A 57,386-nucleotide genomic window follows, 5' to 3' on the forward strand; every position below is an offset into this window, starting at 1 on the left:
CTGAGACGGCATAGCGGGCAACGGCGACATCCAGGCCTTCGGCTCTGATCCAGGACACCGGCAGCAATGCCGCGCGCAGCTCGATGTCGAATTCCGCGCTGGTCCAGCTGCGCAGCCGCGCCAGCGTGTCGCGCGCGATATCGGCGTGTTCAGGGGCCACTGCAAAGGAGGCGCCGTCACCGCCAAAGACATAGGGAAACGGCGTGCCTCCTAGGGCGTTGATCATCGCGGCAATCGCCGAGGCGCCGATGGTGTTTACCGTCTTGTAGCGCCCGGTCGCGATCAGATCAGTGGAATTGACGATATCGCAGCAGCCGACCATCCAGTCCCTCGGCAGCGGCGTAAAGGCACCAGAGCGGGTCAGACCGGCAAAGTCGCGGCTGGGCGCTAGGCTTTGGTAGAAACCATCCTGTGTCATCTGCGATCCGTTCATCCTGTTGACACCATAGCCTAGCGCGACAGCAGCACACGACCAATCACGGCTAAGTGGTTTCGCACTCTTGTGAATTGGTGCGAAATCGCCACTGTGGACGGATTACGATTGCTGGTCTTGGCTGCTTGCCGGGGCAGACATCTCATTCCGGGGGGGACCAACATGCAGGCCGGGCTGGTCATATTATGTCTGGGCTATGTGCTCAGTCAGTTTTTTCGCGCATTCCTGGCGGTGCTCAGCTCCGCCTTGCAAAACGATCTGGGAGCCACGCCCGAGGATCTCGCCTTTGCCTCAGGGCTCTGGTTCCTGACCTTTGCGGCGATGCAACTGCCGGTCGGCTGGGCGCTGGATCGTGTCGGACCAAGCCGGACCGCTGCGGCACTGCTGCTGCTTGGCGGTGGCGGCGGAACGCTGGTCTTTGCGCTGGCGGCTCAGCCCTCACATATCAGCCTTGCGATGGTCCTGATCGGGATCGGCTGTTCTCCAGTGCTCATGGCGTCCTATTACATATTCGCACGCGAATATCCGCCACGCCGTTTTGCGACACTGGCGGCCGTGATGCTCGGGGTGGGCTCGCTGGGCAATCTGGTCGCGTCCTATCCAACGGCGCTGGCGGTTGAGGTCTTGGGATGGCGGGGCACGCTGTTCGGGCTTGCAGGGATCTCTACCGCAGTCGCACTGGGCATCGCGCTGACGGTAAAGGATCCGGCGCGGGTCGAGGCGGGCGAGGGGGCCAAAGGGTCTGTTCTCGATATTCTGCGCCTGCCGGTCCTCTGGCCGATATTCATCATGATGTTCGTGGCCTACGCCCCCTCTGCGGCCTTGCGGGGGCTGTGGATCGGACCCTATCTGAGCGATGTTTTTGGACTGGGGCGGGAGGCGGTCGGGTTGGCCAGCCTGGTGATGGGGGTCGCGATGATCCTTGGCACCTTTGCCTATGGTCCGATGGACCGGCTGCTGGGAACCCGCAAGGGGGTCGTGCTTGGCGGCAATCTGCTTGCCTGTGTCGCGCTGGGGGCCTTGATGCTGTGGGTGGATGGTCCCGTGCCGCTGGTGGTGGCGCTGATGGCGGCCGTTGGCTTCTTTGGCGCTGCGTTTCCGGTGATCCTGGCGCAGGGGCGTGCCTTTGTGCCGCCGCATCTGGTGGGTCGCGGTGTGACCATGCTCAACTTCTTTGGCATCGGCGGGGTGGGAATCATGCAGTTTGCCAGTGGGCGCCTGCATGCGGAAACGTCCGGTGCGGACCTTTCCTTGCCCTATTTGGCTATTTTCGGTTTCCTGCTCGCCTTTTTGCTGGCCGGATGCGCAATATATCTGCTCAGCCGAGACAGCTTGGATTGATCTAGCCTTTCCTCGCGCGGGCTTTCCCGATAAGACACCGCAGCCGGTCACGAGGCCGGACACAATTGGAGACACAAAATGGGTTATCGCGTCGTTATCGCGGGCGCCACGGGCAACGTGGGCCGTGAAATGCTGAACATTCTGGCTGAACGCCAGTTTCCTGTGGATGAGATTGCAGTTCTGGCGAGCCGCAAATCCCTCGGCACCGAAGTCACATTCGGCGACAAAACACTGAAGACCCAAGATCTCGACACCTTTGATTTCAGCGGCTGGGATATGGCGCTGTTTGCCATCGGGTCCGACGCGACCAAGAAATACGCGCCAAAGGCCGCTGGCGCCGGTTGTGTGGTTATCGATAACTCGTCGCTTTATCGTTATGATCACGATGTGCCGCTGATTGTTCCTGAGGTGAACCCGCAGGCGGTGCATGGCTATGCCAAAAAGAACATCATCGCGAACCCCAACTGCTCGACCGCACAGATGGTTGTCGCGCTGAAGCCGCTGCATGATCGCGCCAAGATCAAGCGCGTTGTGGTCTCCACCTATCAGTCGGTTTCCGGCTCCGGCAAGGAAGCGATTGATGAGCTGTGGGATCAGACCAAAGCAGTCTACAATCCGACACAGGATGTTCCGCCCTCTGTCTATACCAAGCAGATCGCTTTCAACGTGATCCCGCATATCGACGTCTTTCTTGATGATGGTTCCACCAAGGAAGAGTGGAAGATGGTTGCGGAGACCAAGAAGATCGTCGATCCGTCGATCAAGGTCACGGCGACATGCGTCCGCGTGCCGGTCTTTGTCGGCCACTCCGAATCCATCAACATCGAGTTCGAAGACTTCCTGGACGAAGATGAAGCCCGCGATATTCTGCGCGAAGCGCCGGGCATTATGGTGATCGATAAGCGCGAAGACGGCGGCTATGTGACGCCGGTCGAATGCGTCGGCGATTTCGCAACCTTTATCAGCCGGATCCGCCAGGACTCGACCATTGATAACGGCATCAACCTGTGGTGCGTCAGCGACAACCTGCGCAAGGGCGCTGCCCTGAACGCCGTCCAGATCGCAGAGCTTCTGGGGCGTGAAGTTCTGAAAAAAGGTTAAAAACCTATCCATTCAGAGAGGGGGCTGTCTCGAAAGAGACGGCCCCTTTACCGTTTGTACAACTGTTCTTGCCAGCCTTTATCCCACTAGTCTGATGGGAGTTGGATGAAGGTAACTTGGGGGTAAGACCATGATGGGAAAAACGCCGACGCAGGCGCAGACACATGAGACTGTAATCAGCTCGGGGGAAACGGCTTGGGCCACAGCACGCAACGGTTCGCGCCTAGATGCCGAAATGGCGGCGCAGCTGCGGATGGTTCTGAGCGAGAGCTTTCGCACAGCAAAGAACTGGCTGGATCTGATCCGCGCTCTGCGCAGCAAAGGATTTTATCTGGAGCGCAGTGACGGGCGGACCCGTCTTCGCGATGCGCATAGCCACGTCGAAATCTGTACCTGCCGGTTTCTTGGGTTTCCTGGGAAAGAGCTGGAGGCGCGATTCGGGGCTCCATTGCCGGACAACATAAGCCAAGCCTGAGCAAGCACTGGCAGTGTGCGTCATGATGGGATGCAACGGCTGGTAACATCTCGCAACGATACGTAGATTTGATCACAGGCGGGCCGCTTGTCCGCGATTTGATCAATCGAGAGATATCATGCGACCTGTTCATTCAGTTTTTGCCATTCTTGCGGCTACCACCGGCACAATCAGCATTGCCACATCCGCAGTTGCGGATGTGTTCCCTGTTTCTAGCCAGGTTTCCGCGGTAACGCTTTATCCGGGGCTTGCCCAAATCACCCGCACTGCGGCGGTGGACCTGCCTGCCGGGCGGCACCAGCTGATCCTGCAAAACGTGCCACAAAGCGCGCAGACCGCCAGCCTGCAGGTGCAGATCGCGGGCGGGCGCCGTATCAGCACCCTAATGCGAGAGGAGTCCGTGCCCCCTCAGGACGTGGCGACACCTGAGATTGACGCTGCTGAGGCACGTATCCGTCAGATCGAAGAACAGATCGCAGCCGTGACGGATGAAGCCGAACGTGCCCGAGCCACGGCCCGAGCCGCGCAGAGCTCAATCCAATTCCTTGAACAACTCGGCGGTAATGATGGTCTGGCGGGGGCGGATGCCTCAGCGCTGGCGGATATCGCGGTGATGATCTCAAACCGGGCGACTGCAAGCCATCGTGAGATTATTGATGCAGAGGCCGAGGCCCGCGCCAAGGAACAAGCTCTGACAGCACTCCAGGACGAATTGAAGGAGGCCCACGCAGCACTCGCAGCCATCGCGCTGGAGGATGAGGACCGGCTCTTCATTGAGGTGGAAGTCGACGTTGCAGAGGCTGGGGGCGCCGAGGTTACACTCACCTATCTGACAGCTGGAGCGGGACATATAGGGTGGTCTCCCCATTATGAGCTGCATCTTGCGACAGGTGATGTGGCGGAGCTGACTCTGGCGCGCAGCGTGATGCTGGCGCAGGATACGGGCGAGAGCTGGCAGGACATTGCGCTGACGCTGTCGACGGCGGAACCGCTGGGGCAATCAGCGCCATCGCGCCTGTTCCCACAGCTGCGTCGGATCGAGAAACCGATGCCTGTCCCAACGCCTAAGCAGCGGCTGTCATCTGATATGGAATTGCAGCTTGCCAACGAACCGATAATCGAAGCGGCTGTGTTGGTTGATGAGCTACTTCCGCAATGGAGCGTCGACACGGGCGGCGTTGCGGCTGTCTATGGGTTTGGTGAGCCGGTCTCCATCGCCTCGGGTGTGGATGCGTTGCGGCTAGAAATGGACAGTGTCACCGCAAGCGCTGAGTTGAGAGCACAGGCGGTGCCACTGCGCAATGAGGTCGCTTATCGCGTGGTGCGTTTCGCAAACGAATTTGGCGAGCAGTTGCTGCCTGCAACAGAGGCTGCGCATTTCGTGGACGGGAAGCTGGTCGCCGTTGCAGATTTTCCGGGCCTGGCACCTGGGGCAGAGGCAGACATCGGGTTTGGGCCGATCAAGGGGCTAACCCTGCGCCGCGATGTTCTGGATCAGAGCGAAGGTGAACAGGGGCTGATTTCGCGCAATGCGGAACAGTTTAGCCGGGTTGAGATCGAGATCGAGAACCTGACTGACCAGCCCTGGCCTTTGCGGGTTCTTGACCGTGTTCCATACTCCCAGCAGGACGACCTTAAGATACGCTGGTCTGCGCGCCCTGCGCCGACGGAAGAAAACGTCGAGAAACAGCGCGGGATATTGGCCTGGGACATGGAGATCACTCAGGGCGCGCGTGAAGTGATCCAGATCGAGACAGAGCTGAGCTGGCCTGAAGATCAAATTCTGCGCTAGCCCTGCCGCCTGCCGGTCTCGGCGCTAGCGTTGCCCGCGCAGGCGGCCCACCACGCCGCTAGGGAAGAAGTAGACGCTAAGTATGAAAAGGACACCCAGCCACAATAGCCACCTGTCCGGGCTCAGGAGTTCGGGCAGCAACGGCAACCCCTCGGTCATGCCGGAAAGCACGCCCATCAGGTTTTGCAGGTAATTCTGCGCAAGTACAAAAACGGTCGCACCAACCACCGCACCGTAGATCGTGCCCATACCACCGATGACGACCATCAGCAGGATATCAATCATGATGGTCATCGACAGGGTGGTGTCTGGTCCCACGTAACGTAGCCAGATCGCATAGAGAGAGCCGGACAGCGCAGCAATCGCCGCCGAGAGACAGGTGGCCGTGACGCGGTAGTAAACAACGCGGTAGCCGATCGCCTCCGCCCGGAAATCATTCTCGCGGACGGCCTGCAAAACGCGACCGAACGGTGAGTTCACGATGCGCAACAGGGCCAGAAACAGCAGCGCGCTGCCTGCGAAAATCAGGTAGTAGGTGAGCAGTCGTCCGTTGAGTTTGACGCCTAACAGTTCACCGCCAAACAGCTCCGTGCCAAATTTGAACGCAGGTCCCAACTCGCGCGGGGTCTTGAACGTCAGACCGTCTTCGCCGCCGGTCAGACCAGAGAGCTGGCTGACAAGGACGGCAACGGCGGAGGCAACCGCAAGCGTGATCATCGCAAAAAAGATGGCCCGCACCCGCAATGAAAACAGGCCAATCAACAGCGCCAGCCCAGCGGCGAGACCAGCACCGGTGAGAGAGCCGACCAGAAGCGCATCGAATCCGCGCCCCATGTGGGTGGAGGCCAGTGCCACACCATAGGCGCCCATGCCAAAGAACATCGTGTGGGCAAAGCTGACGATGCCGCCGTAGCCCAGCAGCAGATCATAGCTCGCCACCAGCACCACGAATATGCAGATGCGTGCAGCCGTATCCACTGTCCGCACGCCCGGAAACAGGAAGGGTGCGAAGGCAAGACAAATCAGAATGACAGCCAGCAAAAGGGCCAGAATGCGAGAGCGGGGCAGGTCGCCAGACAGAAGAATGTGCATCATTTTGCCTTTACCACCGGGATCATTCCCATCGGGCGCCACATCAGGATTGCGACCATTAGGGCGATATTGGAAACAAGGGCCAGTTTCGGCTCTACGAAGGCGACATAGTTCTGCAACAGCCCGACCAGCAGCGCACCGATGAAGCAGCCTTCAACCGATCCGAGACCGCCGATGATCACCACAATGAAGATCAGGATCATCGCCTGATTGCCCATATGGGCGGTGATAACTTCCTGATAGAGGCCCCACATCACACCTCCCAGGCCCGCAAGGGCTGAACCTGCGATGAACACGCCGACGAAGACGAGGCGCAGGCGATATCCGAGCGCGGCGACCATCTCGCCGTTCTGTACGCCTGCGCGGACGATCAACCCGATCTTGGTCCGGCGCAGCACGAAGCGCATGGCAGCAAAGACCGCAAGGCCGACGGCGACGGTAACAAGACGGTACTTCTCGATAGCGGCGTCGCCGAAGGTCAGCGCCCCCTTCAGCGCCTCGGGACGTGTGAAGTAGATTTCTTCCGGCCCCCAAAGGACGATGATCAGCTGTTCGGCAATGATCAGGCCACCCATGGTGACCAGGATCTGGCTCAGATGATTGCCATAGACGGGTTTGACGATCACCCGTTCGAATGCCCAACCCATGAGGGCGGTCGCCGCCATTGCGGCAAGAACGGCGGCGAGAATGGCCAGCAGGTTCAATGCCAGCGACGGCGCATTGGTCAGCTGGCCCAGTGTCAGCAAAACCGAAATTCCGATGAAGGCTCCAACAGAAACGAAGGCGCCATGGCCGAAGTTGATGACATCCATCAGCCCGAAAACAAGCGTCAGCCCGGAGGCCATGAGGAAGATCATCATTCCCATGGCCAGCCCGGAAACCGTCAGGGTCATCCAGCTTGCAGGGTTCTGCACGGCGATAAAACCGGCGATAGCCAACAGTGGAACCAGCAGCAGCGGTGCGTAGGGGGCCAGTCGGTCGCGGAGCGACGATTGAGCCATCGTTGGCGCGTGTTCGGGGGCAGCGGTCATCTGTTGATCTCCTGCCGGATAAGGCAATGGCGGGGTCTGTCTTGAACATCGGGCATGTTCAATGCGCCTCCATGCTGAGGCCCATCAGCCGCTCCTGCAAAGCGGTGTCGCCTGCCAATTCAGCCATTGCGCCTGACCAGATGACACGGCCGTCGTCCATAACGCTGGCGGTGTCGCCAAGCGCCTTGGCGACTGCAAAATTCTGTTCGACCATCAGGATCGATGCACCCTGATCTTTCAGGTCCTTGATCGCGCGTGCCATGGTGGAGATGATCGCCGGGGCCAGGCCTTTTGTCGGTTCGTCGATCAGGTATAGCTTGCGTTCTTCGATCATGGAGCGGGCAATTGACAGCATCTGTTTTTGCCCGCCGGAGAGATTTCCGGCTTCGGATTTCCAAAAGGTTTTCAGCGGCGGAAAGGCCTGAAAGATCCAGTCGAGCCGCGCCGTATCAATCGGGCCGGAAACCGCGGCGAGGACCATGTTTTCTTCAACAGTCAGATCGGCAAAGATCCCCATATCCTCGGGGACGAAGCCGATGCCCGCGCGTGCAATGCTGGCGGTGGGCGTCTGGGTGATGTCGGCTCCATCGAACAGGATGCGGCCACGATGGGTTCGCCAATGGCCGATAATGCTGCGTAGGGTCGTTGTTTTGCCGACACCGTTGCGCCCCAGCAGCATGGTGACACCGCCGCGCGGAACATCGAGGTCGACCCCCTGAAGAATATGGTACTGGGCGATCTTGGTATGGATCTCCTCAATCCGCAGAAGAGGAGGGGGGGCGGTTCGGTCGAGGTCATACATGATCCAGGATCCCCTCCAGCCCACGGCCCATATAGGCCTCCTGCACCACGTCGGAGGCCATCACCTCCGTCGGAAGGCCATCGGCAGCCAGCGCGCCATTGTGCAGAACGATAATGCGGTCGGCTAGGGTTCGGATCACATCCATCTTATGCTCGACCAACAAGATGGTGCGGTCGGTCTGGCTTTTCAGATCCGCGATGAGATCCAGCACGACCGGCGCTTCGTCCACGCTCATCCCGGCTGTCGGCTCGTCAAACATATAGACAAGAGGATCGAGCGCGATCAGCAGAGCGACTTCCAGCTTGCGCTGATTGCCATGGGACAGCTCCGAAACCATCTGCTGACGCTCGTCCAGCAGGCGGACCTGGGCGAGAATTCTTTCGGCCTGATCAATCAGATCGGTGTGGCCTGTGACCATCGACCAAAGATTGAAGCCGCGCGCAGCCTTGGCCTGCACCACCAGCCGGACGTTTTCCAGCACAGTAAGGTCGGGAAACAGATTGGTCATCTGGAATGCGCGACCGATGCCTGCTTTGGTGCGGGCTGATACGGACTGCGTGCTGATGTCCCGCCCCATCAGCGTGACGCGACCGGCGCTGGCGGGAATCTGTCCTGAAATCAGGTTGAAATAAGTGGTCTTCCCAGCGCCATTGGGGCCGACAATGGCCGTGAGTTCGCCCGGATGAAAGTCACAAGTCACTGCATCGACGGCCACATGCCCGCCAAAGCGTACGGTGAGATCGCTGGTGGACAGTAGAGGGGCGGGCATGGGTGCATCCATCTGAAACGGGGTAGTGGCCGGGTGATCGCGGCGGGCCGCGCAATCCCATGTGACGTGCCGGGCCCGGTGGCGGTCGCCCCGGACCCGGTCGCGTTGTGTGATCAGTTGCGGATCGGAATCGGCAGATCGTCGATGCTCAGCTCGCGAACCAGTTCCGGGATGGCCCATTCGACATCGTCGTCGACACGCAGTTTGAAGTGATACATGGATTGCAGCGCCTGATGATCCTCGGCCCGGAATTTCATGGTGCCCTTCGGGGTTTGCCATTCCATGCCTTCCATCGCCGCAATCAACGCCTCGGTGTCGGTGGATCCGGCCTTCTTGATCGCTTCCACGGCGGCGATGCCAGCGGCCATTCCGCCTGCGGTGAAGAAATCGGGCGGGCTGTCGAACCGTTCAAAATGGGTCTTCACCAGCCAGTCGTTCACCGGATTGTCAGGCAGTTCGTAGTAGTAATACGTGCCACCTTCCATACCTGCGAAATCCTTGAACCCTTTCAGGGCGGCGAGGATGTTTCCAACGCCGGCAAATTCGATCCCGAAACGACCGGGATCCATTGCGTTGATCTTGGCCCATGGATTGCCACCACCGGCCCAGATGATGAAAAGCTTCTTCTCGCCCTCGAGATCTTTCATCGCGTTGAAAATGCGCTCGCCCGCAGCGGTAAAGTCGGTGGTGTCGGTTGGGGCGAATTCCTCATGGACAATTTGGTGGCCCTGAGCGGCCAGGGCTTCGCGGAAGGCTGCGATGCCGTCGCGGCCAAAGGCATAGTCCTGTGCCAGCGTTGCGATATGCACATTTTCACCGGCTAGGGCGATGGCGCTGGCCACCGCATCCTGCGAGGAATTGCGCGAGGTGCGGAAAATGTAACGGTTCCAATTCGCGCCCGTGATGGAATCGGCAACCGCCGGCTCCACGATCAGCAGTTTTTCGTATTCTTCGGCAACCGGCAGCATCGCCAGCGCAACGCCGGAGCTGACCGGCCCGATGGCCAAATCCACCTCGTCGTCGCCGTAGGCTTCTTCCAGAAGTGCCTTGCCATTCTCAGGCTTGAGCTGGGTGTCCTTTTCGATCACGACGATTTTTTCGCCGTTGATTTCCATAGTGCCGCCGGTGGCATATTCCAGACCCAGCATCAGCCCGTCATGGGATTGTTTGGCATAGGCCTCGAACGGGCCGGTCTTGCCGTAGACATGGGCGATTTTGATATCTGCAAAGGCGGCGGTGGCCAGCGCAGAGGTCAGCGTCAGTGCGGAGACCATCCCCGCAGCAAATGTGCGTTTCATCCTGTAGCTCCCTCGTGGCGCGCCAAGATGTTTGGCGCGGTCTCGCTCCTGTGGTGGCAGGCTAGCGGCGGGGTGTCAAACCGGTCAATTGCGCGGAAATACGTATTTTTTGATCCCATTTTGTGAACGTGGCGTTCGGCGTCTATTTCGCAGACCATTCAGTGGCGAGGGCTCGGGCGTTATTGGCCAAGACCATTACGTCAATCCCAACTGCAAGGAACTGCGCGCCCATATCCAGATAGGCCTGTGTCGCCTCGGGGGCAGTGCCCAGAATGCCAGGCGCCCTTCCGGCAGCCTTGATCCGGGTCATGGCATCGGCGATCACTGCTCTGACCTCCGGGTGGGCGGAGTTGCCCTGATGTCCCATGTCAGTGGACAGGTCGGCAGGTCCTATAAAAATCCCGTCGACACCTTCGACCTCCAGAATGTCGTCGAGATTTTCGATGCCTTTACGGTTTTCGACCTGCAACAGGAGGCAGATTTCCTGATCGGCGGTTCGAGTATAGTCGCTGACAGAGCCGAACATCGACGCCCGCGCCGCAGTTGCGCCCACGCCGCGGGTGCCGGTAGGCGGATAGCGGCAGGCTCGGACCAGCTCTCTGGCCTGTTCGGCAGTTTCGACGATAGGTATCAGGACCGTTTGCGCACCGGCGTCTAGAACCTGTTTGATAATCCATGTCTCTCCAACCGGAACGCGCACGACGGGATGACTCTTGGAGGCAGCCAGAGCCATCAGCTGATCACGAATGGACCGGATGTCGTTTGGCGCATGTTCACCGTCGATCACTAGCCAATCGAAGCCACAGGTTCCCATTACTTCGGCTACGGCACCCTCACCAAAGCTCATCCAGCACCCAATCTGGCGATCGCCCCGCGATAGAGCCTGTTTGAAGGTGTTTTTGGTGGCGGGCATTGGCAAATCTCCTGTTTGGGTCGGGTGGCGCGGGTTTGTTCTGGTCACCGGGCTTTCAGGGCGCGCGCAATCTCGGTGATAACCTCATGGGCCAGCATAACATCGGCTTCGGTTGTCTCAAACTGGCCAGCCTGGAACCGGATAACCAGCGCGCCGTCGACGCGGGTCTGGGTCAGGTAGATACGACCATCGTCATTGATCGCGTTCAACAGTTGTAGATTGAGTTCATCCAGATCGTTAGCGCCCTGCGGGGCATAGCGGAACGACCAAAGCGACCACATTGGTGGTGTCACAATCTCGAAATCAGGCTCTAACTTGAGCTTATCGTGCAGCTGGTTGGACCAGATGATGTGGTTGCGCAGGCGCTGGCGCAGACCCTCCAGCCCGTAGGTGCGGATCAGGAACCAGATTTTCAGGGCCCGGAACCGGCGGCCCAGCGGAACCGACCATTCGGAATAGTTGATGATGCCGTCATGGCCGTGGGTCTTGAGGTATTCCGGACTGATGGCGAGGGTTTGCACCAGATCGTCCGGGTTCCTCACAAAATGGGCGGAGCAGTCGAACTGCACGCCCAGCCATTTGTGCGGGTTGAAGACGATGCTGTCGGCGCGTTCGACGCCGGGCCAGTAGTGGCGGTATTGCGGGCAGATCATGGCGGAGCCGGCCCACGCGGCGTCCACATGGGTGTAGAGGCCGTATTTTTCGGCGACGTTCAGCACCTGATCGACCGGATCGGTGGCACCAACGCCGGTGCCGCCCACGCAGAGAATGACGCCGGCTGGCTGGTGACCCGCGGCGAGGTCGGATTGGATCGCCGCCTTCAGCGCGTCCGGGTCCATGCCGCGCCAGTCGCCCTTGATGGGGATGCGGATCAGGTTCTGCTGGCCGATGCCCGCGACCCAGATGGCGCGGTCGATGGAGGTGTGGACTTCAGATGAACAGTAAATCCGGAGTGGCTTTTGGGCGAACAGGCCCTGCTGGTTGCCCTGCCAGTTCAGCGCCTTTTCCCGCATGGTCAGCACGGCGGCGAGGGTGGCGGAGGAGGCCGAGTCCTGAATGACGCCCTGGAACTGGTCCGGCAGGTCCAGCGCCTGGCGCAGCCAGTCCATCATCCGCGTTTCCATCTCAGTTGCCGCCGGCGAGGTCTGCCACAGCATGCATTGCGGAGCGATGGCGGAGGCGAGGAACTCCGCCAGCACCGAGGGCGCGGCGGCGTTGGAGGTGAAATAGGCAAAGAAGCGCGGGTGCTGCCAATGAGTGATGCCGGGCATCACGATGTCTTCGAAATCGCGGAAGATCACCTCCATCCCCTCGCCATCCTCGGGCGGGGTTTGGGGCAGGGCGCTCAGCACCTCGCCGGGAGCCGTCTGCGCTCGCACCGGGCGGTCGCCGACGGTCAGGTGATAGTCCTGTGCCCAGTCCGCAACCTTGCGGCCCCAGTGAGAAAAATCATTCCAGTTCATCGTGTCGTCCTTGGGCTTAGCATCCGGCTACCTTAGATGAGCATATAATTAACATGTGCATTAATACCTGTCCACATGCTCGATCGTATCCGATGTCAGAGATCCGCTCAGCGTCATTCCGCCAATACAGGTATAGACCCGGTCGATTTGGATTGCCCAGCAGCGTAAGTGCTAGTCACTCCGGGTACTGAGGATTTGCCTTTGCGCCCCTAGACAGCGATAATCTGGCATGACCAAGCAGTTACCAAGCACAGACCGATCCTTGCCCATTGCCCTGCTGCGCGCGCGTGAGCGCGTGATGGGCCCTATTCGCGCGTTGCTGAGCGACGCGGGGCTGACCGAACAGCAATGGCGCGTGTTGCGGGTCGTTCAGGAAACAGGTGACATTGATCCGACGCAGATTTCCGAGCGCGCGTGCCTGCTGCTTCCCAGCTTGACCCGCATCCTGCAGAAGCTGGAGGATAAGGGGCTGATCCAACGGGCAAAGGATCAGATGGATCGCCGCCGCCAGATTGTCAGTATTACCGAAGCGGGCGAACAGGTGATTGACGACAACTTGCAGGCCAGTCTCGCCGTGATCGAACGGACCCGCGCGCAGATGGGGAATGAGCGTTACGAGGCGCTTCTGGATCTGCTGAACGAACTGCACCAGCTGGAAGAGTAGCCGCAACAGGTGTCCCTAACGGGCGGGCAAAAGCATGATCTGAATATCCGCCACATTGGTGCCGGTTCCGCCGGTTACAAACAGATCATCCGCAAATCTGAGCGCCCGGTTGCTGTCGTTGTTCCTGAGCAAGGCCATCGGGTCGCCCCCCTTGTCCAGAATGCGCTGCCACGTGCCCCCATCGACAATGCCTCCTGCCGCATCCGTCGGACCGTCCCGCCCATCGGTGCCCGCTGACAGGAAAGCCCAGCTTCCGCTCAGCGTTTGGCGGCCTAAGCGCGCCACATGGAGCGCCAGTTCCTGATTGCGTCCACCGCGGCCTGTTCCGGTCAGATTTACCGTTGTTTCCCCGCCGAAGATCAGCGCGACCGGGTGGTTTGAAACCCGTGCCTGGGTTGCGGAGATAATCCGTGCCGCGGCGGCCTCCACATCTCCGGTCAGGGCATAATCAACGATATCGGTAGACCAGCCCTTGCGTGCGGCCAGTTCCTTCATGGCGATCAGGCTGTGACGGTTAGACCCGATCAGATGTGCAATGACGGACCCTGTATCAAGGAGGGTTTGTGCAGGGTCTTCCTGTGCTGACAAATGGGCCTGAACAGCGCCCGGAAGCGAGGCCCAAAGGTCATGCGCTACAAGACAGTCGCGCGCCATGGTGCGCGATCCCAGCGGTGCCACCGTCGGACCCGAGGCTATCGCGCGCAGATCATCACCGATCACATCCGACAGAATATAGCTGCAGACCGGTGCGGGGTAGGCGGAGCGCAGGAGGCCACCTCCCTTCAGCTCAGAGAGTTGCTGACGGATCAGATTCATCTGCATGATGTCCAGTCCGGCTCCCAAAAGGAGATCGGTGACTGCGGTTTTGTGGGCAAGTGTAAGCCCTGCAGCCGGCGCCACGGCGAGGGCAGAACCACCACCGGAAATCAGCGCCACCACACTGTCATTGGCAGTCAGGTCGCCGACGGCCTGACGCAGGGCGGCGCCAGCCGCGAGGCTCATGTCATTGGGCACCGGATGGTCACCGGCCAGGACACTGGCTCCGGGGATCTCGGCAAGGTTTTCCGGGTTGGTGACGGCGACCGCCCTGTCGGATGGCGGGAGCATCCGCATGGCCTGTCGCATCATGGGTACGGCGGCCTTCCCCAGTGCGATAAGGATCAGGCGTCCGCCGGGGCGCGGCAGGGGTGGCGGATGCTGTCGCAAGCTTTCCGCCAAGGCCATTGCAGGGTCGGCTCGGGCGATGGCGGCGGCAAACAGATCGCCGAGGGTGCTTCGCAGGTCAGCCATGCTGGACACCGGGAGTATTCGTTGGCCTGTGGCGGGCCTGCCTGCGCGGCCCATGCGGCGTAATGGTGTCGAGAGACAGGGTGTGGTCCATGTTGCGCATCCGGTGCCGCAGCATTTGGCGGGTGAGACGGGCCAGATCGCCCTGATGCTCAGGGTGTTCCGCGACATTGACCCTTTCGCCCTCGGCGGTGTGGTCAAATAGCAGTGGCGGCAGGTCAGCGGCAAATTCAACCAATGTAAACCGCGCGTCCCGTAGAATAGCGAGGCAGGAATTGCTGGCATCGGTTCCCAGATGGTGTTGCCAGATACTGGGGCGTTCTGGCTCGCCAAAGTCCAGTTCCGAATAGCTGTAGCTGCGCCAGTCGTCTGGTGTTTCCCCGGAAACCAGTGGGAGCAAAGACCGCCCATCCATTGAGTTGGGGACCGCCTGACCGACCCAGTCGAGAATAGTCGGGGCCAGGTCGATCGACTCCGTGATGTCTTGCACGACCGCTCCGGCGCGCATGGCGTTGCCCGGTTGGCGAATGATCAACGGGGTATGATAGGCGGCATCATAGACAGAGAATTTGCCCCAGCTGTGCCGATCACCCAGCATTTCCCCATGATCGGCGCTGAGCACGACAAGTGTATTCTCCAATTGGTCGCTGTTCTGCAGATATTGCATGACCCGGCCAATATGAGCGTCGACCTCGCTGGCGAGGCCTAGGTAGATCGCCCGCAGCGTCTGGATTACCGGGTCGCTGGGGTCCAGATCCGGAAAACCCTCGACAAAGGAGGCGGGAGACGCAGCGCGGGTGGTCGGGTCGAAAAACGGATGGACCGCGCGTTCGTCCTCTACAGTGGCGAGGCGCTGCGGCAGCGGCAGGCTGGCGGGATCGTACATCCGGTTGTAAGGCGCAGGCGCGACCAGCGGCGGATGCGGGCGGATATAGGTGAGATGTGCGAACCAGCTCTGGTCGCGGTAGCCAGGCATTGTCGCCAGAAACCGATCGGTGAGAAAGGCGGTATCGCTATCTTCGGCCCGGTACACAGCGGGGTCGTTCAGTCTAGGAGCGCCCCCGGTTGGCGAAACCGGTTTGTAGATGTCCCAGTAGCGATCGAAGGTATAGCCCTTGTTCAGCAGATGCGCGCGCCATGGATGCGACATCTCCATCCGCATTTCCAGCATCTCGTGGAAACCGGCCATCGGGTATTCGTAGGTCTGCATCGCCGGGTCGCCGGGGTGGTAGATGCGCGGGTCATGCGAGGTGTCGGTATAGCCAAACAGCATCGGCAGATAACCCGCCTTGCGCATCTCAGACGCGAGGTTTGGTGTGTCATGCCGGAGCGGTGTCCCGTTGCGAACGGATCGGTGGTTCATCGCATACTGGCCAGTCAGGATCGAGGCCCGCGACGGTCCGCAGGGATTCACGACCGTATAGTTCCTCTGGAAGGTAACGGCATCCGCCATCAAGGCGCGCAGGTTTGGCAGCGCTACGTGCTCGGCCAGGGCTCCAAACAGGCAATCCGCCCGCATCTGATCGATCAGGATAAACAGGACATTCCTGCGCTGGTCTGAAGCTTGGCTCATGTGGAATTTCCTTGCCGCAATTGCGGCCAGATAAGCCTGAAATCACGAGTATGGCAAAGGGTTTCCCTGCCATCACATTGTTGAATTTGACCGTTTGTGTGGAATTTTGTGTTTTTATGTTTGATTTTTTCGGCATCCCTGTGGTTCACTCTCCAGCGAAATCTCACTCCTTACCAAGGCTGCCTATTGCCCGAAGACCAGAAAATCTCGCACCGCGAATTGGAGCTGCTGGAGGCCTTGCGCCGTCTGGGCGGATCGGCACGCAGCGGCGAGATGGCCAAGGTTCTGAAGGTGTCGGAGGAAACCGTGCGTCGGACCATCAAGGCGCTTGCGAAACAGGGACTAGTGCAGCGAGTGCACGGAGGCGCCTACCTGGCGGGACCAGATGCGGCGGATAGTTTCTTCCGACGGATCTCGAAATATACGGCGGAAAAGCAAAGCATCGCTGCCAGGGCACTGGACCACGTTACCGACGGGATGGCGGTTTTTCTCGATGTCGGCTCCACCACCGCTTTTGTCGCCAAGGCGCTGCGTAGCCGCGCCGGTCTGACGGTGGTCACGAATTCCATTGGTGTGGCGCAGACGCTGGCCAATCATAACGGCAACAGGGTGCATTTCCTCGGCGGCGAAATACAGAGCAACGAACGCGGTACATTTGGACATGTCGCTGAACAGCAGGTCCAGGAGTTCGCGCTGGATGTGGCGGTGTTGTCGGCAGATGCGTTTTCTGCCAAACACGGCGCGCTTTACCAAAGTGCGACAGAAGCACAGCTGGCAGCTGTGGTGGCGCAGGTTGCCGAATGGACCATGCTGGTGGTCGCGCACCCGAAATTCGAAGGCACTGCGCCGCATCGCGGTCCGCAACCGGAACTGCTGGATCTGTTGCTGACCGATATCATGCCTGCCCGCAAATACCGCCGTGCATTGGAACTCTGGGATATTGACCTTGAACTGGCGCCTGGTTCGAACAGCCCGGAAACAGAAGGGGGCGAGAGCAAGACCATGAAGGGATAACTTGATTGGCGGAATCGCCGGGAGGGCTGCGCAGCTGGGGTTTCCCATCGCGCCAAGAAAAGAGCGGTAACGTCACGACGCTGCCCAACAAAAGGACAAGACATAACTCTATGGCCATATTGAGCTTTCTGACCAGCCTTGCCGGTGCCGTCATGTTGCTGCTGTTTGCGGTACGGATGGTGCGGACCGGTATTGAACGCAGCTACGGCGCGACGTTCCAGCGGCTATTGACCGGGCAGCGCAGCCTTGTGCAGGCCAGCTTCGTGGGGATTGGCATGGCCATCGTTCTGCAAAGCTCTGCCGCGGTTGCCCTGCTGACCTCGGGATTTGCGGCAAGCGGTTTGCTGTCCTTTGCCTCTGGTCTGGCGATTGTTTTGGGTGGCGACCTTGGATCGGCGCTTATCATTCAGCTCTTGTCGTTCCAGCTCGACTGGCTGGTGCCCGTGCTGCTGGCTGTCGGTGGCTATCTTTTCGTCAAGGTCGAGGCGAAGAAGGCCCGGCAAATGGGGCGCATTCTGATGGGGATCGCCTTTATTCTGATTTCGCTGCGGTTCCTGCGCGAGGCTATGGACCCCATCCGGGAGAGCGCGTTCCTACCGGCAATCGCGGAATATCTCGCCCGGGATTACATCACGGCGTTTCTCGTGGGCGCTGCTCTGGCGTTTGTCATGCACTCTTCGGTGGCGGCCATCCTCATGTGCGTCACCCTCGTTCAGATCGATGCGATCCCTTTCGCGGCCGGGTTGTCCCTGGTCCTGGGGGCCAATTTCGGCTCGGCCTTCATTCCGGTCTGGCTGAGCCGAGGGATGCCTGCGCCAGGGCGGCGTGTGCCGCTTGCGAATTTGGGACTGCGTGGAACCTGGGCGGTGATCTGCGTCTTTGGCGCCAATATCGCTTTGCGGGCGGGTGTTCTGGGCGCACCTGAGGGCGGCCAGATGCTGGTCTATGCGCATCTTCTGTTCAACACATCGCTGTTGATCCTGGCGCTGCCGTTCTGCGGAATGCTGCATGGTGTCATGACCAGCCTGATACCAAACCCGACCCCTCTGCAGGGCAACACGCACGGGCTGCCGGTGAGCGTATTGAACACAGATGATTACCGGCAACCCAATCAGGCGATCAGCAGCCTGAAACGCGAACTGCTGCGGATGTCGGATCTGGTCGGTGCGATGTTCCGACCAATTCCCGATCTTTATCAGCACGGCGACCGTGCCCAGATCAAGGCGGTGCAGGCTCTGGATCGGGAAGTGAACAGCTGCCTGTCGGGTATCCGAAGCTACGTGGCTGGCATGCCAAGCGAAGGGTTCGGCAAAGAAAATGCCAAGGTTGCCCGAGATCTGGTTGAATATGCCATCCGGCTGGAGACGGCCGGCGACGTGGTGGATGAACGGCTCGCCGTCCTAGCTGCGTCCATGCACAAGAAGGGGGTGCGGTTCTCAAAAGAAGGCTGGGCAGAAATCACCCGTATGCACGAGGTGATCGTCGCCAATATGCAGCTTGCATCGAATGTGCTGATCTCGGACGACCTGGAAAGCGCACGCTTGCTGAGCCTTGAGAAAACCGAGGTCAAGCGGATGGAACGTGACAGCCGTAAGCGCCATCTGCGCCGATTGCAGCGCGGCGCTGCGGAAAGTTTCGAGAGCTCGGATATCCATCTCGAGACATTGCGCGCGCTGCGGGAATTCAACAGCCATATCGCCGCCATCGCCTATCCGATCCTATACCGCAACGGGCAGCTGCTGGAGACCCGTTTGATCCAGGATATGCCTGCGGACGAAATGGACTGATGTGTGTTCTGGAAGCCCGCTAGCTGTGAAAGCCTGATATGACGCCATTTGTGATTGCCATCATTCTGTCGGCCGCGTTGCTGCACGCGATCTGGAATGCCATTGTAAAGACGGCGATCGACAGGACCACGACGCTGGGTTTGGTGGCTTTGGGGCACGTCATCCCCGGGGCGGTCATGGTGGCCACGCTACCTTTGCCGGATGTGGCAAGCCTGCCCTACATCGGCGTGTCGACGGTGGTGCATTTTGGGTATTTCTACATGCTCGGTCGCGCGTATCATCACGGCGACCTGAGCGTGGTCTATCCCATTGCGCGCGGCATTGTCCCAGCGTTGGTTTCGCTCTGGGCGATGATCTTTGTCGGGGAAATCCTGCCGGCGCAGGCCTGGGTGGGAATCGCGCTCATTGCTGGGGGGATTCAGCTTAGCAGTTGGAAGGCGCTGCGATCAGGGGTCGGGCAGAGCGCTTTGTGGTACGCGCTGGGCACCGGTTTTTTCATCTCACTATATTCGCTGGTTGACGGCATTGGCGTGCGTCTGTCTGGCAACACGGTCAGCTACTGGGCTTGGGGCGCGTTTCTCCATGTCTTTGTCGCGGCGTTTGTTCTTCTGCGGAAACGTGCAACACTGCCCGATGTGCCTGCCGGGGTCTGGGCTTTGGGGATCGCCGGCGGTCTGGTATCTATGTGCGCCTACGGGCTGGTTCTCTTTGCCAAGAACTTTGCGCCGCTGGGGGCTGTATCTGCCCTGCGGGAAACGTCGGTTATCTTTGCCGCGCTGATCGGGTTTCTGATCCTGAAAGAGGGCAACTGGAAACGGCGTCTTGGGGCGGCTGTGCTCATGGCGGCGGGGGTAGCGCTCATCGGCATGGCGGTTTGAGGGGTTCGGCGATTTTGTGAACACTTCCACAGTGTTGCATCGTTGACGTGAGAGGCGCCAAAGGCGCAGACTGACTGCGGTGGAACCATGTGGGAGTCGGCGTCTTCGCTGACAAACGCGCATAAGTTTCGTTCCGAATGTCTAGGGATGGAACTGAAACTGGCACCATAAATACGCCTGTAGGGCCTCTTCTGGCCTTATCGAATTCTGAATCTGTCACTGTAGCAATCGGAGTGTGTTTCGCAGAGTTCCACTACCAAAAAAGAAAAACAAAAGACCAACAGACCCATAGGGAGAAAAAGAATATGACTGCAAAGTCCAATGTAACCCGCCGCTCGATTCTGAAGAGCGCTGGTGCGGCAGCCCTGGCAGCGCCGCTCTATTCCAAGAGCGCACTGGCCTCCTCCGGCGAGATCAACATTCTGATGTGGTCCGACTATCTGCCACCTGAGTTCATCGCCGGGTTCGAGGGTAAGACCGGGATCAAGGTGAACTACACAGGTATCGGGTCGAACGAAGAAATCATCAACAAGATGAAAGCCACGAAGGGGCAAGGCTTCGACATCGTTTCGCCAACCAACAACCGCTCCTTGCAATGGGGGCCACTGGAACTTCTGAAGCCGTTTGATCTCAATAAGGTAAATGTTGACGCGGTGAACCCGGCGATGGCGAAGATTGGTACAGATGCCTGGAACTTTGGCGACAATGGCGCCCATTGGCTGCCGCATATCTGGGGCACTGAGGGAATTGCCTACCGGACTGACAAGTGGCTGCCATCCGGCGATGCGCCGTCTTACGGCGATGTCTGGAGTGAAGAGAACGCAGGCAAGACCATGGGCCGTGCCCATTCCATGATGCTGGGTGCGGGGCTCTACATGGAGGCCGCCGGCGAAATGGAACCTGGCTCGATCTGGGCGGCGTATGAAGATGAAGACACCATGCGCAAGGTCTGGGGGCAGGTCACCGACTGGTGTGTGGCGCGCAAAAACCGGATCAAGCTGATCTGGAACGATGCGGATACCCAGAAAAACGGCCTGCTGAACGAAGGTGTCGTTGTCGGGCAGACCTGGGATGGACCGCCGCTTGCGCTGAAATCCGCAGGTGAGCCTGTTCATTATCAGGCACCGGTCGAGGGGGCGATGGCCTGGGTTGACGGCATGTCGATGCCAGTCGGCGCCCAGAACGAAGAGCAGGTCTATGCCTTTATCGACTATGCTTACCAGCAGGAACCTGCGGGCAAGGCAATCGACAGCCATGGGTACAACTCGCCCGTGCTGAAAGCGGATGATTACTCCGGCGATGTCTATAAGAAGAACTTTGCCGAAGCCTATCCCGGCAACAGCCTTGCCAATCTCAACCCATGGCCGGCTGAAGCCCCCTGGTACGCAGACGTACGGACCGAATTCGTCAACAAGTTCAAGAGCGCCTGATCACCTGATCGGGCAAGTACATCTGGCTCCCGTTTCGGCGGGGGCCAGCCACACGCCTGAGGGCGTAAATTCAACATATCATCAACCGGATGCTATCTGCATCGGCCGGGGGTTCGCCTCCGAACGAACGGTTGCACCGAGGGAGAGGCCACATGAGTGCTGGGGTAGGCGTAGATCTTGAAAACCTCTGGATCCGCTTTGGAGATTTCGTCGCCGTGCGCGACGCAAATGTCAAAATCAACGGAGGCGATTTCTTTTCGTTCCTGGGCCCGTCTGGCTGTGGCAAGACGACAATCTTGCGCGCGGTTTCCGGTTTCCTGGAGCCAAGCGAAGGGAACGTCTTGATTGGCGGCAATAACATGCGCGGGATTGGCCCGAACAAGCGCCCGACCGCGCTGATCTTTCAGAACCTTGCGCTGTTCCCGCTGATGAAGGTCTGGGAAAACATCACCTTCTCCATGGAGATCAACGGCGCGTCGGCAAAGGATCGGCGCAAGCGCGCGGATGAGCTTCTGGACATGATTGCACTGCCGGGGCAGGGGGACAAACTGCCGTCGGAACTGTCTGGTGGTCAGCGTCAGCGGGTTGCCATCGCGCGCGCGCTCTGCGCTGAGCCGGATGTGCTCCTGCTGGATGAACCGCTGTCGGCACTTGATCTGAAGCTGCGTCAGCACATGCGGACCGAGCTACGCGAAATTCAGCAGCGGGTCGGCATTACGTTTATCTATATCACCCACGATCAGGGCGAGGCGCTGACCATGTCCGACAATATCGCCGTCATGCGCGCCGGCGTGATCGACCAGATCGGCAACGGCAAGGCGGTCTATAACGATCCTGCAACGGCCTTTGCCGCATCCTTTGTCGGGGAGAACAACGTGTTCCGCGGCAAGGTGAAGCGGGTAATGGGGAATGAAGCGCTCATAGCGACGAACCGGTCCGGTAATCTGGTCGCGCGGATTTCTTCTGCCAATCAGGGAAAGATGAAAGAGGGCGATGATGCAATGATGTTCATTCGCCCCGAAGCTTTTGCCCTGGCGCCGCAAGGGGCCACCGGTGATCATTTTGTGACCGCCAAGGTCAACCACGAGGAATTTGAAGGCAATGCCTTCAACATCTTCATGGAGGGAGACGGCGGTAAGGAGCTGAAGGTTTCCATCCCGAACCTTGGTCAGTCGTTCGACGATCACACAGGTCAAAACATCACCCTGGAATACGAGACGAAGAATGCCGTCGTCGTGCCCGCGGGTGAGCTGGCCGCAGAATAAGGAGGGCCAGGTCATGCCAAGATTCCTGAGGGAATTCTTTAATCGCAACGGCTACGGACTGGGTTCGTTGATGCTTGGTCTCGTCCTGTTTTGGACTATCGGCCTCATCATTCTGCCGCAGCTGTCGATGCTCGACTTTTCATTCCGACCGAACCTGCCTCCACCAGAGATCGGCGGGCCAAAGGACGTCTATACGCTGGAGAACTACAAATATCTGGTCTTTGGCCCCGAGGGCGGTAGCCAAGACTACAATGCAGTTGATCTGCGGGTATTCTTCCGCACGCTCGTCGCTGCGGTCTGTGTCACGGTGTTCAACCTGATCCTTTGCTATCCGATCGCCTATTATCTCGCGCAGACCAAGGGCAATCACATCCGTATTTTTGCCCTGATGCTGATCATCCCCTATTGGATCAATGAAATCCTGCGGGCCTTTGCCCTGCGCATCATTTTCGGGGAAAGCGGTGTTCTGAACACGGCCCTCGTCGGGATGGGGGTTTTCGATACGCCGTTTGATTTCATTCGCAATGATATCGCGCTCTATGCAGGGCTTGGCTATGCCTACATCCTGTTGATGATCTTTCCGATCTATAACGTGATCGAAAGCCTGGATCGCAACCAGATCGAGGCCGCTCGAGACATGGGGGCCAGCTGGGCCAAGATCCACCAACGTGTTGTAATCCCCTATGCCAAACCAGGTATCAGCTCGGGGTGCACCATGGTGTTCATGCTCTCGGCGGGCGCTCTGGCGGCGCCGCAGATCCTGGGTGGCCCCTCGTCCTTGTGGTTCACGCAGTTGATCTACCAGCAGTTCAATGACAACTCCGACTGGCCGCAGGGTGCTGCCTATGCGGTGGTACTGCTTGTGACCTGTATCCTGTTGGTTCTGGCCGTCATGCGCCTGTTCAAGGTGAATATGGGAGATATCGGCAAATGAAGAATTTCTCCTTTCTGCGCCTGAGCGTCTGGTTCTATCTGGCGATATTCTTCGCCTATCTTCTGGGGCCGCTGGTGATCATGTCGGTCACCGCCTTCAACTCGCCGGGCTTTCCGCAAGCCACGCCATGGGAGTGCCTGACATTCGAATGGTTCTCTGCCCTGTTCCAGGACGAGCGCATTCTGAATGGCATCTGGAATTCTATTCTGGTGGGCGCGGGCACGGTGGTGCTGTCGGTGGCAATGGGTCTGGCGGGCGCTTTGATGCTAACGCAGATCTGGCCGAAGCTCCGGGCGACCTATTACACCGTCATCATCGCACCGATCCTGATACCGGGCGTGGTGATCGGTATTTCGACGCTGGTGTTCTGGGATCGTATCAACCGTATGGTTGGTCTGGGGGCGGATAGTTTCCTGTCCAATGGGCTGTTCTTGACCATCATCGGCCAATCCACCTTCATCGCCAGCTATTGTATGCTGGTGCTGGTGGCGCGTCTGCAGCGTTACGACATCGCGCTGACTGAGGCGGCGCTTGACCTCGGGGCGACCCATGCGCAGGCGTTCCGCAAGGTTCTGTTGCCATTCATGAAACCGGCAATTGCGTCGGCGGCGGTTCTTGCCTTCCTTGCTAGTTTTGAGAACTACAACACCACTACTTTCACCTTCGGCGAATACCCGACCCTGACAATCGAACTGGCGCAAAAGGTGCGCTACGGTATCACTCCGGCGATCTCTGCTCTGGCATTTATCATCGTTGTGCTGACGGTTTTTGCGGCGCTGTTCAACGAGGCAACAATCCGTCGGCGTGAGTTGGTCGCGGCGGCCCGCAAGGACGCGACGGTAGAAGAGCTGGAAAGTGGCCGGCTGCGGCTGCCGGGGTTCCTCAGTTCGAACTGGGCGGCTCTTGGGCTGGTTGGGGTTGCCTGCTTCACCATTGTGATTGTCGGCACGGCGACTGTTTACAGCCCAGCTCAATGTATCGCCGAAGTGAAGGAGCAGAAACGTCTGGAAACCGAGCTGCGTATTCAGGAATTGCGTCAGCGCCGTGCCGAAGACGCTGCTCGCCGAGCAGCTGAAGAAGCCGAAAACGGGAGCTCTGATGCTGGAGGCGCAACATCTGAGCCATCTGGCAGCGGTGGTAATAGCTCTGGGTTTGGGGGGGTATTTGACCCCAATGCTTTGGGTGGCGGAGACAGCGCTGCCCCTGAAGGCGAAGACGAAAGCTCGGCACCGGCAAGCGGCGGAAACTCCGCCTTCGGTGGCGCGTTCGATCCCAATGCGCTCTCGGGTGAAAGCACGTCTGACGGCAACTGAGCAACTCTGCGTGTAATACTACAAAGCCTTGCCCAAGGTTCTCTCTTGGGCAGGGCTTATTTCATGCCAGACCAGTCCAGGCTGGTGACAGATCAATCTGGTTCCTCGAGCCCGTGAGAGGGGTAGGCCGCGATTTGCCCGATCCCGCAGGCCGGTTGTCATGCGGTCCGCAGGTCAGCTGAGATGCGCCCGGGCTGCAACTGTTGGCCGGACCGGCGCCTGAACGGATCCAAATCGACGTAGTTTGTGCCACCCCGTCAACCGCCCTGTCAGGATCCGCCACAGCGAGCGATAGACATTGATGATCAGCAATTGGCGATAAATGAAGCGGTTCAACAACAACAGCAGCACCATGGCACGCGGGGTCGATGGCTCGGACCGTACGGCATAATCAGCCATGATCATTTCCAGCAGCGGTAGCGCAAGGAAAACGGCGAGCACGGCATAATCACGAACGGTGAAGGCGTCAAAGGTGGTGCCGTCAAAGCTGGACACGAACCGCACCAACATGAGCACCAGCAACAGGTCGATGATCGGGCCAAGAAGCGGCATGATCACTCCGAAGACAACCAGATCCGTAAGCCCGACCAAGCCGACAGCATGGCCCTGACGGATGGTGCCGCGATGTTTCCATGCGGATTGCAGGATCCCGATCGACCAGCGCATCCGCTGTTTCATCAGCGTTCCGACGGATGCGGGCGCCTCGGTGTAGGCATATGCACGCTCCGCGGCACGGACCTCATACCCCTTTTCGAGGAGTGAGATGGTCAGATCGGTGTCTTCTGCCAGCGTCTGGCTGCTGTAGTAGCCACATTTGCGCACAGCGTCGGTTCGCCAGGCGCCAAATGCACCGGGTACAACCATGATCGCATTGATCGTTTCATAGGCGCGGCGGTCGATGTTCTGGGCGACCGTATACTCAAGCTTTTCCAGCTTTGTCAGAAGGTTGTTAGAGTTGCCGACCATGATTTTGCCAGCCACTGCACCAACTTTGGGGTTGCGCAAGGGCTGCATCAGACGGCGGATAGCATCCGGCGCGACGATGGTATCGGCATCAATCGCAACGACAAAGTCGGTGGTGACATGCGAGAAGGCGAGATTGGATGCTTTCCACTTGCCGCCATTGGGCTGACGCAGGATCTGTACCTTCGGGTTGCCTTTGTAGGTCTTTGTCACCAGCTCATAGGTGGAGTCCGTCGACCCGTCATCCACCACCAGCACTGATAGGTTGGGGTAGTCTGACTCCAGCACGCTGTAGATCGTCTTCAGGATGCTATTCTCTTCGTTATAGGCTGGGATCACCACCGTCACCGGGGCGGAAAAATCACCTGTCCGGTGGCGTAGATCCATGCGGTCCGCACGGCGGGACCGGATCGCCATTATGAACAGGACAAGAGCGCGGATGACCCCGAGAAGCACTGCAAATGGAACCACAAATGCCACCCACGTGGCGCTGTTGCCCACACCTGTAAAGGCCAGCGCTTCGAAGGGTTCAAGGCTGGCGACCTGCCGCGTCTCGTAGGGGCTTCCAAACCCCGCCATTGCCTGTTCCAGCGTCAGAAACTGATAGCCGCGCGCTTTCAGCTCGGGCAGCAACAGGCGTAGAGCGCTGATGGTACTGCTGCGCGGACCTCCGCCATCGTGCATGAGCAGCACCTGACCGCTGCCGTCCAAGGCTCCCAGAGTGTAGTCTACCAGTTGCTTCGGGCTCAGGCTGCGCCAATCCGGTGGCACGATATCGGCACCCAGGAGGTGATAACGTTGATCGATAATGGTCTTCAGCCGCCGCGCCAGATCGCCCTCCAGCGGTCCGGGACCACGCATATAGGGCGCGCGGAAAACAACTGGTGTGCGGCCGGTCAGCCAGGAAAAGATCCTTGACTGCAAAGCCAGTTCAACCTGCACCCGCGCAGGGGAGGCGCGATTGAGCTGCGGGTGAGAGAAGGTGTGCAGCCCGAAGTCGAATTCGGCTTCGGCGAGTGCGTTGACGACGTTCTTTTGCTCAAACATCTGATTGCCGACCATGAAGAACGTCGCAGGGACGTTGGCGGCATTCAGGATATCGAGGATCTCCTGCGTGTGGTCCTGCGACGGCCCGTCATCAAAGGTCAGGAGAATGGATTTGTCTGGCAAGACCCCGTAGCGGTCCGCGATGACCGGCAAGGGCAGCGGATCGGTGATCGCATCGGTGACCATGAGCGTTTCGGAATCGCGGGTCACGTGGCGACGGCCGACGACTTCGGTTTCGCTGAACCGCAGAAATGGGCCGGTGCCACGATACGAGACAAAGCTGTTCAGATCGATATCACGCAATGTGGCAAAGGCTTCGTCCGACAGGATATCTTCCTGGGCGAGCAGAGGCCAAATGGAGGGATCCTCTTGCCCCAGCCCCCAGATCGCAACACCGTCGATGCCAGCTTCTGCGACACTCAGCAACTGGCTGTAGTGGCTTACGGCATCCAGATACCAGATCATGTTTCGCTCGCCACCAGCGTCCATATAGGAGATCAGCCCGTGACCTTTTTCGGGTGCATAGCCCGCGAAGGCGCCATATTGGTCGGCCTGGGACATTGCATCTGCATAGCTGATAAACTCCGGCGCACTCGTGCCAGTGGTCCAGTGCACACCACCAGCCGCGAGACCAATCACCAGTTTATCCTGTGGGATAGTGGTGCGCGCACGTTCGAGAACGGACTGGAACCAATCAAGCGGAGCTGGCGATTCTTCGTAGATCCCGAGACGGTAGCTGTTCTGAATGGCGGGCAGGATCACCCGCTCGGGCAATGCGCTGCTATAGGCAAGGGTTTCGATCTGGTCTGGCGCGATAACTGCACAGGTTTCCAGGTTTGCTGCCGCGAAGTCCCCTTTCACACCATCGAGATGGAGTAGAGCCTTTTGCAGGTTTTGCACCTCAAGCCGACGCATATCAAAACACAGACCGGACCACCCCTGCCGCGCCGCAAGCGCTGCGGTATTAGACCAGTGACCAGACGCCTCGCTGCTGAGCGCGCTGGCCTGCACATGGATCAGCGGCTGGATCGGACTATCGCCAAAAGGATTGGTCCGCACGACATAGGGCGTACTAAAATCCTGATTGCCGGACTGCAACCAGTCGACACCTTTGTCGCTGATGATCAGCCATTCGGGGACAAACACATTGATCGTGTTGCAGGTCCGTTGAACGGAGTTGGAAACGTCTTCGAGGTCCGCCGTTACAAAAGCGTATACTTTCGAGGGGTTATTGCTCGCACTGCGTGCCGTGCCTGTTTGGGTTTCGCAGGAACTGCCGCCCGCAATATCCGCGCTGGCGTAATCGCGGTCGAGCTGATCATTGCCCCCATCGCCTTCCAGATTGTCACTCTGCGGCAGGAAACGGCGCCAATCTTGGCTGATGTTATCCGCAGGCGCGCTGTTCTGAAACAATGGTCGCGCCAATTTGAACTCGGTGATCACATTCTGTGTCACGGCAATGATCATCGCCGCCGCCAGGGCGAGCGCAATCACAAACAACAGGACCGCCAGAAACGGCCGGGTTGCGTTGCCAGCTTTGAAGATCTGCTTCTCCGCGTCGGTCGAAAGAGCCATCTCGGCCGGCAGAATCTCAGTCGGAAATGTCTTGTGACGACGCGTTGAAGCAGCAGGAGCCTTTGCTCTGCTTTTCTTTGGACCTGGCGTCGGCCGATTATCAGTCGTCGTGTACATCACTTGCCAACCCGTTCAAATAACGTGTTACTTTTTCAATTACTCGTTTGGGGGGCAGGCGATTTTCGCCAGTCGTGCTTTCGCGCGAACCATTTCGATTCCGCGTCCGCTAATTAAGTTTTTAACAAAGTCCTAACGATAATTCAAGATGGGCATCGCGGCTCGTTCAAGTTATGGTAAACAGCGCTGAAACCAGAAAGTTGGACAGGGTAATGCGGTGGAAACGTCGGGAGTTTCTGGGGTTGGCCTCAGGTGGCCTGATAGGTGCAGCATGGCCGGCTGAAGCGCAGACAGATCACGCAGAGGGAATTCGGGCGTTTTCCATACTGCTGACAGGTGTGCATCCATCCCTGCCCGAGAACGCACTTGGCTCGCTGATCTTTGCGTTCCTGTCGCAAGGCGTTGCTTTGGCGGTTGAAGTTGAGTTCGATGACTTCGCCAGACACAGCCCGGATGCCGTTCATCCGGTCTTGTCGATGCTGAGTGACACGGCATCCAAAAACCGGACATTCGTCGAGATTGTCCCTGCCACGCGCGATCTCATGCAGAAGACGGGATATTTCAAGGCACGAGCACTCTGGAGCCTGCGATCACAGATTGATCGGCTTTTGCCGGGATCGATGGCGGCGGCGGCCCAGCCTGCGCATTTTTCGACCGTATCCACAAATGGCATGGAGGGCGACCTGAGGCAGGATGGCTTGCGGACCGGAGGGTGCACGACCGTGATATACGATGCGGTTGCTGATGCCGAACGCGAGGCGCTGCTTGGGCCGGCCGCAGTTCTGATGTTACCGCTTAAGGCGCGTCTTGATCTGAGATCAGCCCAGCAGAAGATGACATCCGGGCTTTTCTCCCAATTGGGGGACGGGACGGTGCTGGCCATTGATGTGGCGGAACTGCCGATTGATCCGGCTCGCGCTTATGAGGTCGGTCAACGTATCGCCGCGAGTGTCAATCGCGCGCGCCTTTCAGGGTATCTTCTGTCGGTCCTGCCGCGAGAACTCTACAAACGGTGTTGTGCTTTCCTGCCAAACCACTCCCGGCACTATGTCATTCTGCCCGAGTTCCCTGAGAGTGGGGAAGGCTATGACGCGTTACTGGGCCAGGCGCGGGCACGTCTCGGCGTTGACTGTGTGACTCTGGTGCGCGGCGGGGAGCGTCGCGCGGATGGCGCTTTGTTGTTGGAGACCCGTGACGGGGAGCAGCGCCGACTGGGAGCGCCAGGCCTGGGGCCTGACGGCGAACCGGTGGAAGGCCCGCTCTTCCTTGCCGATGAGGTTGCGCCGCAGCGGGGAGACGTGCGGCATCCGGATGCTGTCTTCGTTCATAAGGTTGACGCTGTTGGCAAGCTCGCCGCCAAGATTCCGGCCGCGAATGGGATCTGCCTTAATTATCCTACAGGAATTGTTGACCCGGCGCATGAGTTGCTGCTGGAGGCGCGAGAGGCACTGCGCAGTACTGATTTGGCGCCGGAGTCGCCTGTGTTTAATGAGGCCATGATGGCCGACGCACAACTGGCCTACAGCTATCTGGAACAGGCAGAGATGAGCGCCACCGGGTTGGCGCTGACCGTCAGGAAGCAGATTAACGGTAAGTCTTTCAACAACTATGAAATCACGATGTGGGATGTCGGCAGCCTGATACTGGGGCTGCTCGCGGCAATTGATCTGGATCTGGCGCCCGCTGACAAGATCTATCGCCGCATCAAGAAGATCATGGCATCCCTGCCGGTGATCACTGACGGGGACATGGCCTATCCGCCTACGCTGATCAATGTGCGGGATGCGTCTATCGAACGCCGCGGCTTTGATGCCTGTGATTTTGCACGCCTGAGCAGTGCCGTGACCCGGGCCGCGAAACATGCGGCGCTTGCGGAGGTGTCGTCTCAGCTAATGAAGAAATGGGAAATTGCAGGCCTTATGCAGGGTGGTGTGCTGAAGAATATTCTGAAGACACGCATCCAGTCGTCGTATCTGTCGCATTGCGCCCACTATCAGACGCGTATTCTGCCGTTGCTGGGTCAGCCTGATACGCGATCTCCTTATCGGGAGGCCTTCGTCGGGGATACCGTCGCCGACAGAACGGTCAGTCTACTCTATACGGTGGATCAGGTTGGTATTCTGCCCACCGAACCGCTGCTGCTGGAATATGTCGAGTTGGGACCCTCGGCGGAATGCGCGGTCCTCACCGATATCTTCCTTGGGGCGATGAAGCATCACTATGATCAGACCGGGCAATTGCTGGCGCCATCAGAGACCCCAATCGATACAGCGCCCTGGTTTGTCTATCAGGGGTTCGATCTTGGCCATGAAACGCGATGGAATGTCAGTTATCGAAAGGGGCGCGATGTGCTCTTTGAGCCTGTGGCGACCAGCCCCTACGGGATCTTTTCAACCAAAGCGGCTTATCTGTGGTATGCGGTGCGGCCATGCGCGTTCAGCCTGAAGATGCTGGAAACCGCACAGAGTCGCGCCCGAATTGATGGTTTTGGCATGAGCAGTGGCCTGTTCCTTGACGGCTATGGGCAAATGGCAAACCATGCTGACCTTAACACCAATGGGATCGTCCTGCAGGCGCTTGCGCATCTGAAGCGCCGCGCCCGCTAGGGGTTAGTGAATTGGATCGCGGCCAAGTTAACTCACCGGGCCAAAGACCTGACAGCCGCTGGCCGAGATTTCGCCCTGTGCAACCGGATAGCCGCGCCGTGGGTTGAGGCGGATGGGCTGCATCCCTGTCAATCGGTTCATGCAGCGTTCGGTGTCGCGGACAGAGTTTCGCTTGCCCCCGATGTAAATGTCGAGCCAGGGGCGGCCATTCTTGCCGGTATGGCAGGGACCGTTTTGTGGCTGGTGCCCGTCGCCACATACATCTTCTACGATTGCGTATTTGCGCAGGCGCTCGATGTAAAACCGTGTACCTGCCGGGAAGTCCAACGTCTGGCGCCCGCGCCGAATGGCATGTCCCACCGCGATGGTAATTGGGTCATTATAAGTGCCGGTTCCGCCGGCCTGGCGCCGCAGGACCGGGCGCGCAATGGCGGCACTGCCGGGGGGAGTGTTATCCCAATAGCTGTAGCCGGTAAGATACCCTTCGAATCTCACCTCGGTGCCACGTTTGACGAATTCGTCCAGCTGACTCTTGATATTGTTGTTGATGCTTTGCGCCGGGAGCATTCCGGCAGAAACGCTCATCATGGTCAGTGCAGCGGCAGCCACTGCAGTTTTTCGAATAATAGAGTTCCAGATCGTCGACATGACGTGTTCCTTGTCGAGGCCAGCCTCGTGCTATCGCGGCTGATAGGGAGATCAGCACGCTGGTTTTGGGACAGCTCACCCGGCGCACCGACTGCATGTCGATGCGTTCCAGGCGGCCGGGTTCGGTATTGCCCTGTCGGCAGTTATTGGTGTCGTGTGGTGGCCCGAGAACTGGCGTTCCCAGCAGGGGTGCAAAACGATGACGCGTCCATTTCGTTGGTCCCGTTCCGCAGCGCCTCACGACTGAAGCAAAGCGGATACACCAGATACGGTGTCGTACTCAAAGTGGGCCCACCGGTTTTGGCGGGAACCTTCCAATGGATAAGCGGATTTCAGGCAGTATCGATTTTGGCGGCCACTTGATTTTTTTATGAGTTTGGAGTCGCGGCGCGGCACCATCGTCGTTTCCAGCGCGGCCTGAGGCAGAGCGCCAACGTCGGCTCGGCTAGATGCGATAGATCGCTCAAGCTGCGCTTCAACGAAAACACGCTGTCTCTGCACGCGCTGAATGTGGGGAGGACCCGGGAAAGTTGGACGCTTGCCTGTATGATCTGCCCTGCGAGCTGTCGGTTGAAAAACCGTAGCCTTGACCCGCATTTTTCACTTTGGTCCAAACAGACTGGATCGACCCCATACCGCTTGGCACCAGCCGGCACGATGCCCGGCCTTGTCCTGGTCGGCGGGCGGTCGTGTTGCACTTGATTTGTCATTCAACCCTCCTGTTCCGGGTGCTGCTGCGGTGCCGCGCCCCGCTTAGCTCGCGGGATTGCGGTCCTTGGCAATGAGAATGACGGCTGAAAATTAAAATCAGCCTTAACCAGAGTGATTCGCGCATCGCAATCTGTAGACAATTTGATTCAACGGCGGTTAACCGCTGACAGTCTCAAGCAGCTGTCGGCGTTGTTGCTGCAATGGCAACGAATCGGAGTTCGAATGCTCAGGATCGATTCGGTCTCGAGGGACGTTGTGCTCGACCGGTGGGCTATCGGCGGACAATCTGTGGGAGAAGCTCTGCAATCGAGAAAGGTCCCTGCATACGGAGGGGGTAGCGGCCGAGAATGGCGGCTTCAGATATGCTGTTAAGCATATAATCTTGCGATGTTCTGGAAACTGGTGCTGCTGGAGAGAATTGAACTCTCGACCTCTCCCTTACCAAGGGAGTGCTCTACCTCTGAGCTACAGCAGCGCCGGTGAGGGGGCTTTTAGGCATAAACGAAGTGGGGTGCAAGAGCATTCTGGACGGTTTTTTCACACTCCGGTACAGAAGATCTATGGCAGAGAAGAAAACAGTAAAAAGCGGCGGGTCAGCGCCCACACGCGAAGATCGGTTGAAGGCCGCATTGAAGGCGAATATGGGCCGTCGGAAGGCTCAGGCCAAGGCGCGTGCGGTAAAAGACGACAGTATCGAACGCAGGGCCGACGACCTCTCAACAGGCAGTTCCAAGGAGTAAGGGCAGATGGATTCGATTTTGGTGACCGGGAATGGCCCGCTCAAGGGGCAGATTCCCATCGCGGGTGCAAAAAACGCCTGTCTCACGCTGATGCCGGCAACCATGCTGAGCGAGGAGCCGCTGACGCTGACAAATGCGCCGCGACTTTCGGATATTCGCACCATGACGACCTTGTTGCAGTCGCTGGGAGCCGAGGTGTCGACGCTGCAGGATGGCCAAGTGCTGGCGATGTCCAGCCATGACATCAACAATCATACCGCAGACTACGATATCGTGCGTAAAATGCGGGCGTCGATTCTGGTTCTGGGGCCAATGTTGGCACGCGATGGTCATGCGGTTGTCTCGCTGCCTGGTGGCTGTGCCATTGGGGCGCGTCCGGTAGATCTGCACCTGAAAGCGCTGGAAGCGCTAGGGGCAGAGCTGGAACTGAAAGACGGTTACGTCCATGCCAAGGCGCCGATGGGCGGCTTGAAAGGTGGCACTATCGATTTCCCCTTGGTTTCAGTCGGCGCGACCGAAAATGCCCTGATGGCCGCGACTTTGGCCAAAGGCACCACCGTGATCAACAACGCGGCGCGGGAGCCTGAAATCGTCGACTTGGCGCAGTGCTTGCGCAAGATGGGTGCTCAGATCGAAGGTGAAGGCACCTCGACGATCACAATTCAGGGCGTGGATCGTCTGCACGGCGCCACCCATCCGGTTGTTACCGACCGGATCGAGCTGGGCACCTATATGCTGGCGCCAGCGATCTGCGGTGGTGAGGTTGAGCTGCTCGGCGGAAAACGGTCCTTGATCGAGGCGTTCTGTGATAAGTTGGAGGCCGCCGGCGTCGAGATCACCGAGAATGAGAACAGCCTGACCGTGCGCCGCGGCAGTAACCGCGTTCAGGCCGTGGATGTCGTGACCGAACCGTTCCCCGGTTTTCCGACCGATCTTCAGGCGCAGATGATGGCCCTGATGTGCACGGCCGAGGGAACCAGCGTTCTGGAAGAGAAGATCTTTGAGAACAGGTTTATGCATGCGCCGGAGCTGATGCGCATGGGCGCGAAGATCGACGTGCATGGTGGCCATGCTACCGTGACCGGCGTCGAAAAACTGAAAGGAGCACCGGTGATGGCCACCGATCTGCGTGCCTCGGTTTCCCTGATCCTTGCCGGCCTCGCGGCAGAGGGTGAAACCAAGGTTAGTCGGGTCTATCATCTGGACCGCGGCTACGAGCATGTGGTGCGGAAGTTGTCGTCGGTCGGTGCCAAGATCGAACGGATCCAGGAGCAGTGATGTCAGATGCCAGTTTCGACGATGGGCGCGAAGCGCCGCTGAATCTTGGTGCCCTGGGTCCCGACGATCTGCAGGTCATCGCCTCGCTCGCACAGGATGCGGTGTTTCCGGTGACGGAAATCAGCTGGCGCCCGAGCGAACGGCGTTTTGCCCTGCTGCTGAACCGGTTCCGCTGGGAGGACAAGGACGCCTCTGAAAGGCGCGGACGCCCTTATGAACGGGTGCAGAGTGTACTGGTGGTCGATCAGGTGCTGTCTGTGGCGTCGCAAGGGGTGGATCGCAAAGAGCGCGATCTTATCCTGTCTCTCCTATCGCTGAGTTTTGAGCCCGGTACCGACGGTGACGGGCATATTGTCTTGACGCTTGCCGGTGATGGGGCCATCCGTCTGGCTGTCGAGGCGATCGAGGTGACCTTGCGCGATGTGACGCGTCCCTATCAGGCACCATCGGGTCGGGCACCGCAGCACGAGACATGATGTTGCGCCGACTGGTCAAGGCTGATCTTGCGGATCTTCGTGCCCTGTGGCGCGAGGGGCTGACAGAGTTTCCTGCGTCATTTCTGATGACCGTGGAAGAAGCCGACAGCATTCCGGATGCGGCTCTGATCAGCGGCTTCGAGAGCGGCGCCTATTGGGGCGCGTTTGCCGAGGAACGGTTGGTGGGTTTTGCCGTGCTACGGCAGGGGGGATTGTCACGCATTTCCCATACCGCCGATCTGGGGCCTTTCTATATCTCACGTGCCTATCAAGGTCAGGGGATGGCCCGAGCCCTATTGACGCAAATTCTGGGTCACGCGCGCAAGATTGGATTGACCCAGGTCGAGCTTTGCGTGGATCAGGAAAACAAGAAAGCGCAAAGGCTCTATCAGCAGGCCGGTTTTCGCCCATTCGGTCTTCGCCCCCGTTCGGTGATGTTGGGAAGTGAGCCCCGACATGATGTGCTGATGCTATGTCCGCTGGATGATGCTCTGCCGCCGGACATGATATCGCAACTGGCGCGGCGGGTGCTGCGCTGACATCAACGCAAGCAATCATCTTGAGACTGAGGGCTGGGGGCTATATTGCAGGCGCAAAGGAGAGCCATGATGCCCGTTTTTCTAAACGCGTCCGACGCTGATTTCGAAAAGGCCTTTACCGCGCTTCTGGGCGCGAAACGTGAAGACAGTCCCGATGTGGATGCTGTGGTTGCCGATATTATCGCGGATGTCCGCGCCCGTGGCGATGCCGCGCTGATTGAGCTGACCGCAAAATTCGACCGGTTGCAGCTGACAGCCGATCAGCTGCGAATCTCTGACGCCGAAATTGACGCGGCTGTGCAGGCGGTCTCTGGCAAGGAACGTGCAGCGCTTGAGCTGGCGGTTGATCGAATTCGCGCCTATCACGCACGGCAGATGCCTGCGGATGATGCGTGGCAGGATGATACTGGCGCGTCATTGGGGTGGCGCTGGTCGGCGGTATCGGCCGCAGGTCTTTATGTGCCGGGGGGGCTGGCGAGTTATCCGTCCTCTGTGCTGATGAATGCGGTTCCGGCGAAGGTTGCCGGTGTTGAACGGCTCGCGGTTGTGGTTCCGACGCCGGATGGGCAGATCAACCCGTTGGTTCTGCTGGCGGCGCGGTTGGCGGGCGTCGATGAAATATACCGTATCGGTGGTGCGCAGGCGATTGCGGCCCTTGCCTATGGAACCGAGAGCATCGCCCCTGTCGACAAAATCACCGGCCCCGGAAACGCATTTGTTGCTGCGGCAAAACGGCGTGTTTTCGGGAAGGTAGGCATCGACATGATTGCAGGGCCGTCCGAGATCCTAGTGATTGCGGACAAGGACAACGACCCAGACTGGATCGCGCTGGATCTGCTGAGTCAGGCTGAGCATGACGAAAGTGCGCAGTCGATCCTGATCACCGATGATGAAGGATTTGGGCGGGCCGTGGCGGAAGCGGTCGAGCAACGATTGAAGACGTTGGAGCGTGCCGCCATCGCTGGCCCCAGCTGGCGCGACTATGGTGCAGTGATTACCGTGCCGGATCTTGCAGAGGCAGCGCGGCTTTCGAACCGCATCGCGCCCGAGCATCTTGAACTCTGTGTTGCTGATCCGCGCGCGCTCAGCGAAAAGACCATTCATGCCGGGGCGATCTTCCTTGGCCAATATACGCCCGAAGCCATCGGTGATTATATCGGCGGACCGAACCACGTGTTGCCAACGGCGCGATCTGCACGGTTCTCATCTGGCCTGTCAGTCATGGATTTCCTGAAGCGCACGACGCTGAGTGAGATCACGCCTGAGGCGCTGCGGGCTATCGGACCTGCGGCCGAGACTCTTGCGAATAGCGAAAGCCTGCAGGCCCATGGTCTGTCTATCCGCGCCCGGCTGGATCGGTTGAATCGGTAATGCAACGGAGCAGGCCGTGACGAATTGCGGGGCGGCCTTCAGATGCGAGACTGTCCCAAGAGACACATCCTTGCGGCACATCGTGCCCCGCGGATTGCCGTTGCAGCGGCCATCGGCTAGTCAGTTATCTGTATGACCCGCGCACAGAGATCTGACCCATGAGCCGCATCAGCCAAATTGACCTTGATGACAGTAACTTGCCGCCGCCGACGCCCGAGATTGAGCAGGAGCGCCGGGTCGCCATTTTCGACCTGATCGAGGACAACAGCTTTGCCCTACCTGCGCGCGGCGAGCGCGAGGTGCCAGAAGGTCCCTATCATCTAGGTCTTGCGATCCGGGATAAGCGGCTGGTGTTTGATGTGGCGTCCGAAGCCGGGGAGAAAGCCGCGGAATTCCATCTGTCACTGTCGCCGTTCCGTCAGGTCGTCAAAGACTACTATCAGATCTGCGAGAGCTATTTCACAGCTGTTAAGACCCTGCCGCCCAGTCAGATCGAGACGATCGACATGGCCCGCCGAGGTATCCATAACGAAGGCAGCCGCGTTCTTCAGGAACGTCTGGAAGGGAAGGCCGAGATTGATACGGATACGGCGCGCCGCCTCTTCACGCTGATTTGCGTTCTGCATTTTGGGGGCTGAAGCGTGAGCGAGTTGCCACAGTCGATTTTGTTCTGCTGTGACCACAACGCGGTCCGTTCCCCTATGGCCGAGGGGATCATGAAGCAATTTTATGGCTCTGGCACCTATGTGCAGTCGGTCGGTGTCAAGAATGATATGGAAATCGACGGTTTCTGCATCGCGGTCTGCCAGGAGATCGGCGTTGAATTGTCGCGTCATCGCTCGCGGTCGTTTGACGAAATGGAGCAATGGGGCGACGACCTGTCGTCTTTTGATCTGGTCGTGGCTTTGTCGCCTGCCAGCCAGAGACGGGCCTTGGAACTCACCCGGTTTTTTCACCTCGATGTCGAATATTGGCCAATTATGGACCCAACTGGACTGGGGGAAACCCGGGATGCCAAGCTAGACAGCTACAGGCAAACCCGATCCCAGATCATCCAGCGCCTGACTGAGCGCTGGGGCAACCCGTTGGAGACAAAATGAACCGCACCGTCACCCGATATTTTGAAGCATTCAACGCCAAAGATACCGAAGCCATGCTGTCGTGTCTTTCCGATGACGTGGCCCACCACGTGAACGAAGGCAAAATCCGCACCGGTAAGGCGTTGTTTGCCGAGTTTTGCGCCCATATGAGCCGCTGCTACGACGAAAACCTCACCGATATGGTGATTTTCGATAATGAAGACGGTACCCGGGCGGCTGCCGAATACATCGTGAACGGCGTCTACCTCGAAACCGATGCAGGTCTGCCCGAAGCGCATCGGCAAAGTTACCGCCTTCCCGCCGGGTCGTTCTTCGATCTGAAGGACGGCAAGATCATCCGCGTGACGACATATTACAACCTGGCGGATTGGACGGCGCAGGTCTCTGGCTGATGGACCTGCAATTGGAGGTTTTGCGTGGCGCGGCCTTGGCTGAAGCGATTGATGACATCGCCCGCCTTCGCATAGCTGTCTTTCGCGATTGGCCTTATCTCTATGATGGCGATTTGGCCTACGAACGCAGTTATCTGCAAAGCTATCTGGACAGCGACCGGTCTATCGTAATTGGGGCATGGGATGGCGAGGCGCTTGTTGGTGCTTCGACCGGCGCACCTCTCTCGGATCACGCCGAGGATTTTGCCGCTGCGTTCGACGGAACCGGCTTGGCGCTGACGGATGTTTTCTACTGCGCCGAATCCGTGCTGTTGCCACAGTATCGCGGGCGCGGGCTTGGGCACAGTTTCTTTGATATGCGGGAGGCCCATGCCCGAAATCTCGGCTTTTGCGTATCCGCGTTTTGCAGCGTTCAACGTCCGGGCGACCATCCCGCTAGGCCCGAGGTGTACAATGATCTACACAGTTTCTGGCACAAACGTGGATACTCCCCCATGCCGGGTGTGGTGGCTCGTTTTTCGTGGCGTGACGTGGGAGATGTGGAGGAAACCCGAAAACCGCTTCAATTCTGGTCACGCAGCTTGACCTGAGCGGTCTCGTGCAGCTCAGCTCTTCTCAGCCGTTCGATGTCAAACGACAGGAAAATCTCATGAAAATCGCCACTGCTGCCTATCCGCTCGATTGGTTTGATGACTGGTCCGAATATGATGCCAAAATCACCAATTGGGTAAAAGAAGCGGCTGAACAGGGAGCAGAGCTGCTGGTGTTTCCCGAATATGGCGCGATGGAGCTGTCCACGCTCGATGGTGCCGAGGTTGCCGGAAATCTGGAACAATCCCTACATGCGGTTTCCAGCCGGATGCCTGAAGTCGATGCCTTGCACCTGCGTCTCGCCGCGCAATTCGGAGTGCATATTCTTGGGGCATCGGCGCCCGTATTTGATGGCCGGGATCGTCCGGTTAATCGTGCGACCCTATATGCCCCGAACGGCAGGAAGGGCGTTCAAGACAAGCAGATCATGACCATGTTTGAGCGTGATCCATGGGAGGTGGTCGGTGGCGGCCCACTCAAAGTGTTTGACACCGAACTGGGCAAGATCGGCATCCTCATCTGCTACGATAGTGAATTTCCGCTTTTGGGACGGGCGCTTGCAGATGTGGATCTATTGTTGGTGCCGTCCTGCACGGAGGCACTGGCGGGCTATTGGCGGGTCCGCATTGGCGCCATGGCCCGCGCTCTCGAAAATCAGTGCGTCTCGGTGATGTCGTCTATCGTAGGCCCTGCGGAATGGTCAGAGGCCGTGGATCAGAATACCGGAACGGGTGGCATATTTGGACCGCCTGATACCGGCTTCCCCGCGACTGGTGTCTTGGCCGAGGGCATATTGAACAAGCCGGGCTGGACCTATGCCGACATTGATCTTGAGGCGATTGCCCATGTGCGCCGCGATGGCGTTGTACGCAACCGCACGCATTGGGACGAAAGGGCCGAACCTGAGAAATCGGTCACAATATGTCAGCTGCGGTGATTGCGCCCTTGAAAATCTGGGAAAAAGCGCTCATTTAAGCGCACGTCCCGCAGACTCGCGGGAAACCGCAATTATGGAGATAACATGGCCAAGGAAGATACGCTCGAATTTCCCGGTGTCGTGAAGGAACTCCTGCCCAATGCGACGTTTCGGGTCGAGCTGGAGAACGGCCATGAGATCATCGCACATACGGCAGGCAAGATGCGCAAGAACCGCATCCGTGTTCTGGCTGGCGACAAGGTACAGGTTGAAATGACCCCATACGACCTGACCAAGGGACGGATCAACTACCGCTTCAAGTAAGCGTGGCGATCCCTCATATGAACAAAGCCCGGCCTTCGAGCCGGGCTTTTGTTTTGGGTGCAGCTCGCAGCGTGCTGGGTTGGGCTTTCCCCGGTCCGGCAGAGCCAGTAAGACAAGTCTGAAATGCCTGACGGCTTTCGCCCGCGGGTGACAAACACGAACAAGAGGTCCGGACATGGCATTCATTCTGGGATCAGGCAGCCCGCGTCGATTGGAACTGCTGGCTCAGCTGGGAATCACCCCGGATGCGGTCTGCCCACCCGATATTGATGAGACTCCCAAGAAGGGAGAATTGCCGCGTCTTTATTGCGCGCGTATTGCCCGGCAGAAAGCCGAGGCGATCGTTGCCAATCCAGAGGATGTGGTTCTCTGTGCGGACACCACAGTAGCGTTGGGGCGCAGGATCATGGGAAAACCGTCCGACGCCGGGGAAGCTGCGGAATTTCTCCTGGCGCTTTCTGGACGTCGTCATCAGGTGATTACCTCGGTTGCGGTGCGCCGCGGCGATCGCATTTGGGCGCGTGATGTTGTCAGTGCCGTGAAGATGAAACGCCTCTCGGATGAGGATCTGAATGCCTATCTTGCGACCGGTGATTGGCAGGGCAAGGCGGGCGCCTATGCAATTCAAGGCCCAGCAGGAGCGTTGATCCCTTGGATCAACGGATCCTTCACTGGAATCGTCGGTCTGCCATTGGCCGAAACCGCCGCCCTGTTGCGCGGCGCAGGCTGGACACAGAGTAAGGAGACAGCAGCATGAAGGGACGGACAATTGTGCTCGACCATATCGATGGTCGCGAGGCCGCGGCGCTCATGGTAGATGGCCAGCTTGAGGATCTGCTGATTGACAGCGACGCACCGACACCGGGCACGATTTACCGGGCCCGAGCAGATCGCCCCGTCAAGGGGCAGGGCGGAATGTTCCTGACCACACCGGACGGGCCTGCTTTTTTGCGTCAGGTCAAGGGGTTGGCGCCCGGTCAGGAGTTGCTGGTGCAGCTGACAGGATACGCCGAAGCTGGCAAGGCCTTGCCAGTCTCCCAAAAACTCCTGTTCAAGAGCCGCTACGCGATCGTCACGCCTGAGGCTCCTGGCCTTAATATTTCCCGCTCGATCCGCGACGAGGATGAGCGGGACCGCCTTTTGGAAATCGCCCACGATGCGATGGGGGATCACGGCTATGGCCTGATCCTGCGCTCCGCCTGTCATGGCGCTGACGGGGAGGAGATTGAAGAAGATATCCTCGCCATGGTGGCGCTGGCCTCCCAGGTCATGGAGGATTCCGGTAGCGGACCAGAAGTATTGGCGGAGGGGGACACCCCGCATCTTCTTGCATGGCGTGACTGGACCGATCCGGCAGATATCGAGCGCGATCCCGGTGGATTTGAACGTCTTGGCGTATTGGATGCACTGGAAACGGTTCAGGGCATTCGCGAACCTCTCAGCGGGGGTGCCTTTCTTTTTATCGAACAGACCCGCGCGCTAATCGCTGTCGACGTAAACACTGGCAGCGACACATCGCTTGCAGCTGGCGTGAAAGCCAATATGGCCTGCGCAAAATCCCTGGCCCGGGCGCTGCGGTTGCGCGGTCTCGGCGGGCAGATCGTGATCGATCCGGCTCCTATGCCCAAGAAAGATCGTCGCGCTTTTGAAACCGCGTTGCGGGCCAGTTTTCGCAATGACAGCGAAGACACCGTTCTGGTTGGCTGGACCACGCTTGGCCACTTTGAACTGCAACGTAAGCGAGGCCGTATTCCGCTGGCGGAGGTGCTTGCATGAGCTGCCCGATCTGTGACGGAGAAACCTCCAGCGATTATCGCCCCTTCTGTTCACGCCGCTGCGCGGATATTGACCTTGCGAAGTGGTTCAACGGCGCCTATGCGACCCCGAGCGCGGACCCGGAAGATATTGAAAACGCTTTGGAAGAAGTCGAAAAACACCGAGAAACCAAACATTAGCGATTTTCTTTGAAAAAGCCTCTGGACACGGTCACGCCCACGTCATAGAAGGCCCACACCCAAGGCGATAAGCCTTCCCGTGCCCGGGTAGCTCAGGGGTAGAGCAGTGGATTGAAAATCCTCGTGTCGGTGGTTCGATTCCGCCCCCGGGCACCATTGTATAAGTATAAATCAATGATTTAAGTTGAGATGCGCTACGCTCCTACCAATCTGATGGCTAGCTGGGTGCCAACTGCCGCTCCTGCATCTTCTTGATCGTCGTTAGTCGTGCGCACGCCTCGCGAGCAAACTCAATCCGAGTCACTCTCCTTCTTGAATAGCTTCTCTAGCGCTTGGATGTCATCGTCACTGAACTCCGTGAAAAGCGACAAAGACATCGCGCTCGTTACTTTCGCTTGCACGGCGTCCCAATCGTCAGATGGGTCATGCTCGATGTACTTCGAGATACCTTTTGTACTTCGATGCGCACTGACGTCGATAGCTCTCGGCTGGTCGCAAAGTGATAGGGTGTTGGAAAGCCGAAACGCATGAGTTGTGGTAGAAAAGGCGATACTGCGGTTCAATGAAAGTCCCGGCTTGGAAAGAGCCTCTTGGCTTGATCCCTTGGATGCATTGCGCGGGCTGGATAGCGGGTGCGTTTCGGGGTGTCGTCCGCACGTGGCCCCTCGGATTGAATTGCACTGTCTAGCGGGTGGCCTAGCTCCGATAGCCTCGCAGATTCGTCCTCGATATTCTGGGCGATGACATGCACCACAGCACCTTCTCGTTGAAGGTAGCCTGTTACGCGCAACAATCTCCCCCCCATGACAGTGCGGCGAAAACGTTCGTATATCCTGTTCCAAACCACCACATTGCAAACGCCGGTCTCATCCTCAAGGGTCAGAAATATCACGCCTGAAGCGGTGCCCGGTCGTTGCCTCGTAATGACCAGGCCGCATACGCAGACTGGCTGTAATGGCGCGGTTATCAGCTGGTCGTGGCAGATCAGGCCGGGTAGAGCCGGACGCAGAAGTTCCATCGGATGCGCGCGTAAGCTCAGGCGCATTGAGACATAGTCTTCGACGACTTCTTCCCCCAGATGCATCCGCGGCAGCATGACGTCCGGCTCGGTGATGGCTTCTCCGTCGAACTGATCGTTGAACAGCGGAAGCTGTGCAGGAGTTCGGATTGATTTTACTTGCCAGAGCGCCTCTCGGCGCGGGACACCCATAGACGAGAAGGCATCCGCCTCAGCCAGACGCTCCAGGGCTGCAGGGGCAAGCCCCGCGCGCAGCCAGAGGTGCTCAGGATCTATATACCCGTTTCCGCGCGCAGCAATGATCCAGCCTGCGTCGTCTTCCTTGAAACCTTTGATCTGACGAAACCCTAGACGCAGGGCCAATGTTCCATCCGGGCGGCGTTCAAGCGTGTTGTCCCATTCGGAGCAGTTTACACAGATCGGCCGGACTTCGATACCATGATCACGTAGATCCCGGATGATCTGTGCTGGAGCATAAAAGCCCATCGGCTGAGAATTGAGCAAGGCACAGGCAAAAATTGCCGGGTGGTGACATTTCAGCCAAGCTGAGACATAGGCCAGCATGGCAAAGGCTGCAGCGTGGCTTTCGGGAAATCCATAGTCCGCAAAGCCTTCTATCTGTCCGAAGCACCGTTCGGCAATGTCTTGGCTATAGCCGTTCCTCAGCATTCCAGCGATGAATTTGTCGCGATACTTTCCAATTGTTCCCATGCGCCTAAAGGAGGCAAGAGAACGGCGCAGGTGGTCAGCTTCTTCTGCAGAAAAACCCGCACCGACAACAGCGATCTGCAAAGCCTGCTCCTGAAACAGAGGCACGCCCATTGTGCGCTTGGTTACCTGTTCCAGAGCAGGTCCGAAGGGATCCGGGTTTTCCAAACCGTTTCGCCTGCGAATATAAGGTTTCACCATATCTCCCTGTATCGGACCCGGGCGGACGATCGCGACTTCGATAACCAGATCGTAGAATTTGCGGGGCCGCATCCGGGGCAGGAAATTCATCTGTGCCCGGCTTTCTACCTGAAAGACCCCCACCGCATCTGCGGCACAGAGCATATCGTAGGTCGCCTCATCTTTTTGGGGTACGGTTGCGATGCTGTGCGTTATGTTCTCGTGTTGCTGCATCAAGGCAAAGGCTTTTTTAATGCAGGTGAGCATACCCAATCCCAGCACATCTACTTTCAGAATGCGCAGGGCATCAATATCATCCTTGTCCCAGCAGATGACGGTACGATCTTCCATTGCGGCATTCTCAATCGGGGCAAGTTCGTCCAGCCGTCCACTGGTGATGACAAACCCGCCCACATGTTGAGAAAGATGACGTGGAAAGCCGATGATCTCGCCGATCCGTTGTATCGTCTGCATCAGGCGGCGGTCTTCTAGATTGAGCCCAAGTTCACGAATGCGATCCAGATCCACATTGCCATTGCTCATGCCCCAGATCTGTCCGGACAGGCCTGCAGTTACATCCTGGCTGAGGCCCATAACCTTGCCGACCTCGCGAATGGCAGCGCGCGTGCGAAAGTGGATGACGGTTGCGCAAAGTCCAGCACGATGGCGACCGTATTTCTGGTAAATCCACTGGATGATTTCTTCACGCCGTTCGTGTTCGAAATCAACGTCGATATCCGGTGGCTCTCCCCGATGCTTTGACACGAAACGCTCAAAAACCATCGCAATCATATCGGGGCTGACATCCGTAATGCCCAAGAGATAGCAAAGGATTGAATTGGCAGCAGACCCGCGTCCCTGGCAGAGGATCCCCTTGGATTTGGCAAATTGCACGATGTCATGAACGGTCAGAAAATAGGCTGAAAACTCCAGTTCTTTGACAACAGAAAGCTCTTTCTCCATCAGCTGAATTGCCCTGTCCGGAGGACCATCTGGGTAGCGACGTTTCAAGCCTTCCTGAACCAGGCGTTCCAAACGGGCCTGTGCTGTTTCACCGTCCGCCTCTTCATGTGGGTATTCATAGGAGAGTTCACCCAGATCAAAATTACATCTATTGGCAATCTCCAACGTGCGGCGGAGCGCTGCAGGGTGATCACGAAATATACGTGCCATATCGGCGCCCGCTTTGAGCCGACGTTCTCCATTTGGCAAGGCGCGGGTGCCGATCTCATCGATGGTGATATTCTCGCGCATGCAGGTCAAAACATCAGCAAGCTGCCTGCGATTGGCACGGTGCATCAGGACATCTCCGATCGCCACCATTGGAGCGCATGTTTTTTGCGCTGTCTGGGCGCAGGCCGCGAGATAAGCCTGATCGCTTCCATCATAGCGCGGCGCGGCCCCCAAGAAGACATGGTGCGGAAACTGCCGCCCCATTCGTTGAATATCCAGGACAGCATCGTTCAATGATCCCTTTGGCAAGGCGATCAGGATCATGGCCTGGCAGGCATTGATGACGTCTTCAGTGTAGAGAATACATTTACCTTTTTCCGCACGCCGTTTCCCGAGGGTGAGCAATCTTGCCAACTTACTATAGGCGGTTCGGTTGCATGGTAGGGCCAGCCAATCCACTGCGCTGTCCTGCAAGATGAGACGGCATCCGACAATCAACTTGGGAAGGACCGGTGCTATCGGCTTGGGAATGGCAGATGCGTGGCCTACCTCTTGCCGAGAGGAGGAATCGATCCGCTGGTGGGACCGGATTTTCAAGGCATCCTGTGTTTCCCGTGTCAGCTCCTTTAGCGCACTCCAGGCCCGGACAACCCCCGCAAGCGAGTTGTGATCTGTTATTGCCAGCGCTGACAGTCCCAATTCGGCAGCTCGCGCAACCAGTTCTTCGGGATGGGAGGCCCCGGTCAGGAAGGTGAAATTTGTGGTGACACACAGTTCGGCATAATCTTGCTTTTGCAGTCGTCGATCCGGCAGATCTTTCTGAAACACCTCAACCTGCCGATGCTTGTGGTTGACCTCAATCATGCGAATTCCCCCTGCACGTACCAGCCGGGGTTTTGAGGCGTATAAAACAGCCAGAGCCGTCGCCCCTGCGTGGTTTCCACCCGCCAATAATCACGCAAGCCAGAACGCCAGTTGTCGTCATCAAACCACCATTCGGGGGTGATGCGCTCCGGTCCGGTGGCCCTGCCTGTGGTCAATGACATGCGTCGCCAGCGGAAATGGGTCGGCGGATAAGATCCGCCCCCTGCAATTGGTTCTGGGTGAAACAGGCAGAGTGGGCGTGGGTTCCTGCAAACCCAACCGCTGGCAGCGGTTGAATAGGCCGCAGGTGATGTAATGAAGCTACGTTCCGGAATATGGCTGTCGGCGGGAAGAAAACGCTGAATGTTTTCAAGACCGATCCGTGTCCCGAGCCGCGTAATCAGATCGTCCAGCCGGTCGTCGCTGTCAGTGGCAACGTGAGTCATCTGCTGCGCGGGCAGAGCCTCGGTCTGTGTCGCTTCGAGACGCAGCTGATCTATGCCAAAGCCAGCGTCAATTTCAGACAGTCCCTTTTCGAACAGGGGGAGAATCCGGAGTGGATCGCGCAAGGGGCGGGCCAGACGCAATTCCACTTCTTGGTGTCCCTGATCCACTCGCCGCAGTGTTACGACAAACACACGGGCGCCCATCTCATGGGTTTTCAAGGTTGCACAGAGTCGTGTCAGCAGTCTTTTCGTGCCAGCCATGACATCATCTATCAGGCCGATAGGCTCTGGCAATGTCATGCGGACACCGTAATGGGGCGGCGCGGCCAAAGGTGTGATTTCTTCAACTTGCTGCCCTAAGGCCTGATCCAGCCTCATCACTACGTTTGGTCCAAAACGGCGTGTCAGCGGGGCACGGGGCGTTGTCGCAAGATCCCCGATTTTGCGCAGCCCCAATCTGATCAGAGCGGTTGTTGTCTTCACATCCAGCCGCAGAGCGGCAACGGGAAGGTCCTTAAGAGCTGGCAACATAGCCCCTGGTGCAGCCTGTCCCTCGCCGAAATGTGCCAGCGCCCAGGCTGCTCCGCGTGTGTCGGCCAGTCCGATCTGTGCCGATAGGCCCGCCCGTGTCAGACCTGTGCGGATATCACTCAACATATTGTCCTCTCCTCCAAAAAGGTGAGAAGAGCCACTGATATCAAGAACCAGGCCGTCCCGGCCTTCTAACCCTACCCAAGGGCAATACCGGGTGGCCCATCGGCGCAGGGTCAGCAAGAATTGCTGATCCCGGTAGAGATCCGCAGGGGCTGTTTGTAGTTTTGGACAAAATGCGCGGGCGTCTGAGTGGGACATACCCTGGTGCAAGCCTTGCTGCGCGGCTTCCGTATTGAGGCAATACAGCCGATTTGCATTGCTGTGTTTGATGGTCAGCGCAAAAGGGCCGGACAGCGGGTACTGCCGAAGAAACCGGTCACTCGCTAACCGGTGAAACCATATCGACACGACGCGACGTGCGATTCCATCGAACATGCCAAGATCCAACCGTTCCCGATTTGTTCTTAATAAGACTCCAGTGAAAATGAGTCGAGTCCTGTGCATGAAATAGAGGTCGACAGCGCCAGCGGCTTTCGGCGGCATTGCTGCCCATCCCTTCAGGGATAAGGCAAAGCCCGGTGCTGTTTCCTGTCTTCGCCGCGAGTTGCAGACGCCGCCCGGCAGTAAGGCTGAGAGGTTTGCTGATGTCGATCGCGACCAATGCGACAGCGCGCTCCCGCAACGCCTCCTCGGCACTGGCAAGCCCATCGGTCTGATGCGTCACATTTGCAACCAGCATCTGAGAGGGATCTGCAAATTCACCTAGCCCCATAGGGTTGATATATTCTGGACGGTGGCTTTCACGTATCCAAAGCGTGGGTCCGCAGGTCTGGGCCATCAAAGCTGCAAGAAACCCAAAACTGCCAGGACCGCAGACTTCATGTACGCGTCCGCGCTTGAGTGGAAAATATGGGAGCGTTGAAGTGGTCATGATCGATTTATACCGTGTCACATCGCCCTGCAAAAGTGGCTGCCCTGACAACAGCACAGACCGCACGACAAACCAGTCGAGGGCAAAGCGCCAATTCTGACGGACATGTTTGGTGAAAGGAGCGTGATCCTGAATCGGGTTAATATTCGGCCAAATCCCCGAAAATGCCTATTTAGAGACTGTTCAGAACCTTTCTTGCACTGCTGAGATAGGCCTCCTGTTTGTCTGAAGACATTCTGTCCCAGGTCCGATAGGGCTGCATCAAACGCGGGTTTCTTGACAGTTTTTCACGGTTTCGGATCAGAAAATCCCAGTACAGCGGTGTAAACGGGCAAGCCTTGGGCCCTGTTTTTTGTTTCACGTCATAGGCGCAATTCGCACAGTAATCCGACATTTTGTTGATGTAATTTCCACTGGCGGCATAGGGCTTGGACCCTAGGAAACCGCCATCTGCAAACTGTCTCATGCCGATGACATTTGGCGCTTCAACCCATTCATAGGCATCTGCGTAGACCGCCAGATACCATTCGTGGACCTGGTGCGGGTCCACTCCAGCCAGCATGGCGAAATTGCCGGTGACCATCAGCCGCTGAATATGATGTGCATAGGCCTCGTCACGGGTCTGACTGATGGCTGCGGCCATACAGGCCATGTCGGTTCGGCCACTCCAGTAGAACTCTGGCAGGTCCCGTGTTGCCCCCAGGAAATTCATTGAGGTGTAGCCCGGCATGTTCAGCCAGTAGATACCGCGCATATACTCGCGCCAGCCGATAATCTGACGAATAAACCCTTCGACCGCATTGAGAGGAGCGCGCCCCTCATAATAGGCACGTTCGGCGCGGAGGCAGACTTCTAAAGGGCCAAGCAGGCCAATATTGATGTATTGCGCCAGAACGGAGTGGTAGAGAAACGGCTCTCCTGTCAGCATGGCATCCTGATAATCGCCAAATAGTGGCAGCGCCTCATCTACAAAATGATCTAGCGCCGCCAGGGCTTCCTTGCGGGTGACTGCGAACCAGAAGGGGGTTAGCTGTCCGAAATTGCTGGAAAACCGCTGCTCCACCAGCGCGAGTACGCCTTGCGTGATTTTGTCCGGATCGGTGTGAACAGGCTTGGGCATGAACATGTCGTTCTGGGCCGGTTTGCGGTTCTCAGAATCATAGTTCCATTTGCCACCCTCAGGGTCATCACCCTGCATCAATAAGCCGGTTTTGCGACGCATTTCGCGATAGAAATACTCCATGCGGAGTTGTTTGCGCCCCTCCACCCAGTTGCGGAACATCTCATGACTGGCGAGAAAGCGGCTGTCCTCAAGCATGGTCAGCTTTGCCGGTCCAGACCAGTTGGTCAGCGCCTCTTTGAGGCGATATTCTCCCGGCTCGGTGATGAGAACCTCTGTTGCCGGGGTCTGCTCCAACGCACGCTCCAGCTCGCCAATCAAGCTGCCTGAATTGTCGGGGTCCTCAAGTCGTATGTACCGCAGGGCCCAACCGTCGGCGGACAGCTCATCCGCGAAGTGCCGCATGGCGGAAAAGACAAAGGCGAGTTTCTTTTTGTGGTGCGGGACATAACTGGCTTCCTCCGTAACTTCAGCCATCAGGAGGCGGTCTTTCTGTCGGTCACCCTGCTGCAGAGACGAAAGATCATGCGACAGCTGATCACCCAGGATCAGAATAATCCTGCCGCGGTCATTGCTGTCCTGAGGTGTCACATTATTGGTCATGTCCCGGTACTCCGCTGGTCTGGCAGCAGATAGCGTGACCGTGAAAGCTGGCAATGGGGAAAGCTGGCAACGGCAGGGTGGTCCCGCGCAGAAAGGCGCGACAGATAAGCCAATATTAGAGACTGATCTATGTCATTTTCAAAGCGTCAGGAGGCCTGGCTGTAGCGGACACCCTCCGGTTTATGCGCGTCGAATGCGCTGGCGATGATCCGGGTCAGCGCGCGCCCTTCGGGTTTGATACGGAGGGCGTCGTCCGCCCAGGTCACCAGTTCACCGTAGGTCGCGGTGACCTCCTCCAGATCCGCAGTCAGCTGCTGGCATATGGGCCCGTACCGCTGGCGCAGTTCCGTGAGATCCAGCAGGAAATCACACATCAGCATTTCAATCGCCCGAGCCCGCACCTTGTCGATCTGGGTAAGTTGATGGCCGCGTGCGCCGGCAAGCTCGCCGGCTTCAATCCTCTGAACATAGGCGGCCGTAGCAGCTGCATTCTGCACATAGCCGCCTTCAAAGCGCGAGATCGAAGAAGCGCCAACACCGATCAGCGTCGGGCAGCGGTCATCCGTATAACCCTGGAAGTTTCGCCGCAAGCCGCCATTTTCGCTGGCCAGGTTCAAACGGTCCTGAGGGCGCGCAAAATGATCTATGCCGATGTTGGCAAATCCGGCAGATCGAAATGCCTCTGCGGCCAGCTCAGCCAGATGGTAGCGGGCTTCATCGCCTGGCAGCGCGGTATCATCAATCAGCTTCTGCCGTTTTGCCACCCATGGGACATGGGCATAACCAAACAGGGCGACACGATCTGGCGCCAGTGTCAGCACCTTGTCAACCGTATCCGCGATGCGTGTCGCGTCCTGATGGGGCAATCCATAGACGAGATCGGTATTCAGAGATCGAATGCCAGCCGCGCGCAGCTCAGCGACACAGGCGGCAGTGACGTCATAGGGCTGGATACGACCGATTGCTGCCTGCACCTCGGGATCAAAATCCTGAATGCCGATGCTGGCGCGGTTCATGCCTTCCTCTGCCAGAGCCGCAATCTTGTCGCCGTCTACCATTGTCGGGTCGATCTCGACTGAAAACTCGCAATCATCTGTCGGTGGTATGGCAGATTTCACCGCTTGCGCCAGCCGGTGTATCAGCGCTGGCGGCAGAATGGTCGGAGTGCCGCCTCCCCAATGCAGGCGGCCCATCTGCAACCCTTTGGGAAGTCGCTCGGCGAGAAGGGACAGTTCTTTTTCGACGGTGGCGATATAGCTTTCGACCGGGCTGAGTGTCTGAGTGCCCTGGGTTCGGCACGCACAAAACCAGCACAAGCGTTCGCAAAAGGGCACGTGTATATAGACTGACACAGGTTCCGCCGGGTCCAGCGCCGACAGTGCATGGCTCTGAAAAGCGCTATCGACGGCTGCGCTGAATACCGGCGCTGTGGGGTAGGAGGTATAGCGGGGAACGCGGTTGTCAAAAAGTCCCAGCTCGCGAAGGCGATCAATCTGTTTCATATTGCCAGATATGACCGATTTCTGAATGCAGAACTTTGCGCGAAATCAAATTTTAGACTGGCAAGGGTGAAACGCCGATCACGCGCTCATGCAAATGTAACGCGGCCGCCCAGAGCAACAGGCCAAGAGCAGCCCGTATGGCCAGATCCCGCAGGTGCTGTTGCCGCCAGCCTGAGTTGAGGATCGGGCGTAGCGAGAACACGGCGGTAGTTGCGAAATAAGCCGCTGCGTCCGCACCAAGCGTTGCGCGTGCCTTAAGGTCAAAGAGCAGGATTGCAGCACCGGCCAGGAGAAAGGATCCACCAAACACAATCGCATGAGCCAAATCGCCGTTGGCCAGCAGATGTGATAGCGACCAGAGTGCCAGCGCCAAGAGGATCGGATGGCGGCTGAGCGCGGCGCGCCCGGGATCATCCCGCGTCGGATCGGAACTGCGCCGTCCTCCAAGCGTAAAGGGGGTTTCCACGCCCAAACCGCAGCTTGTCAGCACAAAGACCAAGGGCATTGTCAGCATCGGGGCCCATCGCAACCAATCAGATGGCGGCCAGAGTTCGACATAAGGCGCATCAGCCGCGGCTACGATGACCCAGCCGAACACTCCGAGTGACAAAAGCCCGTAGGCCGAGAAATAGGCGCGGCGACCAAGGGTTGCGATCAGTCGCCCGCGCAGATCTGCGAGGCGTGGCAGGAAATGGCTGACGATAAACACTGTCATGGCAAGGGTGAAACCCGTCCAATCGGTTGACATCAATGATCCCCTCGTCTGGCAGGAGCGGTACCGCTGGATGCGGACTATCCTATCTGTTTGTCCGTTGTAGTGGCGGAATGAACTGCATCCGGATGCGCCATCGCGAAGGCCTGATTGCTTGCACATGTGGCTTCAATCTCACCAAGACGGGACAGGTCGTTGAAATCCACCCCCCAGCGTCGTGCGTTGTAGAGTTGTGGCATCAGGCAGAGATCTGCGAGCCCCGGACGGTCTCCGGTGCAATATGGCGCAGGGGGATATCTTTCCAGAAGCGCATTAAAAGCAATGAGACCCGGACGAATGAAGTGGCGCATCCAGCCTGCGGGCATGTCGAGAGAGTGTTCAGCATCTTGCGGCTGTGCCTCTGCACAAAGGCTGGTGGCGTAGCGGGCGACCTTCAGATTGCAGACAGGGTGCAGATCAACCGCGATGGAGTGGGCAAGGGCCTGAACCCCCGCACGCTCTGCCGGGGTGCCAGGCAGCAGGCCAAGGTTTCGGGTCTGGTCCAGGTAGTCGAGGATTGCCAGCGATTGCGTCAGGCGCAGCCCGTCGATTTCCAGCACCGGCACGAACCCTTGCGGGTTGCGGGCCAGATGCTCGGGGCCGGTTTGCTCGCCGTTGACCAGATCCACGGTTTGGCTCCGGTAGGCGATACCCGCGAGATTGAGGGCAATGCGAACACGATAGCTGGCCGATGATCGCCAGTAGTCGTAGAGTATGACATCAGACATTCCGGTCTCCCTGCATGGCCTGAGTGATCGATGGAAACACCGCCCCGCGGCCCGATCACTAAAGCTCGCTCAATTCCTTGGCGTGCAGCCATTCGGCATGTTTCGGCGCCTTCTTGGTCTTGGACCATTCTTCCAGCATTTCCCATTTCACGGAGTCCAGCTTTTGCAGCAGTGCCTGTTCCTCCGGGTCGGGGCAGGCCAGCTCCACCCGGTGGCCGTTCGGATCGAAGAAATAGATCGAGTGGAAGATCGAGTGGTCGGTGACGCCCAGCACCTCGACGCCGTTGGCCTCCAGATGGTCCTTGAACTGGATCAGGGTCTCGCGATCCTTCACCTTGAAGGCGATGTGCTGCACCCAGACCGGCGTGTTGCGGTCGCGGTCCATCTCCGGCTTGGTCGGCAGCTCAAAAAAGGCCAGGACGTTGCCGTTGCCTGCATCCATGAAGATATGCATGTAGGGATCGGGTTCATGGGTCGAGGGAACATGGTCCTCGGCAATTGCCAGGACAAAGTCCATGTTCAGCATTTGCCCATACCACTCCACCGTCTGCTTGGCGTCCTTGCAGCGGTAGGCGACGTGGTGGATCTGTTCGATTTTCAAGCGGAGTCCTCCCCGGGTTTCAGCGCGGCAGCAGCCAGCGCCTGTTTCAGGATCGCGCGTTTCCCGATGTGATTTGCCAGCACCAGCACCAGCCGTGCATTCAGCGCATCGCTTTCGGCCTTGCTCAGGTCCTCATGCGCGGCCAGCAGATCGGCATAGAAATCGTCGGCGCGTTCGAGGTTGGCGGCCAGGATCAGTTGGTCTTCGGTCATCTTGATCACTCCTTGCCGATGGCCCGGCGGATCGCATGCCGGAACTGGTTATCGTCATAGCTGGGGCGGCGGGCGGCGACATGCTGGTCCGGGCGGATCAGGTAGACACCGCTTTCATGCTTGCCCAGGTAGCGGTCCTTCAGCGCCAGTGTTTTGTCGTCCTTGCTGGAGAGCGCCAATCGGGTGACCGTGATGCCGGATTCCTCAATCTCATCAGGCGCGTCGGCGTCGATGGTCAGCAGGGTGAATTTGTCGCCCAGCTTGCCGAGCAGAAACCCGTCGACCAGCGGCACATCGGGGCAGGGTGAGCCGGGCCGGGTGCGTTCCGGCCCGTTGAGCGCGTCTGCCGAATTCAGCGGTGAGCCTTCATAGGTGCAGGGCACCGACAGCCGGCCGGAGTTCACCAAAGGACGCGCGAATTCATACTGTTCGGACAGGTCCAGAACCGCGTCGCGCATGACCCGGCTGATTTCCGACTTGGGCGTGATGAAATCGGTGGAGCGCGAGGAGTTCCGGATATTCTCGTCAGCGCCGTGGACGCGTTCAATGTCATAGCTGTCCAGCAGGCTTTCTGGCGCTTTGCCGTCCATCACCAGCTTGAGTTTCCAGCACAGATTGTCGGTATCTTGCAGGCCGGAGTTGGCACCGCGGGCTCCGAACGGCGACACCTGATGTGCGGCGTCGCCGGCGAAGATCACCCGGCCATGGCGGAACTTCTCCATGCGGCGGCACTGGAAGGTGTAGATCGAGACCCACTCAAGTTCGAATTTTACATCTTCGCCCAGCATCGCCTTGAGTCGCGGGATCACGTTCTCGGGGCGCTTCTCGCGTTCCTTGTCGATGTCCCAGCCCAGTTGCAGGTCGATCCGCCAGACGCCATCCGGCTGCTTATGCAAGAGTGCTGATTGGCCCCTGTTGAAGGGCGGATCGAACCAGAACCAGCGTTCGGTCGGGAAATCCGCGTCCATGATCACATCAGCAATCAGGAAGTTGTCTTCGAACACCCGTCCGACGAAATCCAGCCCCAGCATCTGCCGGGTGGGGGAGCCGGCACCGTCGCAGGCAATCAGCCAGTCGGCTTCCAGGTTGTAGGAACCTTCTGGCGTGTCAATTTCCAGCACGGCATGGCTGGGGTGGGTGCCGATGGCAGAGACCTTGTTGCGGCCGCGGATTTCGATCGGCGCGCCTTGCTCCTGCAGCTCTCGGACCCGGTTCACCAGGTATTCTTCGAAATAATATTGCTGTAGATTGATAAATGCGGACCGCTTGTGGCCCTCCTCAGGAAGAAGATTGAAATCGTACACCTTGCGGTCGTCGAAGAAGACTTTGCCGAGGTTCCATTGAACGCCTTTGGCGACCATCGGATCCCCGAGGCCAAGCCGATCGGCGATTTCCAGTGTCCGTTTCGAGAAGCAGATGGCGCGAGAGCCAAAACTGACCTTGTCGTTGTCGTCCAGCACAACCACGCCAATGCCCTGCTGGGCCAGGTCAATTGCGGCAGCAAGACCAACCGGCCCCGCACCGATCACGACGACTGGATGACGCACCGGCGAGGGCGCATCCTGATCGTCACTGCGTTGATAAGAATACAAGGGAACTTCAAAGATCTTGTTCATCTGGCCTCCTCCCAAATCCGGGTGCCGTCAGGCACGGCTCGACTAGCCCCCGGTCGCGGCTACGCCGAGGTTCTGGTCAAACATTTCATAGGTACTGCTGGGGCGATACGATCTGGATCAAACCGCCCCGAGTATAAATTTTCCTGGGCCTCACCCCTGCAGGGCTTCCCACATCTCCAGATCGCGTTGAGCGGTCCAGATCCGGGGGGTGTCGATGCCGCGTGCCTCGTCATAGGCACGGGCCACGTTGAAGGGCAGGCAATGCTCGTAGATGGCATAATCTGCAAACTTCGGATCGCATTCTGCGCGCACCGCGTCCCAGGCTTCTTTCAGCGTGCCGTTGCGGGCTGCAACTTTCGCTGCCGGGCGGTAGGTGCTTTCAACGAAATCGCGGGTGCTTTCGACGGCGCGTTCCACCGCGTCCTTGCCCACCAGCGCGTCTCCACGACCGGGGGCAATGGCGTCGACATCATAAGCTTTGATATTGTCCAGCGTCCTGCCCCAGTCACCGAAATGCCCGTCGCCGCAGTAGCAGGCTGAGTGGTCTTCGACGATATCGCCGGTGAACATCACGTTCTGATCCGGCACGTGGATCACCGCGTCACCCGCGGTATGGGCGCGACCCAGATGCTTGATGTCGATCCGGCGATTGCCGAGGTAAACGGTCATCGAATCGCTGAAGGTGGTGGAGGGCCAGGTCAGTCCGGGGATGCTCTCATAGCCCTCGAAAAGGCGCGGGAAGCGCTGGAATTCGCTGTCCCAGTCCTCCTGCCCGCGTTCGACCACCATAGATCGGGCCTTGTCCGACATGATTATGTTCTGCGCGCCAAATGCGGAAGCACCCAGTACGCGAACAGCGTGGTAATGTGTCAGCACCACATGGGTGATCGGCTTGTCGGTGACAGAGCGAACGCAGTCGATCACCTTGCTCGCAAGCCGTGGGGTCGCCTGCGCTTCGACGATCATCACAGAGTCATCGCCGATGATCACGCCGGAGTTCGGGTCGCCCTCGGCGGTAAAAGCATAAAGCCCCTCGCCGATCTCATCAAAGGTGATCTTCTTTTCAGTCATGTCCCCTTGGGACGCAAAAGCCTTGGCCATGGTGGTCTTCCTTATCTTGCGTAGGGGTTTTCAAGCGCGGGCAGCACGGTACCGGTGCAGTCGCCGAAACCGATGGTGTAGCCGTCGCCTTTGGCCGCGCCTTTCAGGGTCAGCGTGTCACCGTCGGCGATGAAGGAGCGCTCCTCGCCAGTGTCCAGCGTCAGCGGCTCCTTACCGCCCCAGCTGAGTTCCAGGAGCGAGCCGCGGCTTTCCTTGGTGGGGCCGGAGATGGTGCCAGAGCCCAGAAGATCGCCCGCGTTCATCGGGCAGCCCGAGGTGGTGTGATGCGCCAGCTGCTGTGCGGCGGAGTAATACATTTCCTTGTAGTTGGTCCGCGCGATGGTTGTGGCCTCTTTGCCTTCCGGCGCCATGGTGACCTCAAGGTCGATATCATAGAGCATCGGGCCGCAATCCTTCAGGTGGTCCAGCAGTTCCACCTCACGCCCGGGCGTGTCGCAGCGGAACGGCTCCAGCGCCGTTTTGGTCACGATCCAAGGAGAGATCGTGTTGGCAGTGGCCTTGGCCTGGAACGGTCCCAAGGGCTGGTATTCCCAGGCCTGGATATCGCGCGCGGACCAGTCGTTCAGCAGTACATAGCCAAAGATATGGTCATCCGCTTCCTGCACGGTAATCGGGCCATCGGAGGGGGTGCCGACAATGGCGCCCATCTCCAGCTCGATATCGAAGCGCGCGCAGGGCGCCCACCGCGGCGTCTCGTCATTTGGACCTTTCAGCTGACCCCAGGGTCGGCGCACATCGGTACCGGACACCACAACGGAGGAGGCCCGCCCGTTATAGCCGATCGGGATATGCAGCCAGTTCGGCGGCAGCGCATTTTCCGGACCGCGGAACATGGTGCCGACGTTGAAGGCGTGGTTCTTGCCTGCATAGAAGTCGGTGTATTCGCTGACGGCAAAGGGCATGTGCAGCTCGGCGTCCGTAGCCGGAACCAGCAAAGGTTCGACCTTACCCTGCTCGGCAGAGCCTTCGGACAGCAGCGCTGTCAAACGGTTGCGAAGCGCAGTCCAGACGGCCGGACCTTCTTCCATAAGGTCGTTCCAATACGGAACGTCGAACAGTGGCGCATCGCTCAACTGGATCAAGCCGGTTTCCTCGGCGGCCTGCATATCGAGGATCATGTCCCCGATGGCCACGCCGCAGCGCGGATCGTCGCCATCAACAGAAAACACGCCATAAGGCAGGTTATTCAGTGGGAACGGATGGGTCGCGCTGT

51 protein-coding genes and 2 tRNA genes (2 of these 53 cut by a window edge) are annotated in these 57,386 nt (G+C 58.6%); 28 read left to right on the forward strand and 25 right to left on the reverse strand.

Features of this window, described 5'->3' with window-relative positions; genetic code table 11:
* A protein-coding gene (locus WLQ66_RS11115) for a DUF3095 domain-containing protein (RefSeq protein ID WP_340546440.1) crosses the window boundary here: on the reverse strand, nt 1-418 show its beginning. It extends 740 nt beyond the left edge of the window; the window shows 418 of its 1,158 coding nt (coding positions 1-418); it begins with the start codon at nt 416-418; its stop codon lies off the left edge, out of view.
* 177 nt (nt 419-595) lie between these two features.
* Here WLQ66_RS11115 and WLQ66_RS11120 point away from each other — a divergent pair, with 177 nt between their 5' ends.
* The 4 genes from WLQ66_RS11120 (at nt 596) to WLQ66_RS11135 (ending at nt 5,142) form a co-directional block, all read left to right on the forward strand.
* The gene (locus tag WLQ66_RS11120; RefSeq protein ID WP_340546441.1) at nt 596-1,774 is read left to right on the forward strand and encodes an MFS transporter; all 1,179 of its coding nucleotides are present in this window, start codon (nt 596-598) and stop codon (nt 1,772-1,774) included.
* Between the two features lie 78 nt (nt 1,775-1,852).
* Nucleotides 1,853-2,875, forward strand: a complete 1,023-nt coding sequence (locus tag WLQ66_RS11125; RefSeq protein WP_340546442.1) for an aspartate-semialdehyde dehydrogenase — start codon at nt 1,853-1,855, stop codon at nt 2,873-2,875.
* A gap of 130 nt (nt 2,876-3,005) precedes the next feature.
* Nucleotides 3,006-3,350, forward strand: coding sequence for a relaxase family protein (locus WLQ66_RS11130; RefSeq protein WP_340546443.1), 345 nt, complete (start codon nt 3,006-3,008; stop codon nt 3,348-3,350).
* A 118-nt stretch (nt 3,351-3,468) separates the two neighbouring features.
* Nucleotides 3,469-5,142, forward strand: a complete 1,674-nt coding sequence (locus tag WLQ66_RS11135; RefSeq protein WP_340546444.1) for a DUF4139 domain-containing protein — start codon at nt 3,469-3,471, stop codon at nt 5,140-5,142.
* A 24-nt stretch (nt 5,143-5,166) separates the two neighbouring features.
* Here WLQ66_RS11135 and WLQ66_RS11140 read toward each other — a convergent pair whose 3' ends face one another.
* The 7 genes from WLQ66_RS11140 to WLQ66_RS11170 form a co-directional block, all read right to left on the reverse strand.
* Nucleotides 5,167-6,237: a branched-chain amino acid ABC transporter permease gene (locus WLQ66_RS11140; protein WP_340546445.1), complete on the reverse strand. Its 1,071-nt coding sequence runs from the start codon at nt 6,235-6,237 to the stop codon at nt 5,167-5,169.
* Nucleotides 6,234-7,265 carry a branched-chain amino acid ABC transporter permease gene (locus WLQ66_RS11145; protein WP_340546446.1) on the reverse strand — a complete coding sequence of 344 codons (1,032 nt, stop codon included), beginning with the start codon at nt 7,263-7,265 and terminating at the stop codon, nt 6,234-6,236. Before WLQ66_RS11145 ends, WLQ66_RS11140 begins: the two co-directional genes overlap by 4 nt.
* Before the next feature lie 58 nt (nt 7,266-7,323).
* Nucleotides 7,324-8,067, reverse strand: a complete 744-nt coding sequence (locus WLQ66_RS11150; RefSeq protein ID WP_340546447.1) for an ABC transporter ATP-binding protein — start codon at nt 8,065-8,067, stop codon at nt 7,324-7,326.
* Complete coding sequence (locus WLQ66_RS11155; protein WP_340546448.1) at nt 8,060-8,836, reverse strand: ABC transporter ATP-binding protein; 777 nt, start codon at nt 8,834-8,836, stop codon at nt 8,060-8,062. Before WLQ66_RS11155 ends, WLQ66_RS11150 begins: the two co-directional genes overlap by 8 nt.
* Before the next feature lie 113 nt (nt 8,837-8,949).
* On the reverse strand, nt 8,950-10,134 hold the full coding sequence (locus WLQ66_RS11160) for a substrate-binding domain-containing protein (protein WP_340546449.1): 1,185 nt from the start codon (nt 10,132-10,134) through the stop codon (nt 8,950-8,952).
* Nucleotides 10,135-10,276: 142 nt separating this feature from the next.
* Entirely contained in the window at nt 10,277-11,047 is a 771-nt protein-coding gene (locus tag WLQ66_RS11165) for an HpcH/HpaI aldolase family protein (RefSeq protein ID WP_340546450.1), read from the reverse strand.
* A 44-nt stretch (nt 11,048-11,091) separates the two neighbouring features.
* Nucleotides 11,092-12,510, reverse strand: coding sequence for a pyridoxal phosphate-dependent decarboxylase family protein (locus tag WLQ66_RS11170; protein WP_340546451.1), 1,419 nt, complete (start codon nt 12,508-12,510; stop codon nt 11,092-11,094).
* A 229-nt stretch (nt 12,511-12,739) separates the two neighbouring features.
* On the opposite strand from WLQ66_RS11170, the gene hpaR reads away from it, so the two are divergent.
* On the forward strand, nt 12,740-13,174 hold the full coding sequence (gene hpaR / locus WLQ66_RS11175) for a homoprotocatechuate degradation operon regulator HpaR (protein ID WP_340546452.1): 435 nt from the start codon (nt 12,740-12,742) through the stop codon (nt 13,172-13,174).
* A 15-nt stretch (nt 13,175-13,189) separates the two neighbouring features.
* Here the strand turns inward: hpaR and WLQ66_RS11180 are convergent, their stop codons facing one another.
* Both WLQ66_RS11180 and WLQ66_RS11185 read right to left on the reverse strand, forming a co-directional pair.
* A complete protein-coding gene (locus WLQ66_RS11180) occupies nt 13,190-14,464 on the reverse strand; it encodes a glycerate kinase type-2 family protein (RefSeq protein WP_340546453.1) in 1,275 nt (424 codons plus the stop codon).
* Nucleotides 14,457-16,034 carry a sulfatase-like hydrolase/transferase gene (locus WLQ66_RS11185; protein ID WP_340546454.1) on the reverse strand — a complete coding sequence of 526 codons (1,578 nt, stop codon included), beginning with the start codon at nt 16,032-16,034 and terminating at the stop codon, nt 14,457-14,459. The genes WLQ66_RS11180 and WLQ66_RS11185 overlap by 8 nt, the downstream gene beginning before the upstream one ends.
* A 186-nt stretch (nt 16,035-16,220) precedes the next feature.
* On the opposite strand from WLQ66_RS11185, the gene WLQ66_RS11190 reads away from it, so the two are divergent.
* From WLQ66_RS11190 to WLQ66_RS11220, 7 genes are all read left to right on the forward strand, one after another.
* The gene (locus tag WLQ66_RS11190; protein WP_340546455.1) at nt 16,221-17,048 is read left to right on the forward strand and encodes a DeoR/GlpR family DNA-binding transcription regulator; all 828 of its coding nucleotides are present in this window, start codon (nt 16,221-16,223) and stop codon (nt 17,046-17,048) included.
* A 110-nt stretch (nt 17,049-17,158) separates the two neighbouring features.
* A complete protein-coding gene (locus WLQ66_RS11195) occupies nt 17,159-18,835 on the forward strand; it encodes a Na/Pi cotransporter family protein (protein WP_340546456.1) in 1,677 nt (558 codons plus the stop codon).
* Nucleotides 18,836-18,873: 38 nt separating this feature from the next.
* Complete coding sequence (locus tag WLQ66_RS11200; protein ID WP_340546457.1) at nt 18,874-19,713, forward strand: EamA family transporter; 840 nt, start codon at nt 18,874-18,876, stop codon at nt 19,711-19,713.
* A gap of 305 nt (nt 19,714-20,018) precedes the next feature.
* Entirely contained in the window at nt 20,019-21,143 is a 1,125-nt protein-coding gene (locus WLQ66_RS11205; RefSeq protein WP_340546458.1) for an extracellular solute-binding protein, read from the forward strand.
* A 152-nt stretch (nt 21,144-21,295) separates the two neighbouring features.
* A complete protein-coding gene (locus tag WLQ66_RS11210; RefSeq protein WP_340546459.1) occupies nt 21,296-22,408 on the forward strand; it encodes an ABC transporter ATP-binding protein in 1,113 nt (370 codons plus the stop codon).
* Nucleotides 22,409-22,421: 13 nt separating this feature from the next.
* Nucleotides 22,422-23,342: an ABC transporter permease gene (locus tag WLQ66_RS11215; protein WP_340546460.1), complete on the forward strand. Its 921-nt coding sequence runs from the start codon at nt 22,422-22,424 to the stop codon at nt 23,340-23,342.
* A complete protein-coding gene (locus WLQ66_RS11220) occupies nt 23,339-24,655 on the forward strand; it encodes an ABC transporter permease (protein WP_340546461.1) in 1,317 nt (438 codons plus the stop codon). The genes WLQ66_RS11215 and WLQ66_RS11220 overlap by 4 nt, the downstream gene beginning before the upstream one ends.
* Nucleotides 24,656-24,829: 174 nt before the next feature.
* Here WLQ66_RS11220 and WLQ66_RS11225 read toward each other — a convergent pair whose 3' ends face one another.
* The gene (locus tag WLQ66_RS11225; RefSeq protein ID WP_340546462.1) at nt 24,830-28,240 is read right to left on the reverse strand and encodes a trifunctional glycoside hydrolase family 18/polysaccharide deacetylase/glycosyltransferase family 2 protein; all 3,411 of its coding nucleotides are present in this window, start codon (nt 28,238-28,240) and stop codon (nt 24,830-24,832) included.
* Nucleotides 28,241-28,569: 329 nt separating this feature from the next.
* On the opposite strand from WLQ66_RS11225, the gene WLQ66_RS11230 reads away from it, so the two are divergent.
* Nucleotides 28,570-30,963 (forward strand): DUF3131 domain-containing protein, encoded by a 2,394-nt coding sequence (locus WLQ66_RS11230; RefSeq protein ID WP_340546463.1) that lies wholly within the window; start codon nt 28,570-28,572, stop codon nt 30,961-30,963.
* Nucleotides 30,964-30,990: 27 nt separating this feature from the next.
* Here the strand turns inward: WLQ66_RS11230 and WLQ66_RS11235 are convergent, their stop codons facing one another.
* Both WLQ66_RS11235 and WLQ66_RS11240 read right to left on the reverse strand, forming a co-directional pair.
* Nucleotides 30,991-31,611 (reverse strand): hypothetical protein, encoded by a 621-nt coding sequence (locus WLQ66_RS11235; protein WP_340546464.1) that lies wholly within the window; start codon nt 31,609-31,611, stop codon nt 30,991-30,993.
* 1,111 nt (nt 31,612-32,722) lie between these two features.
* Nucleotides 32,723-32,797 (reverse strand) — tRNA-Thr (locus WLQ66_RS11240).
* Between the two features lie 85 nt (nt 32,798-32,882).
* Here WLQ66_RS11240 and WLQ66_RS11245 point away from each other — a divergent pair.
* The 15 genes from WLQ66_RS11245 to WLQ66_RS11315 all read left to right on the forward strand — a co-directional run bounded on the left by WLQ66_RS11245 (nt 32,883) and on the right by WLQ66_RS11315 (nt 42,160).
* The gene (locus WLQ66_RS11245) at nt 32,883-33,062 is read left to right on the forward strand and encodes a hypothetical protein (RefSeq protein ID WP_340546465.1); all 180 of its coding nucleotides are present in this window, start codon (nt 32,883-32,885) and stop codon (nt 33,060-33,062) included.
* 6 nt (nt 33,063-33,068) lie between these two features.
* On the forward strand, nt 33,069-34,340 hold the full coding sequence (murA, locus tag WLQ66_RS11250; RefSeq protein WP_340546466.1) for a UDP-N-acetylglucosamine 1-carboxyvinyltransferase: 1,272 nt from the start codon (nt 33,069-33,071) through the stop codon (nt 34,338-34,340).
* Entirely contained in the window at nt 34,340-34,816 is a 477-nt protein-coding gene (locus WLQ66_RS11255) for a DUF2948 family protein (protein WP_340546467.1), read from the forward strand. The genes murA and WLQ66_RS11255 overlap by 1 nt, the downstream gene beginning before the upstream one ends.
* Nucleotides 34,813-35,355: a GNAT family N-acetyltransferase gene (locus WLQ66_RS11260; protein WP_340546468.1), complete on the forward strand. Its 543-nt coding sequence runs from the start codon at nt 34,813-34,815 to the stop codon at nt 35,353-35,355. The genes WLQ66_RS11255 and WLQ66_RS11260 overlap by 4 nt, the downstream gene beginning before the upstream one ends.
* 69 nt (nt 35,356-35,424) lie before the next feature.
* Nucleotides 35,425-36,726 carry a histidinol dehydrogenase gene (gene hisD, locus WLQ66_RS11265; protein ID WP_340546469.1) on the forward strand — a complete coding sequence of 434 codons (1,302 nt, stop codon included), beginning with the start codon at nt 35,425-35,427 and terminating at the stop codon, nt 36,724-36,726.
* Between the two features lie 158 nt (nt 36,727-36,884).
* Entirely contained in the window at nt 36,885-37,364 is a 480-nt protein-coding gene (locus tag WLQ66_RS11270) for a UPF0262 family protein (RefSeq protein WP_340546470.1), read from the forward strand.
* A gap of 3 nt (nt 37,365-37,367) precedes the next feature.
* Nucleotides 37,368-37,826: an arsenate-mycothiol transferase ArsC gene (locus tag WLQ66_RS11275; protein ID WP_340546471.1), complete on the forward strand. Its 459-nt coding sequence runs from the start codon at nt 37,368-37,370 to the stop codon at nt 37,824-37,826.
* Nucleotides 37,823-38,218: a ketosteroid isomerase-related protein gene (locus WLQ66_RS11280; RefSeq protein ID WP_340546472.1), complete on the forward strand. Its 396-nt coding sequence runs from the start codon at nt 37,823-37,825 to the stop codon at nt 38,216-38,218. The genes WLQ66_RS11275 and WLQ66_RS11280 overlap by 4 nt, the downstream gene beginning before the upstream one ends.
* Nucleotides 38,218-38,808: a GNAT family N-acetyltransferase gene (locus tag WLQ66_RS11285; RefSeq protein ID WP_340546473.1), complete on the forward strand. Its 591-nt coding sequence runs from the start codon at nt 38,218-38,220 to the stop codon at nt 38,806-38,808. The genes WLQ66_RS11280 and WLQ66_RS11285 overlap by 1 nt, the downstream gene beginning before the upstream one ends.
* Nucleotides 38,809-38,867: 59 nt before the next feature.
* Nucleotides 38,868-39,746 (forward strand): carbon-nitrogen hydrolase family protein, encoded by an 879-nt coding sequence (locus WLQ66_RS11290; RefSeq protein WP_340546474.1) that lies wholly within the window; start codon nt 38,868-38,870, stop codon nt 39,744-39,746.
* Between the two features lie 84 nt (nt 39,747-39,830).
* Nucleotides 39,831-40,049 carry a translation initiation factor IF-1 gene (infA, locus tag WLQ66_RS11295; RefSeq protein WP_005978431.1) on the forward strand — a complete coding sequence of 73 codons (219 nt, stop codon included), beginning with the start codon at nt 39,831-39,833 and terminating at the stop codon, nt 40,047-40,049.
* 175 nt (nt 40,050-40,224) lie between these two features.
* Nucleotides 40,225-40,806 (forward strand): Maf family protein, encoded by a 582-nt coding sequence (locus WLQ66_RS11300; protein WP_340546475.1) that lies wholly within the window; start codon nt 40,225-40,227, stop codon nt 40,804-40,806.
* Complete coding sequence (locus tag WLQ66_RS11305) at nt 40,803-41,825, forward strand: ribonuclease E/G (RefSeq protein ID WP_340546476.1); 1,023 nt, start codon at nt 40,803-40,805, stop codon at nt 41,823-41,825. Before WLQ66_RS11300 ends, WLQ66_RS11305 begins: the two co-directional genes overlap by 4 nt.
* Nucleotides 41,822-42,004: a DNA gyrase inhibitor YacG gene (locus WLQ66_RS11310; protein ID WP_340546477.1), complete on the forward strand. Its 183-nt coding sequence runs from the start codon at nt 41,822-41,824 to the stop codon at nt 42,002-42,004. The genes WLQ66_RS11305 and WLQ66_RS11310 overlap by 4 nt, the downstream gene beginning before the upstream one ends.
* 81 nt (nt 42,005-42,085) lie before the next feature.
* Nucleotides 42,086-42,160 (forward strand) — tRNA-Phe (locus WLQ66_RS11315).
* 403 nt (nt 42,161-42,563) lie between these two features.
* On the opposite strand, the gene WLQ66_RS11320 is transcribed toward WLQ66_RS11315, so the two are convergent.
* From WLQ66_RS11320 to fahA, 12 genes are all read right to left on the reverse strand, one after another.
* Nucleotides 42,564-45,947, reverse strand: a complete 3,384-nt coding sequence (locus WLQ66_RS11320) for an error-prone DNA polymerase (protein ID WP_340546478.1) — start codon at nt 45,945-45,947, stop codon at nt 42,564-42,566.
* Nucleotides 45,944-47,422, reverse strand: coding sequence for a Y-family DNA polymerase (locus WLQ66_RS11325; RefSeq protein WP_340546479.1), 1,479 nt, complete (start codon nt 47,420-47,422; stop codon nt 45,944-45,946). Before WLQ66_RS11325 ends, WLQ66_RS11320 begins: the two co-directional genes overlap by 4 nt.
* Nucleotides 47,364-47,918, reverse strand: a complete 555-nt coding sequence (locus WLQ66_RS11330) for an ImuA family protein (RefSeq protein ID WP_340546480.1) — start codon at nt 47,916-47,918, stop codon at nt 47,364-47,366. The genes WLQ66_RS11325 and WLQ66_RS11330 overlap by 59 nt, the downstream gene beginning before the upstream one ends.
* Before the next feature lie 172 nt (nt 47,919-48,090).
* A complete protein-coding gene (locus WLQ66_RS11335; protein WP_340546481.1) occupies nt 48,091-49,641 on the reverse strand; it encodes a cryptochrome/photolyase family protein in 1,551 nt (516 codons plus the stop codon).
* Between the two features lie 146 nt (nt 49,642-49,787).
* Entirely contained in the window at nt 49,788-51,143 is a 1,356-nt protein-coding gene (gene hemN / locus WLQ66_RS11340; RefSeq protein ID WP_340546482.1) for an oxygen-independent coproporphyrinogen III oxidase, read from the reverse strand.
* A gap of 52 nt (nt 51,144-51,195) precedes the next feature.
* On the reverse strand, nt 51,196-51,891 hold the full coding sequence (locus WLQ66_RS11345; RefSeq protein WP_340546483.1) for an NnrU family protein: 696 nt from the start codon (nt 51,889-51,891) through the stop codon (nt 51,196-51,198).
* Nucleotides 51,892-51,935: 44 nt separating this feature from the next.
* Complete coding sequence (gene maiA, locus WLQ66_RS11350) at nt 51,936-52,622, reverse strand: maleylacetoacetate isomerase (RefSeq protein WP_340546484.1); 687 nt, start codon at nt 52,620-52,622, stop codon at nt 51,936-51,938.
* Nucleotides 52,623-52,680: 58 nt separating this feature from the next.
* A complete protein-coding gene (locus WLQ66_RS11355; protein WP_340546485.1) occupies nt 52,681-53,223 on the reverse strand; it encodes a VOC family protein in 543 nt (180 codons plus the stop codon).
* Entirely contained in the window at nt 53,220-53,435 is a 216-nt protein-coding gene (locus tag WLQ66_RS11360; RefSeq protein WP_340546486.1) for a DUF2783 domain-containing protein, read from the reverse strand. Before WLQ66_RS11360 ends, WLQ66_RS11355 begins: the two co-directional genes overlap by 4 nt.
* 5 nt (nt 53,436-53,440) lie before the next feature.
* On the reverse strand, nt 53,441-55,051 hold the full coding sequence (locus tag WLQ66_RS11365; protein WP_340546487.1) for an FAD-dependent oxidoreductase: 1,611 nt from the start codon (nt 55,049-55,051) through the stop codon (nt 53,441-53,443).
* A gap of 150 nt (nt 55,052-55,201) precedes the next feature.
* Nucleotides 55,202-56,152 carry an MBL fold metallo-hydrolase gene (locus tag WLQ66_RS11370; RefSeq protein ID WP_340546488.1) on the reverse strand — a complete coding sequence of 317 codons (951 nt, stop codon included), beginning with the start codon at nt 56,150-56,152 and terminating at the stop codon, nt 55,202-55,204.
* 11 nt (nt 56,153-56,163) lie between these two features.
* A protein-coding gene (gene fahA, locus WLQ66_RS11375; RefSeq protein ID WP_340546489.1) for a fumarylacetoacetase crosses the window boundary here: on the reverse strand, nt 56,164-57,386 show its 3' portion. 34 nt of this gene lie beyond the right edge of the window; 1,223 of the gene's 1,257 nt are visible here — the last part of the coding sequence; its start codon lies off the right edge, out of view — the gene reads right to left on this strand; its stop codon occupies nt 56,164-56,166.

Source organism: Phaeobacter sp. A36a-5a, from assembly GCF_037911135.1.
Lineage (GTDB): Bacteria > Pseudomonadota > Alphaproteobacteria > Rhodobacterales > Rhodobacteraceae > Phaeobacter > Phaeobacter bryozoorum.

Bases quoted from the DNA above. Each gene is read 5' to 3' on its own strand.
- WLQ66_RS11345 (WP_340546483.1), bottom strand. From the start codon at position 51,891: ATGTCAACCGATTGGACGGGTTTCACCCTTGCCATGACAGTGTTTATC.
- WLQ66_RS11290 (WP_340546474.1), top strand. From the start codon at position 38,868: ATGAAAATCGCCACTGCTGCCTATCCGCTCGATTGGTTTGATGACTGG.
- WLQ66_RS11300 (WP_340546475.1), top strand. From the start codon at position 40,225: ATGGCATTCATTCTGGGATCAGGCAGCCCGCGTCGATTGGAACTGCTG.
- WLQ66_RS11145 (WP_340546446.1), bottom strand. From the start codon at position 7,265: ATGACCGCTGCCCCCGAACACGCGCCAACGATGGCTCAATCGTCGCTC.
- WLQ66_RS11285 (WP_340546473.1), top strand. From the start codon at position 38,218: ATGGACCTGCAATTGGAGGTTTTGCGTGGCGCGGCCTTGGCTGAAGCG.
- WLQ66_RS11330 (WP_340546480.1), bottom strand. From the start codon at position 47,918: ATGACCACTTCAACGCTCCCATATTTTCCACTCAAGCGCGGACGCGTA.
- WLQ66_RS11245 (WP_340546465.1), top strand. From the start codon at position 32,883: ATGGCAGAGAAGAAAACAGTAAAAAGCGGCGGGTCAGCGCCCACACGC.
- WLQ66_RS11270 (WP_340546470.1), top strand. From the start codon at position 36,885: ATGAGCCGCATCAGCCAAATTGACCTTGATGACAGTAACTTGCCGCCG.
- WLQ66_RS11140 (WP_340546445.1), bottom strand. From the start codon at position 6,237: ATGATGCACATTCTTCTGTCTGGCGACCTGCCCCGCTCTCGCATTCTG.
- hisD (WP_340546469.1), top strand. From the start codon at position 35,425: ATGCCCGTTTTTCTAAACGCGTCCGACGCTGATTTCGAAAAGGCCTTT.
- WLQ66_RS11160 (WP_340546449.1), bottom strand. From the start codon at position 10,134: ATGAAACGCACATTTGCTGCGGGGATGGTCTCCGCACTGACGCTGACC.
- WLQ66_RS11280 (WP_340546472.1), top strand. From the start codon at position 37,823: ATGAACCGCACCGTCACCCGATATTTTGAAGCATTCAACGCCAAAGAT.
- WLQ66_RS11205 (WP_340546458.1), top strand. From the start codon at position 20,019: ATGACTGCAAAGTCCAATGTAACCCGCCGCTCGATTCTGAAGAGCGCT.
- WLQ66_RS11195 (WP_340546456.1), top strand. From the start codon at position 17,159: ATGGCCATATTGAGCTTTCTGACCAGCCTTGCCGGTGCCGTCATGTTG.
- WLQ66_RS11370 (WP_340546488.1), bottom strand. From the start codon at position 56,152: ATGGCCAAGGCTTTTGCGTCCCAAGGGGACATGACTGAAAAGAAGATC.
- WLQ66_RS11305 (WP_340546476.1), top strand. From the start codon at position 40,803: ATGAAGGGACGGACAATTGTGCTCGACCATATCGATGGTCGCGAGGCC.
- WLQ66_RS11185 (WP_340546454.1), bottom strand. From the start codon at position 16,034: ATGAGCCAAGCTTCAGACCAGCGCAGGAATGTCCTGTTTATCCTGATC.
- hemN (WP_340546482.1), bottom strand. From the start codon at position 51,143: ATGAAACAGATTGATCGCCTTCGCGAGCTGGGACTTTTTGACAACCGC.
- WLQ66_RS11150 (WP_340546447.1), bottom strand. From the start codon at position 8,067: ATGTATGACCTCGACCGAACCGCCCCCCCTCCTCTTCTGCGGATTGAG.
- hpaR (WP_340546452.1), top strand. From the start codon at position 12,740: ATGACCAAGCAGTTACCAAGCACAGACCGATCCTTGCCCATTGCCCTG.
- WLQ66_RS11260 (WP_340546468.1), top strand. From the start codon at position 34,813: ATGATGTTGCGCCGACTGGTCAAGGCTGATCTTGCGGATCTTCGTGCC.
- WLQ66_RS11230 (WP_340546463.1), top strand. From the start codon at position 28,570: ATGCGGTGGAAACGTCGGGAGTTTCTGGGGTTGGCCTCAGGTGGCCTG.
- WLQ66_RS11200 (WP_340546457.1), top strand. From the start codon at position 18,874: ATGACGCCATTTGTGATTGCCATCATTCTGTCGGCCGCGTTGCTGCAC.
- WLQ66_RS11365 (WP_340546487.1), bottom strand. From the start codon at position 55,051: ATGAACAAGATCTTTGAAGTTCCCTTGTATTCTTATCAACGCAGTGAC.
- WLQ66_RS11235 (WP_340546464.1), bottom strand. From the start codon at position 31,611: ATGTCGACGATCTGGAACTCTATTATTCGAAAAACTGCAGTGGCTGCC.
- WLQ66_RS11215 (WP_340546460.1), top strand. From the start codon at position 22,422: ATGCCAAGATTCCTGAGGGAATTCTTTAATCGCAACGGCTACGGACTG.
- WLQ66_RS11210 (WP_340546459.1), top strand. From the start codon at position 21,296: ATGAGTGCTGGGGTAGGCGTAGATCTTGAAAACCTCTGGATCCGCTTT.
- WLQ66_RS11120 (WP_340546441.1), top strand. From the start codon at position 596: ATGCAGGCCGGGCTGGTCATATTATGTCTGGGCTATGTGCTCAGTCAG.
- WLQ66_RS11180 (WP_340546453.1), bottom strand. From the start codon at position 14,464: ATGGCTGACCTGCGAAGCACCCTCGGCGATCTGTTTGCCGCCGCCATC.
- murA (WP_340546466.1), top strand. From the start codon at position 33,069: ATGGATTCGATTTTGGTGACCGGGAATGGCCCGCTCAAGGGGCAGATT.
- WLQ66_RS11225 (WP_340546462.1), bottom strand. From the start codon at position 28,240: ATGGCTCTTTCGACCGACGCGGAGAAGCAGATCTTCAAAGCTGGCAAC.
- WLQ66_RS11360 (WP_340546486.1), bottom strand. From the start codon at position 53,435: ATGACCGAAGACCAACTGATCCTGGCCGCCAACCTCGAACGCGCCGAC.
- WLQ66_RS11135 (WP_340546444.1), top strand. From the start codon at position 3,469: ATGCGACCTGTTCATTCAGTTTTTGCCATTCTTGCGGCTACCACCGGC.
- WLQ66_RS11155 (WP_340546448.1), bottom strand. From the start codon at position 8,836: ATGCCCGCCCCTCTACTGTCCACCAGCGATCTCACCGTACGCTTTGGC.
- maiA (WP_340546484.1), bottom strand. From the start codon at position 52,622: ATGTCTGATGTCATACTCTACGACTACTGGCGATCATCGGCCAGCTAT.
- WLQ66_RS11125 (WP_340546442.1), top strand. From the start codon at position 1,853: ATGGGTTATCGCGTCGTTATCGCGGGCGCCACGGGCAACGTGGGCCGT.
- WLQ66_RS11255 (WP_340546467.1), top strand. From the start codon at position 34,340: ATGTCAGATGCCAGTTTCGACGATGGGCGCGAAGCGCCGCTGAATCTT.
- WLQ66_RS11170 (WP_340546451.1), bottom strand. From the start codon at position 12,510: ATGAACTGGAATGATTTTTCTCACTGGGGCCGCAAGGTTGCGGACTGG.
- WLQ66_RS11335 (WP_340546481.1), bottom strand. From the start codon at position 49,641: ATGACCAATAATGTGACACCTCAGGACAGCAATGACCGCGGCAGGATT.
- WLQ66_RS11325 (WP_340546479.1), bottom strand. From the start codon at position 47,422: ATGTTCGATGGAATCGCACGTCGCGTCGTGTCGATATGGTTTCACCGG.
- WLQ66_RS11165 (WP_340546450.1), bottom strand. From the start codon at position 11,047: ATGCCCGCCACCAAAAACACCTTCAAACAGGCTCTATCGCGGGGCGAT.
- WLQ66_RS11320 (WP_340546478.1), bottom strand. From the start codon at position 45,947: ATGATTGAGGTCAACCACAAGCATCGGCAGGTTGAGGTGTTTCAGAAA.
- WLQ66_RS11220 (WP_340546461.1), top strand. From the start codon at position 23,339: ATGAAGAATTTCTCCTTTCTGCGCCTGAGCGTCTGGTTCTATCTGGCG.
- WLQ66_RS11310 (WP_340546477.1), top strand. From the start codon at position 41,822: ATGAGCTGCCCGATCTGTGACGGAGAAACCTCCAGCGATTATCGCCCC.
- infA (WP_005978431.1), top strand. From the start codon at position 39,831: ATGGCCAAGGAAGATACGCTCGAATTTCCCGGTGTCGTGAAGGAACTC.
- WLQ66_RS11130 (WP_340546443.1), top strand. From the start codon at position 3,006: ATGATGGGAAAAACGCCGACGCAGGCGCAGACACATGAGACTGTAATC.